At 25.2% G+C, this 57,671-nt stretch carries 56 protein-coding genes and 2 pseudogenes (2 of these 58 cut by a window edge); 43 read left to right on the forward strand and 15 right to left on the reverse strand.

Features of this window, described 5'->3' with window-relative positions:
- The 6 genes from ABFX13_RS07915 to ABFX13_RS07940 all read left to right on the forward strand — a co-directional run.
- Positions 1–3,120, forward strand: partial view of an HD domain-containing protein gene (locus tag ABFX13_RS07915; RefSeq protein WP_346044664.1) — the 3' portion only. The gene continues 177 nt to the left of window position 1, outside the view; only the last 3,120 of its 3,297 coding nucleotides appear in the window; its start codon lies off the left edge, out of view; the stop codon is at positions 3,118–3,120.
- 150 nt (positions 3,121–3,270) lie between these two features.
- The gene (locus ABFX13_RS07920) at positions 3,271–3,780 is read left to right on the forward strand and encodes a DUF4231 domain-containing protein (RefSeq protein ID WP_346044666.1); all 510 of its coding nucleotides are present in this window, start codon (positions 3,271–3,273) and stop codon (positions 3,778–3,780) included.
- A 290-nt stretch (positions 3,781–4,070) separates the two neighbouring features.
- Positions 4,071–4,739, forward strand: a complete 669-nt coding sequence (locus ABFX13_RS07925; protein WP_346044668.1) for a response regulator transcription factor — start codon at positions 4,071–4,073, stop codon at positions 4,737–4,739.
- Between the two features lie 2 nt (positions 4,740–4,741).
- Positions 4,742–5,779, forward strand: a complete 1,038-nt coding sequence (locus ABFX13_RS07930) for a sensor histidine kinase (RefSeq protein ID WP_346044671.1) — start codon at positions 4,742–4,744, stop codon at positions 5,777–5,779.
- 103 nt (positions 5,780–5,882) lie between these two features.
- Positions 5,883–6,650 carry an ABC transporter ATP-binding protein gene (locus tag ABFX13_RS07935; protein ID WP_346044674.1) on the forward strand — a complete coding sequence of 256 codons (768 nt, stop codon included), beginning with the start codon at positions 5,883–5,885 and terminating at the stop codon, positions 6,648–6,650.
- Positions 6,640–8,676: an ABC transporter permease gene (locus tag ABFX13_RS07940; RefSeq protein WP_346044676.1), complete on the forward strand. Its 2,037-nt coding sequence runs from the start codon at positions 6,640–6,642 to the stop codon at positions 8,674–8,676. Before ABFX13_RS07935 ends, ABFX13_RS07940 begins: the two co-directional genes overlap by 11 nt.
- A 41-nt stretch (positions 8,677–8,717) precedes the next feature.
- Here the strand turns inward: ABFX13_RS07940 and ABFX13_RS07945 are convergent, their stop codons facing one another.
- Positions 8,718–9,191, reverse strand: coding sequence for a DUF2975 domain-containing protein (locus ABFX13_RS07945; protein WP_346044679.1), 474 nt, complete (start codon positions 9,189–9,191; stop codon positions 8,718–8,720).
- A 257-nt stretch (positions 9,192–9,448) separates the two neighbouring features.
- Here ABFX13_RS07945 and ABFX13_RS07950 point away from each other — a divergent pair.
- From ABFX13_RS07950 to ABFX13_RS07980, 7 genes and pseudogenes are all read left to right on the forward strand, one after another.
- Positions 9,449–9,556: pseudogene (locus ABFX13_RS07950) on the forward strand (IS1595 family transposase); the annotation flags it as partial.
- A gap of 144 nt (positions 9,557–9,700) precedes the next feature.
- Positions 9,701–10,084 carry a PH domain-containing protein gene (locus ABFX13_RS07955; protein WP_346044681.1) on the forward strand — a complete coding sequence of 128 codons (384 nt, stop codon included), beginning with the start codon at positions 9,701–9,703 and terminating at the stop codon, positions 10,082–10,084.
- A 298-nt stretch (positions 10,085–10,382) separates the two neighbouring features.
- Positions 10,383–10,907 (forward strand): annotated as a pseudogene (locus tag ABFX13_RS07960) (IS1595 family transposase); the annotation flags it as partial.
- A 14-nt stretch (positions 10,908–10,921) separates the two neighbouring features.
- Positions 10,922–11,242, forward strand: coding sequence for a hypothetical protein (locus tag ABFX13_RS07965; RefSeq protein WP_346044683.1), 321 nt, complete (start codon positions 10,922–10,924; stop codon positions 11,240–11,242).
- Positions 11,243–11,552: 310 nt separating this feature from the next.
- Positions 11,553–12,944 carry a metallophosphoesterase gene (locus ABFX13_RS07970; RefSeq protein WP_346044685.1) on the forward strand — a complete coding sequence of 464 codons (1,392 nt, stop codon included), beginning with the start codon at positions 11,553–11,555 and terminating at the stop codon, positions 12,942–12,944.
- Positions 12,945–12,997: 53 nt separating this feature from the next.
- Positions 12,998–13,132, forward strand: a complete 135-nt coding sequence (locus ABFX13_RS07975) for a hypothetical protein (protein ID WP_346044688.1) — start codon at positions 12,998–13,000, stop codon at positions 13,130–13,132.
- Positions 13,123–13,335: a hypothetical protein gene (locus tag ABFX13_RS07980; RefSeq protein WP_346044690.1), complete on the forward strand. Its 213-nt coding sequence runs from the start codon at positions 13,123–13,125 to the stop codon at positions 13,333–13,335. The genes ABFX13_RS07975 and ABFX13_RS07980 overlap by 10 nt, the downstream gene beginning before the upstream one ends.
- Before the next feature lie 45 nt (positions 13,336–13,380).
- Here ABFX13_RS07980 and ABFX13_RS07985 read toward each other — a convergent pair whose 3' ends face one another.
- A complete protein-coding gene (locus ABFX13_RS07985) occupies positions 13,381–13,785 on the reverse strand; it encodes a hypothetical protein (protein ID WP_346044692.1) in 405 nt (134 codons plus the stop codon).
- Positions 13,786–13,918: 133 nt separating this feature from the next.
- Here ABFX13_RS07985 and ABFX13_RS07990 point away from each other — a divergent pair, with 133 nt between their 5' ends.
- Positions 13,919–14,704, forward strand: coding sequence for a lysozyme inhibitor LprI family protein (locus tag ABFX13_RS07990; protein ID WP_346044694.1), 786 nt, complete (start codon positions 13,919–13,921; stop codon positions 14,702–14,704).
- A 171-nt stretch (positions 14,705–14,875) separates the two neighbouring features.
- Positions 14,876–15,976 carry a hypothetical protein gene (locus tag ABFX13_RS07995; RefSeq protein ID WP_346044696.1) on the forward strand — a complete coding sequence of 367 codons (1,101 nt, stop codon included), beginning with the start codon at positions 14,876–14,878 and terminating at the stop codon, positions 15,974–15,976.
- A gap of 53 nt (positions 15,977–16,029) precedes the next feature.
- On the opposite strand, the gene ABFX13_RS08000 is transcribed toward ABFX13_RS07995, so the two are convergent.
- Entirely contained in the window at positions 16,030–16,350 is a 321-nt protein-coding gene (locus tag ABFX13_RS08000; protein WP_346044699.1) for a (2Fe-2S)-binding protein, read from the reverse strand.
- Between the two features lie 251 nt (positions 16,351–16,601).
- On the opposite strand from ABFX13_RS08000, the gene ABFX13_RS08005 reads away from it, so the two are divergent.
- The 6 genes from ABFX13_RS08005 to ABFX13_RS08030 all read left to right on the forward strand — a co-directional run bounded on the left by ABFX13_RS08005 (position 16,602) and on the right by ABFX13_RS08030 (position 23,525).
- Positions 16,602–17,498, forward strand: coding sequence for a D-alanine--D-alanine ligase (locus ABFX13_RS08005; protein ID WP_147543755.1), 897 nt, complete (start codon positions 16,602–16,604; stop codon positions 17,496–17,498).
- 289 nt (positions 17,499–17,787) lie between these two features.
- A complete protein-coding gene (locus ABFX13_RS08010) occupies positions 17,788–18,408 on the forward strand; it encodes a hypothetical protein (RefSeq protein ID WP_346044703.1) in 621 nt (206 codons plus the stop codon).
- A gap of 265 nt (positions 18,409–18,673) precedes the next feature.
- Positions 18,674–19,822, forward strand: coding sequence for a DUF3798 domain-containing protein (locus ABFX13_RS08015; RefSeq protein ID WP_346044705.1), 1,149 nt, complete (start codon positions 18,674–18,676; stop codon positions 19,820–19,822).
- Between the two features lie 97 nt (positions 19,823–19,919).
- Positions 19,920–21,473 carry a sugar ABC transporter ATP-binding protein gene (locus ABFX13_RS08020; protein WP_346044707.1) on the forward strand — a complete coding sequence of 518 codons (1,554 nt, stop codon included), beginning with the start codon at positions 19,920–19,922 and terminating at the stop codon, positions 21,471–21,473.
- A complete protein-coding gene (locus ABFX13_RS08025) occupies positions 21,466–22,512 on the forward strand; it encodes an ABC transporter permease subunit (RefSeq protein ID WP_346044709.1) in 1,047 nt (348 codons plus the stop codon). The genes ABFX13_RS08020 and ABFX13_RS08025 overlap by 8 nt, the downstream gene beginning before the upstream one ends.
- Positions 22,485–23,525 carry an ABC transporter permease subunit gene (locus ABFX13_RS08030; protein ID WP_346044711.1) on the forward strand — a complete coding sequence of 347 codons (1,041 nt, stop codon included), beginning with the start codon at positions 22,485–22,487 and terminating at the stop codon, positions 23,523–23,525. The genes ABFX13_RS08025 and ABFX13_RS08030 overlap by 28 nt, the downstream gene beginning before the upstream one ends.
- Before the next feature lie 198 nt (positions 23,526–23,723).
- Here the strand turns inward: ABFX13_RS08030 and ABFX13_RS08035 are convergent, their stop codons facing one another.
- Together ABFX13_RS08035 and ABFX13_RS08040 are read right to left on the reverse strand one after the other, a co-directional pair.
- Positions 23,724–24,707 carry a linear amide C-N hydrolase gene (locus ABFX13_RS08035; protein WP_346044714.1) on the reverse strand — a complete coding sequence of 328 codons (984 nt, stop codon included), beginning with the start codon at positions 24,705–24,707 and terminating at the stop codon, positions 23,724–23,726.
- Positions 24,708–25,005: 298 nt separating this feature from the next.
- Positions 25,006–25,212, reverse strand: a complete 207-nt coding sequence (locus tag ABFX13_RS08040; protein ID WP_346044716.1) for a hypothetical protein — start codon at positions 25,210–25,212, stop codon at positions 25,006–25,008.
- Between the two features lie 996 nt (positions 25,213–26,208).
- On the opposite strand from ABFX13_RS08040, the gene ABFX13_RS08045 reads away from it, so the two are divergent.
- Positions 26,209–26,967 (forward strand): toxin regulator, encoded by a 759-nt coding sequence (locus tag ABFX13_RS08045; protein WP_346044718.1) that lies wholly within the window; start codon positions 26,209–26,211, stop codon positions 26,965–26,967.
- A gap of 68 nt (positions 26,968–27,035) precedes the next feature.
- On the opposite strand, the gene ABFX13_RS08050 is transcribed toward ABFX13_RS08045, so the two are convergent.
- Entirely contained in the window at positions 27,036–27,614 is a 579-nt protein-coding gene (locus tag ABFX13_RS08050) for a 4Fe-4S binding protein (RefSeq protein WP_346044720.1), read from the reverse strand.
- Positions 27,615–27,616: 2 nt separating this feature from the next.
- Complete coding sequence (locus tag ABFX13_RS08055; protein WP_346044722.1) at positions 27,617–27,826, reverse strand: 4Fe-4S dicluster domain-containing protein; 210 nt, start codon at positions 27,824–27,826, stop codon at positions 27,617–27,619.
- Between the two features lie 157 nt (positions 27,827–27,983).
- On the opposite strand from ABFX13_RS08055, the gene pdxR reads away from it, so the two are divergent.
- A complete protein-coding gene (pdxR, locus tag ABFX13_RS08060) occupies positions 27,984–29,444 on the forward strand; it encodes a MocR-like pyridoxine biosynthesis transcription factor PdxR (protein ID WP_346044725.1) in 1,461 nt (486 codons plus the stop codon).
- Between the two features lie 48 nt (positions 29,445–29,492).
- On the opposite strand, the gene ABFX13_RS08065 is transcribed toward pdxR, so the two are convergent.
- Together ABFX13_RS08065 and ABFX13_RS08070 are read right to left on the reverse strand one after the other, a co-directional pair.
- Entirely contained in the window at positions 29,493–30,359 is an 867-nt protein-coding gene (locus tag ABFX13_RS08065) for a GGDEF domain-containing protein (protein ID WP_346044727.1), read from the reverse strand.
- Positions 30,360–30,566: 207 nt separating this feature from the next.
- On the reverse strand, positions 30,567–30,788 hold the full coding sequence (locus ABFX13_RS08070; protein WP_346044729.1) for a LexA family protein: 222 nt from the start codon (positions 30,786–30,788) through the stop codon (positions 30,567–30,569).
- 190 nt (positions 30,789–30,978) lie between these two features.
- Here ABFX13_RS08070 and ABFX13_RS08075 point away from each other — a divergent pair, with 190 nt between their 5' ends.
- The 8 genes from ABFX13_RS08075 (at position 30,979) to ABFX13_RS08110 (ending at position 37,965) form a co-directional block, all read left to right on the forward strand.
- A complete protein-coding gene (locus ABFX13_RS08075; protein ID WP_346044731.1) occupies positions 30,979–31,785 on the forward strand; it encodes a RelA/SpoT domain-containing protein in 807 nt (268 codons plus the stop codon).
- Between the two features lie 101 nt (positions 31,786–31,886).
- Positions 31,887–32,579, forward strand: a complete 693-nt coding sequence (locus tag ABFX13_RS08080) for a PspA/IM30 family protein (protein WP_346044733.1) — start codon at positions 31,887–31,889, stop codon at positions 32,577–32,579.
- A 56-nt stretch (positions 32,580–32,635) separates the two neighbouring features.
- Entirely contained in the window at positions 32,636–33,313 is a 678-nt protein-coding gene (locus tag ABFX13_RS08085; RefSeq protein WP_346044735.1) for a hypothetical protein, read from the forward strand.
- Positions 33,313–34,041 (forward strand): hypothetical protein, encoded by a 729-nt coding sequence (locus ABFX13_RS08090; RefSeq protein ID WP_346044737.1) that lies wholly within the window; start codon positions 33,313–33,315, stop codon positions 34,039–34,041. Before ABFX13_RS08085 ends, ABFX13_RS08090 begins: the two co-directional genes overlap by 1 nt.
- 339 nt (positions 34,042–34,380) lie before the next feature.
- On the forward strand, positions 34,381–35,298 hold the full coding sequence (locus ABFX13_RS08095; protein WP_147543795.1) for an ABC transporter substrate-binding protein: 918 nt from the start codon (positions 34,381–34,383) through the stop codon (positions 35,296–35,298).
- The gene (locus ABFX13_RS08100; protein WP_346044742.1) at positions 35,282–36,307 is read left to right on the forward strand and encodes a FecCD family ABC transporter permease; all 1,026 of its coding nucleotides are present in this window, start codon (positions 35,282–35,284) and stop codon (positions 36,305–36,307) included. The genes ABFX13_RS08095 and ABFX13_RS08100 overlap by 17 nt, the downstream gene beginning before the upstream one ends.
- The gene (locus ABFX13_RS08105; RefSeq protein WP_346044744.1) at positions 36,279–37,067 is read left to right on the forward strand and encodes an ABC transporter ATP-binding protein; all 789 of its coding nucleotides are present in this window, start codon (positions 36,279–36,281) and stop codon (positions 37,065–37,067) included. The genes ABFX13_RS08100 and ABFX13_RS08105 overlap by 29 nt, the downstream gene beginning before the upstream one ends.
- 109 nt (positions 37,068–37,176) lie before the next feature.
- The gene (locus ABFX13_RS08110) at positions 37,177–37,965 is read left to right on the forward strand and encodes a GNAT family N-acetyltransferase (protein WP_346044746.1); all 789 of its coding nucleotides are present in this window, start codon (positions 37,177–37,179) and stop codon (positions 37,963–37,965) included.
- A 381-nt stretch (positions 37,966–38,346) separates the two neighbouring features.
- On the opposite strand, the gene ABFX13_RS08115 is transcribed toward ABFX13_RS08110, so the two are convergent.
- Entirely contained in the window at positions 38,347–39,159 is an 813-nt protein-coding gene (locus tag ABFX13_RS08115) for a MerR family transcriptional regulator (protein ID WP_346044749.1), read from the reverse strand.
- A 114-nt stretch (positions 39,160–39,273) separates the two neighbouring features.
- On the opposite strand from ABFX13_RS08115, the gene ABFX13_RS08120 reads away from it, so the two are divergent.
- Positions 39,274–40,641, forward strand: coding sequence for an MATE family efflux transporter (locus ABFX13_RS08120; protein WP_346044751.1), 1,368 nt, complete (start codon positions 39,274–39,276; stop codon positions 40,639–40,641).
- Here the strand turns inward: ABFX13_RS08120 and ABFX13_RS08125 are convergent.
- Positions 40,630–40,956 (reverse strand): LuxR C-terminal-related transcriptional regulator, encoded by a 327-nt coding sequence (locus ABFX13_RS08125; RefSeq protein ID WP_346044754.1) that lies wholly within the window; start codon positions 40,954–40,956, stop codon positions 40,630–40,632. The genes ABFX13_RS08120 and ABFX13_RS08125 overlap by 12 nt on opposite strands.
- 232 nt (positions 40,957–41,188) lie before the next feature.
- Here ABFX13_RS08125 and ABFX13_RS08130 point away from each other — a divergent pair, with 232 nt between their 5' ends.
- Positions 41,189–42,559 carry a GTP pyrophosphokinase gene (locus tag ABFX13_RS08130; RefSeq protein ID WP_346044756.1) on the forward strand — a complete coding sequence of 457 codons (1,371 nt, stop codon included), beginning with the start codon at positions 41,189–41,191 and terminating at the stop codon, positions 42,557–42,559.
- Positions 42,560–42,621: 62 nt separating this feature from the next.
- Here ABFX13_RS08130 and ABFX13_RS08135 read toward each other — a convergent pair whose 3' ends face one another.
- Positions 42,622–43,173, reverse strand: a complete 552-nt coding sequence (locus tag ABFX13_RS08135; RefSeq protein ID WP_346044758.1) for a GNAT family N-acetyltransferase — start codon at positions 43,171–43,173, stop codon at positions 42,622–42,624.
- Positions 43,174–43,285: 112 nt separating this feature from the next.
- Here ABFX13_RS08135 and ABFX13_RS08140 point away from each other — a divergent pair, with 112 nt between their 5' ends.
- From ABFX13_RS08140 to ABFX13_RS08150, 3 genes are all read left to right on the forward strand, one after another.
- Positions 43,286–44,524 carry an MFS transporter gene (locus tag ABFX13_RS08140; RefSeq protein WP_346044761.1) on the forward strand — a complete coding sequence of 413 codons (1,239 nt, stop codon included), beginning with the start codon at positions 43,286–43,288 and terminating at the stop codon, positions 44,522–44,524.
- Between the two features lie 142 nt (positions 44,525–44,666).
- Complete coding sequence (locus ABFX13_RS08145) at positions 44,667–45,779, forward strand: helix-turn-helix domain-containing protein (RefSeq protein WP_346044763.1); 1,113 nt, start codon at positions 44,667–44,669, stop codon at positions 45,777–45,779.
- A gap of 19 nt (positions 45,780–45,798) precedes the next feature.
- On the forward strand, positions 45,799–47,493 hold the full coding sequence (locus tag ABFX13_RS08150; protein WP_346044765.1) for a MutS-related protein: 1,695 nt from the start codon (positions 45,799–45,801) through the stop codon (positions 47,491–47,493).
- Between the two features lie 44 nt (positions 47,494–47,537).
- Here the strand turns inward: ABFX13_RS08150 and ABFX13_RS08155 are convergent, their stop codons facing one another.
- Complete coding sequence (locus tag ABFX13_RS08155) at positions 47,538–48,455, reverse strand: CPBP family intramembrane glutamic endopeptidase (RefSeq protein WP_346044767.1); 918 nt, start codon at positions 48,453–48,455, stop codon at positions 47,538–47,540.
- Between the two features lie 158 nt (positions 48,456–48,613).
- On the opposite strand from ABFX13_RS08155, the gene ABFX13_RS08160 reads away from it, so the two are divergent.
- The 7 genes from ABFX13_RS08160 (at position 48,614) to ABFX13_RS08190 (ending at position 56,714) form a co-directional block, all read left to right on the forward strand.
- The gene (locus ABFX13_RS08160; RefSeq protein WP_346044769.1) at positions 48,614–48,820 is read left to right on the forward strand and encodes a DUF378 domain-containing protein; all 207 of its coding nucleotides are present in this window, start codon (positions 48,614–48,616) and stop codon (positions 48,818–48,820) included.
- Between the two features lie 153 nt (positions 48,821–48,973).
- On the forward strand, positions 48,974–50,332 hold the full coding sequence (locus ABFX13_RS08165; RefSeq protein ID WP_346044773.1) for an MATE family efflux transporter: 1,359 nt from the start codon (positions 48,974–48,976) through the stop codon (positions 50,330–50,332).
- Between the two features lie 69 nt (positions 50,333–50,401).
- The gene (locus ABFX13_RS08170) at positions 50,402–51,217 is read left to right on the forward strand and encodes a MerR family transcriptional regulator (protein WP_346044776.1); all 816 of its coding nucleotides are present in this window, start codon (positions 50,402–50,404) and stop codon (positions 51,215–51,217) included.
- 155 nt (positions 51,218–51,372) lie between these two features.
- Complete coding sequence (locus tag ABFX13_RS08175) at positions 51,373–53,865, forward strand: heavy metal translocating P-type ATPase (protein WP_346044779.1); 2,493 nt, start codon at positions 51,373–51,375, stop codon at positions 53,863–53,865.
- Positions 53,866–53,994: 129 nt separating this feature from the next.
- Positions 53,995–55,017: a hypothetical protein gene (locus tag ABFX13_RS08180; RefSeq protein WP_346044781.1), complete on the forward strand. Its 1,023-nt coding sequence runs from the start codon at positions 53,995–53,997 to the stop codon at positions 55,015–55,017.
- A gap of 116 nt (positions 55,018–55,133) precedes the next feature.
- Positions 55,134–55,646, forward strand: a complete 513-nt coding sequence (locus ABFX13_RS08185) for an ECF transporter S component (RefSeq protein ID WP_346044783.1) — start codon at positions 55,134–55,136, stop codon at positions 55,644–55,646.
- Between the two features lie 330 nt (positions 55,647–55,976).
- Complete coding sequence (locus ABFX13_RS08190) at positions 55,977–56,714, forward strand: YwaF family protein (RefSeq protein WP_346044785.1); 738 nt, start codon at positions 55,977–55,979, stop codon at positions 56,712–56,714.
- Positions 56,715–56,749: 35 nt separating this feature from the next.
- On the opposite strand, the gene ABFX13_RS08195 is transcribed toward ABFX13_RS08190, so the two are convergent.
- Together ABFX13_RS08195 and ABFX13_RS08200 are read right to left on the reverse strand one after the other, a co-directional pair.
- The gene (locus ABFX13_RS08195) at positions 56,750–57,151 is read right to left on the reverse strand and encodes a hypothetical protein (RefSeq protein ID WP_346044787.1); all 402 of its coding nucleotides are present in this window, start codon (positions 57,149–57,151) and stop codon (positions 56,750–56,752) included.
- Between the two features lie 131 nt (positions 57,152–57,282).
- Positions 57,283–57,671 carry the end of a hypothetical protein gene (locus tag ABFX13_RS08200; RefSeq protein WP_346044789.1) on the reverse strand. 439 nt of this gene lie beyond the right edge of the window, so only the last 389 of its 828 coding nucleotides appear in the window; the start codon falls outside the window, past its right edge; it ends in the stop codon at positions 57,283–57,285.

Here is a 57,671-nt window from a genome sequence, read left to right on the forward strand (position 1 = left end):
AGTATGCATGGAGAAAGTCATTCATTAAGTATTATAAATAAAATAGAAATGTTATTAGGTGAAGATAGAATAAGATCACTTAGTCCAACAGATACATTTTTAATATTAGAAAGTGCATATTTACATGATATAGGAATGATAGTTTCACAAAAAGAGCTATTAGAAGAATGGAAAAAACCAAGCTTTGAACGTTTTTTGAAAAATTTAGAAGAAAATAATTCTGATGTATATATAGTTGAAGCAGCTAAATATTTACTTGAAATGCAAAAAAGCGAAACCCCTTTTAAGGATAATGATTGGCCAGTTAAAGTAAGACGTTATGTTACGGCAATAAGTTCTGAATATTATAGAGGAAAACATAGTGTCAGAAGTGCGGACTTTATAAAAGAAGGGTCTAGTATTGGGTTAAATTCTAATTATAACAAGTTAATACCAAATAGATTAATTGTATTATTACAAAAAATTGCTATATCTCATGGAACTAACTTTGAAGATAGTTTTAATGAATTAGAACAATTTGACAATGGTATTGGAACCGATGTCATTCATCCTAGATTTATAGCTAGTTTACTAAGATTAGGAGATTTACTTGATTTAGATGATGGAAGGTTTAATGAGGTATTTGAAAAAGTTGAGTATTTTCCAGATTCATCTAAAGCACATAAAGAAAAACATAAATCTATTACACTATTTTTAGTATCTCCTGAAAAAATACAAGTATCTGCAGTATGTAAAGATCCAAATTCATATAGAGAAACGAGAGCGTGGTTTGACTGGCTTAAAGAAGAAGTGAAAAATTTAAGTAGTAGATGGTCTGATATTGTGCCTAAAGGGTTTAAAGGAGGGCCTCCAAGTTTAGGGAATATAAAACTAACTATGGAAGGTTCAGAAAATATAAAAGAGCAATTAGATTTACAATCTAATATAGATCCCCAAAGAGCATTTGAGTTAATTGAAGGACAAGGTATATATTCAGATAAACTTATTTTTATAAGAGAATTAATACAAAATGCAATGGATGCAACAAAGATTCAAATGTGGAAAGATATAAGGTATGGTAAGTATGATGGTGTTAGTCAAGATTTACTAGGGATAGATGAAGTTAGGTTAAAAGAAATAAAAAATAAGAAAGACTTTGAATTCCCAAGTGATCTTCCAGAAAAAATAAAAAGATATTATCCTATAAATATTTCTATCGATTATGATGAAGATAAAGAGGAACTTGAATTTACTATAGAAGATAGAGGGTGTGGAATAAATATAAATGATTTAAAACGCATGGAAAAGGTTGGAGGTAGTTGGAATCAAGATAGGGAATTGATCAAACTTATAGATGAAATGCCTGAATTTTTACAACCAACAGGTAATTTTGGAATAGGATTACATTCAGTTTTTTTAGTAACCGATGAATTGGAAATAAAAACAAAATCGGAAGATGATATAGGATATGATTTAACTTTTGTATCTAGAAGAAAAAATGGATATATAACTGTTAAGGAATATAAAGAAAAAAAGATAATAGGAACTAAAATAACTTTGAGAATAAAAGGTAAAGCCAAAATAGGAGATTGTATAAATTCAATTGATATTGATTGTCTAAGTAAAATTTATGATATTCAAAAAAATTTTGATATTTTTGAAAAAAATTTAGATAAACAGTTAGTGGATAGCCAGATTGTTCTTTATACAGAAGAAACACTTGATAATATGCAAATGCTTGATATATATATAAATAAAAATAGGTATAGCAAACATGAGATAAATCCAAGTGAAATGGATAATAATACATACATAGATCAGAAAATAGATGAATATGCTACTTTTAAAAAAAGAAGTACAAAACTAATGGATATAGAAATAAGTGATAAAAAAGAAGGTATAAAAGTAATAGTACAAGGGCTAGATGAGGAACAGGGGTATCATAGGTACGATGATACTTTTAATTTTAAAGGTATATATTGTAAAGAGCCGAGACAGTTTGGATTAAGATTTTTTTGTTATAACATAAGTATATATAAAGGTAAAACTAAAGATATATTGGGAGTATCTAGAGATTGTATAAATAAAGAGAAATTAAAAAATATAAGAAATCGAATAGAACTAGAATTGATGCCTGAAATAATGAAAAAATTAGGCGAAAGTATATGTTGCTTAGACTCATTAGATAAACTAGATGAATTAGGAAATAAAAAAATATCAATGTTTTTATTTGCATATAAAAAATATACAGGGGATTATTTAGAATTTAAAAATATTGATATCTCCAAAAAAATTATTATGGGGGAACTACATAAAATAGTGGATGATGAAAAAATAAAGAGTGAAAAAATATGCTATAAGGAGCTAATTAATATTAAGAAGATTATATGCATTGAAACTAGATATGTAATTAATTCATTAAATCATGATGAGATTTACGATATAAGTAAAGAAAAGTATAGTGATATTAATTATATATGTTCGAAATATAACTATGAATTCGATCGTGAATTATATTTACATATAAAACAAAACTTTTGTATACATACAATTTTAGAATTTGTTGAAGATAAAGTTATAATATTAAGGGTGAGAAATAATCAAAATTTTATAAATTTTTCAGAAAAAAAATATAGAGAGAGATACATGAAATCAATTATTAACCTTAATTCAAGACATCTTATACCTCCAATAAAATCTATTAAAAGTAATGCTTATAAAATATTATATGTAAATATACATAAGAATAAATTGTCAATAAATCATATAGGTGATGTACCGGTAAAATATGATAAATTTATCATATCACCTTTATACAATGTACCAGAAGGTTATTTTTTAGAAAGAGATATTGATTATATTATAGAATTCTTAAAAAGATACAGATTTTTCAATGAATTAATAGATTGTGTAGCTGAAAACTCATTAGAAAAAGAAAATTACATAGGGAAGGATATAAAAGCAGACATTGAAAATGCATATAGAGAATTTATACAAGAATGTATAGACGCTGTAAAAAGTTGTGAAATTGAAGATGAAGAAATTAATACTGAAAAAATCGAATGTGAGAATATAATAGAATCAGAGAAAGATATTTCTGGTGAAGAGGTGGCTTTAACAGTAGGAACTGTTGAAGTATAGTGATAAATAGATATTTGACATATATTTATAATGTTTGTATCATTCAAATATTATAATTTAAAATTTATTAAAGTAGTTACACTATATTTAACTTAGATGTGTAGCTACTTTTATTGTTAAAAAATTGAATAAATTAATAGGGAGTATGAAATGATCCAGAAAAAAGGTAGAAATAATTTAGGAAAAGAACTTGAATCATTAGTAATTTATACAGAAGAAATAGAAACAAAGATAATTAAAGATAGGTTAGAACATTTACTAGATTGGTATGTTAGGAAGTCTATTTTTTATAAAAGAATGTTTTATATATTAAGTATAATTTCAATATTTATAAATGCATTAATTCCTGTATTAGCACAGTTAACATGGCAAGAAAAAGATATAATAATATCAGGTATGTCAGCGGGTGCAGGTATTATTACTAGTATACTAACTTTATTTACAGCTAAAGAAACTTGGTTTAGATATAGAGATCATGTTGAATTAATAAAGCAGGAATGTGTAAGATGTATTTCTAAATCTGGAGATTATAAAAAGATTGAGAAAAAAGAAGATAGAGAATGCGCACTTATAGAAAATGTAGAGTCTATAATAAGTGCTGAAAGAGCTTTATGGGGAAAACTGAAATTTAATCAAACTGAAGATTCTCATGATGCATAATAATTTTAAAACCATAGACTTAATTGATTGCATTTAGTCTTAACTTAAAATTTATATATTATTTGCATATTCAGCGGTTGTATTTTAACCAAAATTGTTAATAGAGGTTATAGAGAGATAAATGCTTTGACTGAGTTTATAAAAAATGCTAAAATATAAAAATTTTAGAGGGTATCGTATTTCACGATACCCTTTTTTGCTTTAAATTAAGATGCTAATATTTAAAAACTTTGGATAAAATACTTTTTTATATATAATATAAGTAACAGAATTTCAAGGGGAGATTATTTATGGAAAAAATTATTATTATAGAAGATGAAGAAAAAATAAGAAATGAATTAAAATGCTTTTTAACTAATTATGATTATGAAGTTATTACCATTTCAGATTTTGAAAATGTAGTAGACGAAGTTTTAAGTTTAGAAGCTCATCTAATTTTATTAGATATAAACCTTCCTGTATGTGATGGTTATTACTTATGCAGAAAAATCAGAGAAAAATCAGATATTCCAATAATTGTAGTTACAAGTAGAGATACGGAAATGGATGAATTAATGAGTATGAACTTAGGTGCTGATGATTTTGTAACAAAACCATACAACACACAAATTTTGCTTGCACGCATAAATTCACTTTTAAAAAGAACTTATAAAAAAACTAATCCAGAAATTATTAAATACAAAAACTTAGAACTAGATTTATCTAAAAATAGTGCAAGCTTTGAAAATCAAGAAGTAGAGCTTACTAAAAATGAGTTTAGAATACTAAATTGTCTTATTAAAAATGAAGGAAAGATAGTTTCAAGAGGAGATTTAATGGATTATTTATGGGACTTAGATTTATTCATAGATGATAATACTCTTACTGTTAATATAAATAGACTTAGAAAAAAATTAAGTGAAATTGGATGTAGTGGATACATAGAAACTAAAAGGGGGAGAGGCTATATAATGCCGTAACTATGAATATAAAAGATTATTTAAAAGATAGAAGCTTAGCTATATTATTAAATTTTATATTTTTTGCTTTTGTAATTTTTATACTAAAGGCATCTCAAGTTGAAAGAGTAACAATAATTTTTACAACAATGCTTTGGATAGCTTTAAGTGGTATAGAATTTTTTTATGGATATTTTAAAAAGAAAAGTTACTACGATCAAGTAATAAATTCTTTAAAGGAACTAGACAAAAAATATTTACTACCAGTAGTTATAAAAAGACCATCTTTTTGTGAAGGAAAAATTTTATATGATGTACTTAGCATTACAGATAAATCTATGAATGAAGAAGTCAATAAATATAAATTTAATCAAGAAGAATACAGAGAATACCTGGATTTATGGGTACATGAAATAAAAACTCCAATAGCAGCTAGTAAGCTAGTTATAGAAAACAATAAAAATGAACATACCTTAAGTATTTTAGAAGAAATTGAAAAAGTAGAAAATTTTATAGAACAAGCTCTTTATTATTCAAAGTCCAATGAAGTTGAAATAGATTACATAATAAAAGAAACAGATTTAAGAAAGTGTATAAACAATACTATCAAAAGAAATAAAAAATTAATTAGAGAAAAAAGAATTTGTATAGATATAGAAGACTTTAGAGAGACAGTTTACTGTGATGGAAAATGGATGGAGTTTATACTAAATCAAATTATAGTAAATTCTATAAAATACATAGGAGATAAAACTATAAATAAAAAGCTAGAAAAAGAACTTCCAAAGATAACTATATACACAAAGCTTAAAGATAATAGTCTAGAATTATACATAAAGGACAATGGGATTGGAATAGATAAGAAGGATTTAAATAAAGTTTTTAACAAAGGATTTACAGGTATTAACGGAAGAAAACTAAAAAAATCAACAGGAATGGGACTTTATATATCAAAACGATTAGCCCAAAAAATGTATTTAGGATTAGATATATACTCTGAGGTTAATGAAGAAACTACAGTAAAAATAACATTTCCAAAAAGTAATATGATTCAAATATAAATAACCTTACATTATCGTAAGATAGTCGTAAGGTTATCTTATTAATTAAATCCTCTAAAGACTATAAAATAAAGTTATAAATTAAAAATATGGAGGAGATAAAATGAGTACAGTTCTTAAAGTTAAAAATATAGAAAAATATTATGGGAATAAGAAAAATCTAACAAAAGCTATTAATAATATTTCATTTGAGGTTGATAAGGGCGAGTTTATAGGGATTATGGGACCTAGTGGAAGTGGTAAAACTACACTTTTAAATTGTATAGCAACAATAGATAAAGTAACTACTGGAAACATACAAATTGAAGATAAGGATATAACAACTTTATCAAGAAAGAATATAGAAAAGTTTAGAAGAGAACATTTAGGATTTATATTTCAAGAGTTTAATCTACTAGATACTTTAACTGTATATGAGAATATATCTTTAGCATTATCTATATTAGGAGTAAAGGGGTCTGAAATAGATAAAAGAGTAAAAAGTGTAGCAAATAGACTTGGAATAGCAGATATATTAAGTAAATTTCCATACGAAATATCAGGAGGACAAAAGCAAAGAGTAGCTTGTGCAAGAGCAATAATAAATGAACCTTCTTTAATTCTTGCAGACGAACCAACAGGAGCTCTAGATTCAAAATCAGCGAGAGTTTTACTTGAAAATTTATCTGAATTAAATGAAAGTATGAATTCTACAATAATGATGGTAACTCATGACGCTTTTACAGCTAGTTATTGTAAAAGAATTTTATTTATAAAAGATGGGAAAATCTTTAATGAATTGATAAGAGGAAATGATGATAGAAAAGAATTTTTCAAAAGAATTATAGAAGTTGTTACTCTTTTAGGAGGTGACAATAACAATGTTATTTAAGCTTTCCAAAAGAAATGTTCAAAGAAGTATAAAAGATTATAGTATTTACTTTTTTACACTTGCTCTAGGAGTTTGTATATTTTATATATTCAACTCTGTAGAAGCTCAAACAGCTGTGATGGATATAACAGAAAATCAAAAAACTCTAATGGAAGTTACAGCTAGGATAATTTCAATAGTATCAGTTTTTGTATCTTTCATATTAGGTTTTTTAATAATATATGCAAATAACTTTATAATCAAAAAAAGAAATAGAGAATTTGGTATATATATGACACTAGGTATTAGTAGAAGTAAAATTACTTTTATGCTATTTTATGAAACTATAATAGTTGGGGTTATGTCTTTGGCAGTAGGGCTATTTATAGGTGTATTTTTATCTCAAGGATTAGCTTCAGTTACTGCAAAATTATTTTCAGTGGATATGAAAAAATATCAATTTGTATTTTCAAAAGAAGCTTGTATAAAAACAATAATATATTTTAGTATAATGTTTTTTATAACTATGATTCTAAATTTTGTAGTAGTTTCAAGATATAAACTTATAAATTTAATAAATAGCCAAAGAAAAAATGAAAAGTTAAAAGGTACAAACTTAATATTATCTGTAGCGCTATTTATAATATCTATAGTTTGTTTAGGATTTGCATATAAATTGATTTTAGAAAATGCTCTTGTAGACATAACAGATAATAATTTTAAACTATCTATACTTTTAGGAGTTGTAGGAACAGTATTATTTTTTAGATCTTTGGCAGGATTTTTGATAAAATTAGTTAAAAATGATAAAAACTTATATTTAAAAAATCTTAACACTTTTACTTTAAGACAATTAAACAGCAAAATTAATACAAACTATATATCAATGAGTATTATATGTTTAATGTTATTTATATCAATTGGAATGTATTCTTCAGCAATAGGACTAAAAAATGCCATGGAAAAATCTGCAGAATCTCAAACTCCATATGATATAACTGTCATAGAAACTTACAATCCTCAAGAAAAGACAAACTATAGTAATGAAAAATTAAGTGAAATACTTAAAAAGTTAGATTTAAATGTAAATGATTATTCAAAAGAATATTTAGATTATAATTTTTACAAATCTCCTATAAAGTTTATTAAAATGTTTGAAAATACTTCAGATGAGTTTTTATCTAAGCAATTAAAATTTACGATGAATTATAATATTCCTATTATAAAACTATCAGATTATAATAAGCTAAATAAAATGGCAGGTAAAAAACCAATAAATTTAAAAGATAAAGAAGTAGTTTTTGTTACAAACTCATCTACTATGCAAAATCCAATAAAAGAATATATAAAAAATAATAAAAGTATAAAAATAGGAAATGATGAATTTAAAATAAATGAAAACTATAAGTATGAATCTTTAGAAAATGATTTAGCAAAAGATAATTTTATAACATTTTTAGTTGAAGATAAATACGCAGATAAATATGATATAAGTCAAAAATGTTTAAGTTTTAATTATATAGGAGATAAAAAAGATACAGAAAATAAGTTAACTAAAAATCTTGAAAAAAGTGAAAATAAACAAATTCAATATCAAAAAGACCATGGTTCAATCTTAATCTTTATAAGTAAACAAGTAGTTTTAGAAATTAATATGTCTAATGCAGCTATATTTTTATACATTGGTTTATATATAGGGATAATATTCTTAATATCTAGTGCAGCAGTACTTGCACTTAACCAATTATCAGGAGCAACAGAAAGTTTAGTAAGATATGAAATACTTAAAAAACTTGGAGTAAGCTCAAAAATGATAAACAAATCAATTTTTATACAAGTATTTATATACTTCTCACTTCCAATAGCCTTAGCTTTAGTTCATAGTTATTTTGGAATAAAGGTGGCAAATAATTTAATTAAAATATTTGGAGACTATGATATAGTAGGAACCAATGTTATTGCAGTGGTTAGTATATGTGTAATTTATGCTATATACTTCTTTGGAACATATAAAGGATATAAGCGTATTGTAAATAAAAATAACTAATAAAAAAGCTGTTTCAAACTATATTTTGAAACAGCCTTTTTTTATATTGTTAAGTCGCTCTCATTTTTTATTTTTACTGCTTTATCAAAAACTTCTCCAAGTACAAAGCACATTAAAGCAGAAATTAAGCAAATCATCATTGGTGGAGTAATTCCTCCACTATTACTTCCTATTATTGTTACTCCCCCTGAAATAGCTGCTGCATTATATCCAATTATAAATTCAAACACTGTATTTACTAATAAACAGCAACCCATTATTTTAAATCTTTTTACATTCTCTTTTACAAATGGTGTTATAAGTGTACTTTTTATTATTTTTATTAAAAATAGTACCACGATTAAGTACATAGAAATATACATTAAGTTTACCATCATATTAAAAATTGAAAACAAATCAACAGTATTAAAGTTTTGAATAAGCATTATAGGAAAACCTATAAATCCAATACCTAAAACTAGTAATAAAAAATACAATATAAAGTTTAAAATATCCTTTGAAAATGTAGCTTTCATAAAAACACCCCTTTTGATAATATATTTTTATTATAAAAGATTATTTATCGTTTCTCAATAAATTTTTATTGAAATTGGGCAAACTATTTAAAAATGATTTAAACATTATATATTGTTTAATAAATTATATAGATAATAAACCTTTTAAAGTCTGTGGAATACAAGAATATAAAATTATAGAATTTTCACCTCATTAATTTAATCAATCACTTAGTGAATGAGTTGTATTTTATGAAAAAAATGCAATAAATATATAATCTATAAGAAAATGTGTTGAAATAGTTGAAATTAATATAGAAACAAGTTTCTTTTGTAAACATAAAATCCTAAACTGTATTAGTAAGTTTTATGGAATAGGAACATTAATAGTCTTTATTACAGTTTAAAAATAAAACACTGATATTTGACAATATTTTTATGGAATTTTATTCCAAATATAGTGTATAATAAAGATATAGTATTGAACAATGTATTATGTTTTTAGGAATACTTATAAAAGGAGAAATCATATGGCAGATTTAAGCGTAAATAAGATTTTCACATTCTATGAAGAAGTACCAGTTCCAGAAACTATAATTCCATTTGTTTCACCAAATGAGAAAATATGCTTTGCAGTAAAAACCATAAGAGATGTAGCAATATTCACAGATAAAAGAATATTAGTAGCAGACAAGCAAGGGCTAACAGGAAAGAAAACAGAATACTATACAATACCACTTAAAAACATAGTAACCTATGCAATAGAAACAGCAGGTAGATTAGATTTTGATTCAGAAATAAAGCTAGTACTATCAGGAGGAGTAGGCATAGAGCTTAGATTTATAAAAGATGAAAATATGGATGAGCTACTTTTAAAAGTATATCATCTAATCAACAACTACATAATTGGATAGAATATGGAACGCAATTAATTTGCGTTCCTTTTTTAAGTAAATTATAGTCAATTAAAAATAGGGTATAGTAAAACACTATATCATCTATTTTAATTAATGGCTCTGTTTAATAATTGTGTGATTATCTATGATAAAAATCAGTTATAATATAGATATCAACTATATTTGAATTAATTTATAGAAAGGATGTAAAGATAGCATAAAAGAAAGTAGATTTTCTAAAGGATACGAATGTCCTAAGTGTCAATTTAAGGATGTTAACAAAGACGGTAAGTATCTGTAAGAGATGTCAAGATAGCCTAGGAGAAGAGGTAAAGGTAAACATGAAAAGAAAAAGGGAGATATTTCTAACGACCAAATTTGTATAGAGACAGCTATAGATAGGAAAGGTAATATACTTATGGGTGTAGTATGTAAAGGAAGAATTACAACTAAAGATGTAGTAGGCTTATTTGATGGTAAACTAGGTGATGATGTTACTTTTTGTACAGATTCGCATAAATCATATCATAAAGCTGGCAATGAACTTAAAGTAAATTTAAAGCTAGTTCCCAAAGGTAAGCAAATGCTAGATGATGTATATCACCTTATATCACCTTCAACATATAAATGCTTTACATAGTAACTTTAAAAGATGGATACAGCCTTTTAACGGAGTTTCTAGCAAGTATCTTGAGAACTACTTAGCATGGTTTAAGTTTCTTAAATTAAGCAAGAAAAATAATAAAATCGATAGAATTAAGGATATGCTTATAAATGTTGCTACTAAAGATACTTATGTAACAAAAACAACCATTAAAATAGATTTATAGAACTAATATAGGCGGGAGATTTGACATGAACTTAGATTCAAAGATAGAAAGTGTTGAAGTTAAGAATGTTGGAAAATGTTCTAATTGTAACAAAGAGACTTGTTATTATGATACTGACACTAATCAATATGTATGTAGTGAAGAATGTTATAGTATATTAAATGAATTAGATACTAATAAATTAAATATTGCTATGGATAAAATTTCAAAGGCAATAGATAAAAGTTTTGAACGTAGAGTTGCTTTTGGGAAAGATGTAAGAAGAGGGATAAAGTTTTTAGGAGAATGTATGATATTGCTTCCAAAAGAAGTAATATCATGTTTTAAGAATAAAGGTAACAAGTAATTTTTTAGAACAAAATATATGTATAGGTGAAAGTGTGCATATATGTGAAAAATGACTACACCATTAAGGTTTAGTCATTTTTGTTGATTACTTATCACACAATTGTTAAATAAAGCCTAATTACTAAATAGATATTTGCTTATTTATTTCAAAATCAGTATGTATTTTAAAAGATATTTTAAGTTAGTAACAATTCATTAACTAGATGATAGATACAAATTTGACTATATAAAAATTTATGTATAATATAAAGATATAAATTTATTTATATGGGGGAAAACTTAAAAATACATAAAGAAAAGGGGATATTATGAAAAACAAAATAATAGTCGGAGCAATTTTCTTATCTACGCTGATAATATCAGGATGCACTTCAACAAAAACAGCAGAAATAAACGTACTAGCAACAACCGATTTACATGGAAACATACCATATGAATTAACATCTTATGTAAGTAACGAAAGAAAAAAAGATAAAAACATAACCGTAGTAGATGCAGGAGATTTCTTTGATAGTGGCGTAGCAATAGGCTCAAGTATGGCCAAATATTTTAAAGATAGATCAGACTGCAATGCTAATAATACTGAAAAGTATATAGAAGCTCCTATTGCAAAGGATATGAAAGATGTAGGATACGATGCTGTAGTACTTGGAAATCATGAATTTGTATCTAACAATAAATTTCATTTAGATAATATGATATCTGATTTTGAAAAACAAAATATAAATGTATTATCAGCAAATACATATAAAAAAAATGGAGATAGTTACACAAAACCATATATAATAAAAGAAATTAACACACCTGAAGGTACTGTTAAATTAGGAATTTTAGGTCTTACAATAAAAGAAGTAGGAGAAAGTAAAGAATGGGTAGGAGATAAATTTGTACCTGCTAAGTCTTTAGAACTAAAGGATCAAAAACAGTACAATGGTGAATTGTATATGAATGATTTAGTAGAAGATGCAAAAAAGTGGGTTAAGGTAATGAAAGAAAAAGACAAGGCTGATGTTATAGTAGCTGTTGCACATACAGGAGAAAGACCTAAAAAGCCAAAACACCCAGGAAATAGAATACAAGATTTAGCACAACAAGTTGATGGAATTGATGCAATAGTTGCAGGGCATAATCATGTTCAAATTAAACAACATGATTACAAAAATAAATCTGGAGAAACTGTTATAGTTACAGAACCAGGTAAGCATGGAGAATGTATTTCTAAGATAAATTTAAAACTAGAAAAAAATAATAATGGTTGGGATGTAGTTGATAAATCAAGTGAGCTAACTACATTTGAAAAGAATCAAGAAGATGATAAGTATGGAGAATTTATGGTTAAGCTTATGGAAGAAGCTGAGAAAGGCAAAGAAGTTAACTTAGCTAAAATAACTCCTTTTGAATGGGATAAAATACATATCTTTAAACCACATACACCTGTTGAAACCGTATACAAAACTGTTGGATATAAATGGAGAAATATTTCACCGTCATATAGTGATGACATGATACAAATGATACTTATGAAAGATAATAAGCCTATTTGCTATGTATATGGTAATTCAGATTTAATGGGATTAAACTTAGACTTTAATGAATCAGAATATAAGGACAATGTTATAACAATTTATCCCAACAAAAACGATAAATTTAAAATTGAAGAAGGTAATAAAGAATTTAGCGTTAATTTAAAGCATATATAAAAATTTAAAATAGTGGGAATATGCATGAATGTGGACACTATACGAATACCTCAATGCTACTTAGAGCTACTAAAATATTAAAAGCTAATGAAAATAATCAACTGTTTATGCTAGGTATACAAAACTTAAACAGTCTAAATCAGATATATACAAAAATGGATTACAGGGGGATTAAAAAATGGAGATAAAACCATTAATAGGGATTTCATATGAACTTATATTTCAAATATTTAATGCAATTCTTATTTTAGCAATTTTGATACTAATAATATATATGATATATAACTTTATAGACAAAGTTGTAAATAAAAATAAATATCAAAATAGAATTATAGAATTAGAAAGTAAAGTAAAAGAATTAGAAAACAAAATAAATAATAACAAAGTATAAATTTGCATATAAAAAGTGTCATAACTTAAGCTATGACACTTTTATTTAATCAATTTTAAATTTTCCTATTACTGTTTTACCATCTTCTTTATAAACTGGAATTATTCTAGGACCTTCTTTTTCTCTTTTTTTCATATAAGCAATTGCTTCTTTAGGATTATTAGGTTGATTAGCTTCATCATATAAATCAACTTTTTTTACATATCCTTCAACATCATCTAATCCTACAACTGCCATTAAATCTGGTTCAATAGTTTCTCCATTCTCATCAATTTCATAAGTTCCATAAGTTTGACCATTTTCATTAACCTCAATTTTATATATGTCAGGATCAAGTTTAACATCTTTATCATTTGAACTTATTGCATTAATTAAATAATCTGTACCAAAATAACATCCTGCTATTATTATTGACAATAGGCACAGTGTATATAATTTAATTAATTTCATTAGTATATCCCCCCTAAATTTATTATAGCAGTTAATTAATCTAAATTTGTAAATATTTAGAAAAATATACAAGGGAAAAGCCTTATGTTATCATACTGTATGAGAGCTAAAAACATACAGAGGGGGCATAAAAATGTTTAAAAAGTCAATATTTATACCATTAATAGGAAGCTTATTGATATTAACGGGATGTGAAAAAAATTTATCATCATATAACAAAATGATGGATGATGGAAAAGCAGCTATTGTAAATAATGACTATGAAAAAGCTGAGGGAATGTTTGATTTAGCACTGGAGAAAAAATCTGATGATAAAGAAGCAAAAATATTAAAAGAACAAACTGAAAAATTAATAAATGCAGTAAAAATGCAAAAAGAGAAAAATTCAGAAGCGGCAAAAAAATTATGTAATGAAATAGATAGTATGGATAGCAAATCAGATGTAGTTAAAAACCAAGCCAATAAACTAAAACAAGAATTAGATAGTTTAAAAAATTTAGATAATAAAGAAGAAAGTTCAAATCAAAAAAGTAAAACTTCAAAAAGTGAACATGGCATACTTGCAGATAAAAAATACAAATACATAGCAAAACTAGGAGAAATTCAAGATGAGATAGATTCTTATGCTGAAAACTATGAAACAACTCCAGCTATGAAAGAAGGGGAAGCTACTGCATTAAAACTTTGGGACTCAGCATTAAATGAAATATATCAAGAAATAAAAGAAAATACTAATCCTAAAGAAATGGAAATTATAAAACAAAGCCAATTAGATTGGATAAAATATAGAGACAAAGAAGCTGAAAAAGAATCAAAAGAAGCTGGAAATGGTTCTCTTTCAGGCATAGCTTATGACTCTGCATTAGCAGAACTTACAAAACAAAGATGCTATGAATTAGTAAATACATATATGAAATAAAAAAGAGGTTGGAAATTTCCAATCTTTTTTTTATTTTACATAACTAAAATAAAAAACTAATTAGATATCTAAATAGTATTGAAATTAAGTTCTGTTTGTTATACTATATATATAACAAAAAGAACTTAATTTAATACAGAAAAGTAAAATTGCAACTAGGGAGGAATGTCAATGAACGACACAGGGCTTTTGGTAATTATGTTACCAACACTATTTTTTATGTATATATTTTTAATAAGTTTAGATTTCACTGGAGGAAGTAAATTTTTTTATGGGTTTAAAATATACGGTTTAGCTTTAAGTAAAGAAGATAAGCAAAAAGTAATGAAGCCATATAAAAGATGGGTAAGAATATCTTATTTAATATTTATAATTTCTATTTTAGTAGGAGCTTTCACATTAAAAGATAATTTTAAAACATTTATGGATATTATATTTACGATATACAGTATATTTATTGAAGGACTTTTAATTATAACTTACACTAAAGTTAAAAAATTAAGTCAAAAGTTAATGAAAGAATCAGACTATAAAGAAGAAGAATTACCAAAGAGAACCATAACTTTAGATACAAGATTATTAAATGAAAAAATAAAAATACAAAATAAATTTAAATTAATATTTTCAGTATTATTATTTATATCAGCATTAGCTATATTATATTTAGCTATAAATTACAATAACCTTCCAAATTTTATACCGACAGATTTTTCAGGAGATTCAACTCCAACAGACTTTGTACCTAAAAACTTAAAAACTGTTTTTGGTGTAGAAATTGCTGGGTTTATAATGATAATATTATTAGGCTTTATAACAATGACTTGTTTAGGTGATATATCATCTATAAAAAAAGAAAAGTTAGAAAATAGTAAAGATAAAATTCTTAAATACATAAATAAAATAGGGTATTCTTTTGTGTTGATAACTTTATGTATAGAGTTTTTAACAACTATAATTCCTATAATAGTATTTAATCAATACAAATTCCCTGGATATACAATGATATTAAGTATACTTATTATTATGGGAAGTCTTTTAAATCTTTTTTATTCTTACTTTATGTTAAGCTCATTTAAAGTAAAAGAAAAAGTTGATTATAGCAGTGATGATAGCAAATGGATATGTGGATATTTTTACTTTAATAAAGAAGATCCAAATTTCATAGTAAAAAGAAGATTAGGACCAGGATATACTGTAAACTTATTACACAAAAAAATGAAAGCTTTAGTAGCTGTAATATTACTATTTTTTATAATAAATAAAATCTTATAAAAATAACCCCTACTAAAAAATATTAAGTAGGGGTTATTATATAAATTAAATTATTATTTTTTTAAGTCTATTACATTTTGAATTAAAGCCTTACATCTACCACAACCAGTACCTGCTTTAGTAGCTTCTCCAACTTTATCTACTGTATCTGCACCATTTTTAACTGCACTTACAACTTCTTCAAGTGAAACATTTTTACATCCACAAACAGATGCTAATATTTTTTCAATTTCACTAGCACATCTACCACAACCAGTAGAAGCACCTGTCATTTCCTTTATTTCATCTAAAGTACGAGCACCATTTATCATTGCCTTTCTTATATCTATGTAACTAACATTTTTGCAATGACATATTGTTTTATCTCCAGCCATAATTAATCTCCTTTTTAATTAATTTAAAATTTAAATTTCATATCATTATAATATGATACCCATATTTATGTAATTTAAATTAAAAATATTTAAAAAATTTTACCAATTGACTATGTAAACCACTAACACACAAAACTTAACCATAAGTGGTACTTTAAGCAATCACATATTAAACATATACTAATAATATAAATAAACATGAAAATTATAAAAAATTAATGACATAAAAGAAGAAATTAGGAGTGAGAAATATGAAAATAGCGATAGTAATGGGTGGGATATCTTCTGAAAGAGAAGTATCTTTAAAATCTGGAGAAGCTGTATTTAATGGCATAGATAAAAATAAATATGAAGTAGTAAAAGTAGTATTAAACGATAAAAAAGATATATTTACTAAAATAACAGATGATATAGACTTTGCATTTTTAGCTCTTCACGGAAAATTTGGAGAAGATGGATGTGTACAATCAATACTAGAAGCAATGGATATACCATACTCAGGATGTGGACCATTAACAAGTGCTTTATGTATGGATAAAAACATGACTAAAAAAATACTAAGAGATTCTAACTTACCTACAGCACCTTGGACAGTAGTTAGAAGTGTTGAAGAAATAGATTACGAAGAAATAGAAAAAATAGGATACCCAGTATTTATAAAACCAAATAGTGGAGGTTCTAGTGTAGCAACATTTTTAGTAAAATCAAAAGATGAAGTATTCAATGCAGTTAAAAAAGGTCTTGAAGTTGATGATTGTGTAATGATAGAAAAATATATAAAAGGTGGAGAATACACATCATTTATATTAAATGGAGAAGTATTCCCAACAATTTCTATAAAAGCTAATTCAGAGTTTTTCGACTTTGAATCAAAATATAGCCAAAATGGTGCAACAGAAGAAGTAGTATACTTAGAAGAAAAATTACAAGATGAAATAAATGAAATATCTAAAGGATGTTGGAAAGCATTTAATTGCAAGGCATACGTAAGAGTTGACGTTATAATAAGTAATGGTGTTCCTTATGTTCTTGAATTAAATACATTACCAGGAATGACACAAACAAGCTTAATTCCAAGAAGTGCAAAAGCTAAAGGAATAGAATTTAGTCAATTAATAGAAAAAATAATAGAGTATTCTTTAAACTAAATCATATAAAACTAGCTAGTTTATTTAAAAGTTAATTAGAAAAAACAAATTTATAAATTTGATAAATTGAAAGTCTTTTATAGACTTTCTTTTTTTATGAATAAAATTTATTAAACTAAAGTTTGTTATAGGTAATTTTCTAAGATTTAAAATTAATTTTTAAAATTTTAATAAAAAATAGTAAAATAGTTACATATTTTTACAAAAATTGGGTAAATATTACATATAAATAAATATAATAAAAATTAAATCTTTTTTAGATGAAAATATAATTTTTAGGAGGTAGAACATGTTAAACGAAAATGACAAAGTCAAAAAGTCTATGAAAGACATAGAAGAAAAAGCAAAAGAATTTAAAGAATCAACAAGAAAAACTATGGAAAATATAGAAAAGGATGTTAAAGAAACTTTAGAAGCTTCTGATAAACAAAGAGCAGATATAGTTGATGAAATGATGACACCATTTGAAGAAGACGAAGATGTCAAAAAAGCAATAGAAGAAATAGAACAAAACAACGAAAATGAAAAAGATATAAATGAAGAACCTAACAAACCTGAAGAAGGAATAACTTATGGCTCAGTAAAATATAACAAAGGAAAATTAGAATATAAACCTTGTAAAATAGTTAAAAGCATAGATATAACATCTAAAATAATATTAGTATTAGCTGTAATATCTATGATAATAATAGCAATGCAAAAACAACCTGTACTAGGTACATTTGGTCAATACACAGGATATGAATGGCAACCTATATCTTTAGCATATGGACTTATAAGCGGATTTAGTGGATACGTATTTTACATATTAGTTAATGCTGCATCTAAATTAATAGATGATATAAATAAAAATAGACAATTAAAAGAATTTGAAATTTTAAGCAAATTACAAGAAAATGAAAATAATTAAAATATTAAGTTTTAAAATTAAAAATAAACTTAATAAAAAAATCTTGGAATATATAATTATATATTTCAAGATTTTTTTATTTGCTATTTTGAGTTAGATTGAGAAAGAAACATATAAGATTTTGCAATACACATTAAGTTATTTTTTTCTGAATTATAGAAAAAATCTATACACTGGCTATCAACTATAGATTTTTTAAATTTTACAAATATTGTTAAAAATTATAAAATTAAGGAGACGAAAGTAGAATTTAGGGGGAAATAGAATGTTTAAAAAAATTTGTGCATTAATGCTTTCAGTATGTATGGTTTTAGGTGTTGTAGGATGTAGCCAATCAAATACTGAAAAACAAGACAGCAATGTAAAGGGATCAAACAATAATTTTAAAGTAGGGATAGTAACGCCTACACTATCTATTAGTGAAGATGAATTTAGGGCAGCTCAAAATATGACGAAAAAATATCCAGATATAGTAAAGCATGTTACTTTACCAGAAAACTTTAACACAGAAATAGAAACAGCAATAAGTCAAATAGTAAGTTTAGCTGATGATAAAGATATGAAGGCTATAGTAGTAGTTTCAGGTCAATCTGGATTATTGCCAGCACTTCAACAAGTAAAAGAAAAAAGACCGGATATAATAACTGTAACAGCGCCAATATGGGATGACCCAGATATGATGAGTAAATACATAGATGTTAATTTAGATGCTAACTGGGCAAAAAGGGGAGAAACAATAGTTAAAAAGGCTAAAGAAATGGGAGCTAAAACATTTATACACTATTCTTTCCCAACACACTTATCTAAAGAAAGTGTTGCTAAAAGACGTGATATGATGAAAGAAACTTGTGAAAAAGAAGGCTTAGAGTTTGTTGAAGTTATGACTCCAGATCCTCAAACAGGACAAGGTCCAGCTCCAATGCAACAGTTCTTAAGAGAAGATATACCAAGACAAATAAAAAAATATGGACCAGATACAAATATATTTGGATCAAACTGTCCAATGTATGATGTAATAATAGACGAAGCTTTAAAATCAAAGTATATAGTTGCTGAACAATGTTGTCCAACACCAACTCAAGCATATCCAACTGTATTAAATTTAGAAATAAATGAAGAAGATTCTCAAAACTTTGATAAGATGAATAAAATGATAAGTGAAAAAGTTAAAGAAGCTAAAATGACTGGAAGATTAGGTGGATGGCCAATTCCAATGACTATATTCTTACCTGAGTTTGCAGTAGAACTTTCTATAGAAATGGTAGAGAATAATTTAACTAAGAAAGACGTATCTAATTCTGAATTCTTAACTAAGTTTGCAAAAGACACATACGGAATAGGTGTAGAATTTGAAAAACTAAAAGAAAATACAGATAACTATCAATTAATGATAATGGAACATATAAAGTATTAATATAAATAGTAGCCATACCTTTAGTTTTAAAAATTAAAGGTATGGCTTTATGCATAATTAAGATTAATTAATAAACATATTAAGGTAAGGTGACAAAATGCTTGAAGTAAAAAATTTAAGTAAAAAATTTGGAGAGGTTTATGCACTTAAAAATATAGACTTTAATTTGAAAAAAGGTGAAATTCATGGAATTGTTGGCGCAAATGGATGTGGTAAAAGTACATTTTTAAATATAATATTTGGTGATGAAAACATTTCAAAAACTGGTGGATATAGTGGAGAAATATTTATAAACAAGAAAAAAGCAAATATAAAAGATAGTAAAAGTGCAATAGAGCTTGGTATAGGAAAAGTTCACCAAGAATTTGCTTTGGTTTCAAGTTTAGATATAGCTTCTAATATAAAGATAAATAATGAAAATACTTATAAATTTGATATAGTAAATAATTCAAAAAATCATGAGGATAGTAAAAAACTATTAGAAAGTTTTGGACTTAATTTAGACACTAAAAAATTAATAAAAAATCTATCTGTAAATATAAAGCAATTTATAGAAATAGCTAGAGAAGTAGATAAAAAAGATTTAAAAATATTATTACTAGATGAGCCAACAGCTTGTTTTAATAAAGAAGATGCAAATATATTTATGGAAATAGTCAAGTCATTAAAAAATAAAGGAGTATCTATAATATTTATATCTCATAGATTAGATGAAATAACCTCTATATGTGATAGAGTAACTATTTTTAGAGATGGAGAAATAGTATCTACTTATGACAAAGAAGTATTTAATATAGAAAATATTGCTATAGATATGATAGGTAAAAAGGTAAATAAGGCATCAAGAGAAAAAGAACACAAAAAAAATACAAGTGATAAAAATATAATAAGTTTTAAAAATGTAAATATACATGATGAAAATAGAGAATTTAAAGATATAAATATTGATATAAAAGATGGTGAAATTCTAGGAATTACAGGCCTTGCAGGTCATGGGCATACAATGTTTGGAAATGTTATAATGGGTCTTCATAATTTTGAAGGTGATATAATTTATAAAAATGAAAAGCTAAACATAAAAAAGGTACATGAAACTATACAAAAGGGTATTGTAATGCTACCTGATGAAAGAAAGGAATTAGGGGTACTACTTAACTCAACCGTTAAAGAGAATATAATTTTTACATCTTGCTATAGCAAAAATAATTTTCTGAAAAATAATTGTCTTAAAGGTTTATCATTTTTAAATAAAAATAAAATAGACTCTTATGTAGGTAATCAAATAAAACAAATGAATATAAAGTGTAGTTCTAAAAATCAAAATGTAGGAGAACTAAGCGGAGGAAATCAACAAAAGATTTGTATAGCAAGATTAATAGCAACAGACCCTAAAGTTTTATTTGTAGGAGAACCAACCAGGGGTATTGATTTATATTCAAAAGAAATAATTTTAAATATGCTTTTAGATATGAATAAAGAAAAAAATACTACTATAGTTATAGCATCAAGCGAGATAGATGAATTAAAAAGAGTATGTGACAGAGTTATTGTAATGTATGAAGGTAAGGTGTTTGATATATTATCTCCAGATGAAGATGACGAAGTTTATAGCTTGGCTATATCGGGCAAAAGGAGGGAGAAGTATGCATAAGATAAAAGCTCCTCAAATCATAATTTTAGTTTATTTAGCAATTATGCTTTTGTTTGTAGCAAAACTAAATATACCGGTAATAGGAATATTAAATGAATCATTAGTAAAATTTGCTATGAACTCAATATTAGTTTTATCACTTATACCCATGTTAAAATGTGGAATAGGTATGAACTTTGGTATGTCTATTGGAATATGTGCAGGACTACTTTCTATGTGTATTGCAGTAGAATACAAAATAGTAGGATTTTACGGATTTTTAGTGAGTTTAATACTATGTCTAGTTATAGGAACGGTATTTGGATATCTATATTCACTAGTATTAAATAAGCTAAAAGGAAAAGAAGAAGTAATCGGTATGTTCTGTGGATATTCTTTTGTATTTGTGATGAATATGTTTTGGTGTTTAGCACCTTTTAAGAATAGACAAATGTTATACCCAATAGGGGGACAAGGTCTTAGACCTAAAATAAGTTTAAGCAATACATTTGATGGTATATTAGATAACTTATGGGTTTTAGATATTGGAAAAATAAAAATACCTTTAGGTTTATTAATATTTGTAGGTCTAATTTGTTTGTTAATATATCTTTACTTTAAAACAAAATCAGGATTTACTATGAAAGTAATATCTGAAAATGAAAAATTTGCATATCTTTCAGGAGTAAATATAAATAAATATAGAACTATAGCAATAATATTATCTACTATAATTGCAGCTATAGGAATGTGTGTTTACACTCAAAGTTATGGATTTATACAATTATACGATGCACCACTTGGTTTTTCTTTCCCAGCTATATCAGCAATATTAATAGGTGGAGCGACAAGAAAAAATACATCAATATTAAATGCAATAATAGGTACTTATTTATTCCAAACAACTTACTTATTATCTGTTCCAGTAGCTAATGCTTTACTACTTCCAGAATTAGCTGAAACTCTAAGAATGATAATAACTAACTCAATAATACTATATGCATTTGTATCTGAGGGAGGAGAGCTTGGATTATGGAAAAAGCAAAAACTAAAAGCATAAAAGATAATAAGTTAATAAACAAACTAAGTAAAAATATTGTGCCTATAACTTTTTTAATTTTAGCTATAGTAGGAATCATTTTATCTGATGTAAGTTTAAATCTTATGACAAATGAGCTATATAGAAGAATAATAAGAAATACAATAATGATACTAGCACTAATAGTTCCTATAATGGCAGGAATGGGAATAAACTTTTCTATTGGAATAGGGGCATTATGTGCACATTTTAGTAGTATTATAATTGTTAGCATGGATATAAAAGGTATAGCCTCATTTATATTAGTTGTAGCTATGAGTATAGTACTAGCATTTATCTGTGGTAATATAATAGGATTTATACTAAATAAATCTAAAGGTAGAGAAATGATAACTAGTTTAGTTATAGGCCTTTTGGGAACTAGCTTATATAATATTGTGTTTATGGTAGGTTATGGAACTATAATAAAACCTAAAAATGACTCTATGTTATTATCTAATGGTATAGGTGTTCAAAGTATGGTTGATTTATTTAGATTCAAAGAGGTTATAATACAATACCCATTTATACCAATATTATTTATTATTTTAGTAACTTTATTTATTGTATACATAACGAACTCAAAGCTAGGAGTTAAACTTAAAGCTATAGGTGAAAATATGAAAACTGCATACTCATTAGGTATAGAGGTGGATAAGTGCAGAAGATATGCAATCGTTATATCAACTGTTATAGCAGCAATTGGTCAGCTTATGTTTATATTTGATATAGGGACATTAAATGTCTACACAGGACACTTAAATGTAGATGTATTTGCATGTGCATCTTTACTAGCAGGTGGAGCAACTTTAGCAAAAGCAAATTTAAAAAATGCATTTTTTGGAGTTATACTTTTCCATACATTGTTTATAGTATCTCCATTAGCTGGTCAAAATTTATTTTCAAATGCAGCCTTAGGAGAGTATTTTAGAAGTTTTATAGCATATTCAACAATAATATTCTCACTTATAATGAATATGAGAAACGAACAATAATTAATATATAGATATAAAGCATCCATTAATTTGGATGCTTTTTTAGTTTTTAGTTTGAAATTCTAAAACTTATTGATTTTAGTGTATATAACAATACCTTAGGTTATTTTCATTTGTTATTGCTATATACACTAAAACCATATAATATTTATATTTTAGTTTTGAATAATAATTAAAAAAATTATTGTACCTTAATTTCTAGTTAACTGAATAAGTTACTAACTCATTTTCTCTGACATTTTCTAAAGAGAATTCCATTGTATCTATACGATTAAAAACACGTAAATATAATTTTCCTAAAGTTTGGTCATATGCACACATATAACTTGTAAAATCTGAATCATCTTTATCTTCAAAAAAACGTACAGCTCCCCTTGGAACCCAAACAGAATTTAAAACACTAAATAATTGACTTGGAGCTTCTTCATCACTAACTTCTCCTATAAGATTTCTTAAATATGCTGCACGTACAAATCTTGATGGTGAAGTATAATCTCCTGGTAATCCAAGCATACCTGAACCATTTGAAATTGGTGTAATTACTGTTTTATTATTTAAATGATTTTGGTTTCTATTAAATCCTTGTACTTGAACATAATTTCCTAAATTAGTCATATGCCAATCGAATGTTGGATCATTAGTCATTACACCTACATTATTATCAAAAACTCTAAAACGTCCATTATTTATTGGTTCTAATACAACTGAATTACCCATTTTGTCTGTAAAAGTATAATGAGCAGTTATAGGGTTACCTTTACCTAACTCTCCTAATGAAGGAATATCGTCACCAGTAACGACAACTTTTGATATGTTTTCTTTTATTTCATTAACATTTTCAAAGTTACTTAAAATCCAAGGAATTATTTCACCACTATTAATAGCTGTAAGTCCTTCCTTTTCTATATTATCTTTTTTATCCCATGTACATGCATTTAAAAATAAAAGTCCTCCAGCAAGCCCTTTTTCATTTACTCCATCAAAAAATAAAGTAGAGTCTGATAAAGTTATACCTAAAAAAGCATATTTTGTTTTCCATGGTTTACTTTGTGTGTCTAAAGTGAAATTTTTAGGAACAATAGTTACTTTTGAATCAATATCAAATGGATTAAAAGAAGTATCTAAAGTTCTTCCCCAATAAAAATTATTTTTGTTACTTGAAATGTGAACATGTGTACACATTTAAATCATCTCCTATCGAGTTATTATAACATTTTTATATCCTAAATTATCCACTTTAAACAGAAACTAACTAAGTAACTTTAAGTGAATTTTTAAAACTATTACTTTTTTCATAACCTCATTTGATTATTGATACTTTTCGAACATAAAAAATAGCTACAAGAAATTAATACAAACTGAATAATTGTTTCAATTTGATTAATTTTTTGTAGCGTTTGATTTACTTATATTTATGTAATATTGTTTTAATATTAAAATTTATCTTATTTTAATTTTTAATATAGATATTGTATTTTTATTAATCCCTAATAATAATGTTTAAGGTTTTAAATCTATAATCAAATGATAGATTTGCTATCTCATACTCTCTACCTTTATCCTCAATAGTGTTGGACACATTAATTGCTGCTATCTCAGATGAATTTAACTTTTTAGGAAATTCATATATATCCTCCCCTGTACTTTCTTTTTTTAATATAACTTTACATAAGTTTAAGTCAGTCATTCCCAATCTCCCCTTTAACTTTGTATGTTTATATATATAATACCATATTTAAGTCTAATACATCTAACCATTTTAATATTGTTTATATATATAATACCATATTTAAGTCTAATACATCTAACCATTTTAATATTGTTTTTATATATAAATTTCCTAATTGGTATTTTTAATAATTGATATATTAACATTAATTTAAAGTTCAATCTATAAAAATATATAAATTTTAATATTAAAGTGATGAGATTAGCTTTATTAAAATTACTAGTATTTTAATTTTAATTACAAAAATATTGTATTAAAGGATTTAAGGGTAATAAGGGTATTATATATGTTATAACATTTGTAATTATTAACTATAAAAAAAGAGTATCTAAGCCAAGGTGATTTTTTTATTTTATTTATTTGAAAAATTTTTAAAAATAGTGTTTAATTTAATTAAAACAAGGTATATATATAATATAGAAAACTAAACAAATCAGATTTTAGATTAAAAACAGATCTCCTTAAGGAGATAAATATCCTGAGAGCTTAAATGCTATTTGCAGTGAGACTCTAAAAAGGTTAATTATTTATAATAGAGAATCTAAATTTGATTTATTTAGTTTTCTTTTTTATATAACTATCAAAAATGTAAGAATTATTTAAGTTTAGTGCAAGGCTTTTTTAAGGGTCAGCATATATAATATACTTATCAAATAAATAAAACATTGGGAGTGATTATATATGACAATAATATTAGGAAGTTTAATGATAGTACCATTTATATTAGCAGCAGGAGCTGGGTTATTAGAAAATCAATTAGAAAGTATAAACGAACAATAATTAATATATAGATATAAAGTACTCGCTTAGGTGGGTACTTTTTTATGTGTAAAATAATATAAATATTTAATAATATTAGAATTATTTTAAAGTGATATGCGAATTTTTACAAATTTTGACAATGAATAGTGATAATATGATATAGAAATTTGTCTAAATTTAGGGAGGATTTATATGACTGAAAAACAAAATTTAACTGGAGAAGAAAAAAATTTATCTAGTGAAAAACAAGATGCGAAAGAAGTAATAAGTGAAGTAAAAGAGGATGAAAATAGTAAAATAAAAAAAGTATTAAAAAATACAAAATTAAGAGCTCTATTAAATCATTTTGGAGGCTTTTTAGTTGGGCTTTTTGTTGGTTTAATGATTATGTGGCTTGGAACAATGGATACTTTCGATAATAATAGAAATTTAACTACTCAAAACGCAGATCTACAATCACGAATAGATTACTTAGACTCACAACTAGATGAAGCAAAGCCATGGTTTGATATGAAGGATGAAGAAAAAAGAAAAATAGAAGAGAAAAATGCTAAGGTAGAAGAAGAAAAAAAAGCTGAGGAAGAAAAAAAAGCTGAGGAAGAAAGGTTAGCTAAAGAAGAGCAAGAGAAGAACAAATACAACACGGACTTAACATATAATGAAATAGCTAGAAATCCAGAACAAACATTACTTAAAAACTGTAAATTTACAGGTAAAGTAGTTCAAGTATTAGAAGGAGAAGGACATAATAATTTAAGGGTAGCTATAAATGATGATTACAACAAAATTATGTTAGTGGAATATGACCCATCAATATTAAATAGTAGGATACTTGAAAATGATAATGTGACACTTTATGGAACAAGTGCGGGAACTACATCATACACAAGCACATTAGGTCAAAAAATAACTATTCCAGCAATGGTTGCTGAAAAAATAGATATAAATTAAAAAGTATAAGTTTTTTAGAGCACTTACATCAAGTAAGTGCTTTTTTATAGGAATATCTAACGTTGAAATTATGATTTATACTTAGCCTTTGATATCAATTGAGTCATTGTACCCATAGGACAATAAACACACCAAGATCTAGGCTTATACAAAATCATAGTAACTACACCAAGAATAGTAGAAGTAACCATCATACTATAAAATCCAAATGCAAACTGAGCAACCCATGGACTAACCATAGAAGTATTAACCCAGTTCCAAGGTAACTTAAAAGACCAAAGTATCTGTATAACTTCCTTTAACTCACTAGCACCACTAAAAACTAAGTAAGTATTAAACAACATAACAAAAAACATACTCATAAAAAATGTTAAAAATCCATACCTAAACCACTTACTTCTCAAAAATATAGGAATATTTTTATTTCTAGATAAATTTAACTTACTTCCCATAAGATTAAGTAACTGACCCCTACCACAGTAAGCATTACAATAAGCTTTACCACCACCAGCTATAGAAATAATTAGTGGTATTAAAAAGCATAATAACCCTAACCAAGCAAACAATATATTAAAAATGCCTAAAAACAAATAAGTTAAACTCAATATCCACATATAATCTTTAAAATTTTTCTTATTCTTTTTCATAATTACTCATCAATCTCCATCATTTTAATTTCTATTACAGATGCAGGGCAAACTTTAGCACATTTACCACATCCAACACATCTACTTAAATTTATTTTTGCAAATACACCTTGTTCAATATTTATAAGTTGTAAAGGGCAGACCTTAACACAAGTACCACAGGCAACACAATAGTCTTTATCTACTACTGTTTTCTTTTTATTTTTTAACATTACTAAACCCTCCATATATATTATTTAATTAAATTATATTAATTCGATTTTAAAAGATATGTAACTATATCACTTAAATAGATAATTATCAAAAAGCTTTTAATTGCAAAACATATACAATAATTGATATTATAGTAAGTAACAGTGAGGTGATAAATTGTTATTTTCAGACTTAAAATTAAATGATAAGGAACCAATTTACATACAAATAAAAAATTACATAGATATTATGATAAACAAAGGTTTAATACCAAATAACAGTAAGTTACCTTCTACAAGGGAGCTTAGTCAATTTTTAAATGTAAGTAGAAACTCTATAATATCAGCCTATGAAGAATTAAAAGCTGATGGAACAATATACTCAGTTTCAGGTAAAGGAACTTTTGTAAATCACAAAAATACTACTTTAAATAATTCTTGGAATATAGATTTTGAAAGCTTTGAAAATGAATATAGTAAAATAGCAAATGAAATGGATATTGTAAAAAGTGAAATACCTTGGAGATCTGATTTAATATCTTTTAAAAGTATATCTCCAAATGGTGATTTATTTGATATAGATGAACTTAAAAAATCTTTTTTAAATAGGATAGCATTAGAAGGACATAAAATACTAAATTATGGTTATGCACAAGGCTATAAGCCACTTATAGATTATTTATTAAGCTATATGAATACAAAAGGGGTAGACACTACAAATAAAGATATATTAATAACAAATGGATTTACAGAAGGGCTTGATTTATTATTATCTTCTTTTACAGAAAAAGGAGATTATATAATATGCGAAAATCCAACTCACAATACAGCAATAAAAATATTTAAATCATTAGGATTAAATATAGTGGGTATAGATATAAATAAAGATGGTCTAGATTTTAAAATGCTAGAAGAGAAGCTAGATAGTTTAAAAAATGAAAAAAATATAAAAATAAAATTTGCATATATAACTCCGTCTTATCATAATCCAACAGGAACAGTTATGAGTCCAGAGGATAGATACAAATTTTACAACTTAATGAAAAAACACAATATAGCTATAATAGAAGATGGATTTAATGAAGAATTATTATATTCAAGTTCTCATATATTCCCAATAGCATCATTAGATAATCTAAATAATGGTGTAATATATATAGGAAGCTTTTCAAAGATATTATTCCCAGGACTTAGAATTGGATGGATATTATGCGATAAAAAAGTTATATCAAGACTTGAAAGTGTAAAAAGATGTAAAAGTATACATGTATCTTTTTTAGACCAAGCGATATTATATGATTATTTAAGTAATGGAGCTTTTGATAAATATGTAAAAAAGATTAAAAAGTTTTATGGTGATAAATTTAACTTTACATATGATTGTGTTAAAAAGTATATTCCTAATGATTATGTATTAGGTGAAGGTGGACTTCATATTTTTATTAAATTAAAAAATATAGATTCAAGAAAATTATTAAATAAATGCTACGAAAAGGGCGTAATATTTATGCCTGGAGATATATTTTACACAGATGATAAAGGAAAGGACACATTAAGATTAGGAATTTCAAGACTTTCTTTAGAAGATATAGAAAAAGGAATAAAAATAATTGGAGATAGTATAAAAGAATTAAGTTAAAGTTTTAATTATTTTAAATTTCTTAATGGATATTTTTAAAAATATCCATTAAGAAATAGTATCTTTATCTTTTTTAGATCTATATAATTTATCATCAACTAATTTCAATGCTTCATTAAAATTTATATTGTCTTTATTTAAATGAGTTATACCAAAACTGCAAGTAACATTAATTTTATTATCTTCATGTATAAAATCTGTATTTTTAATAAGAATTTTTAAATTCTTAATTATCTTATAAGTTTCTCTGACAGAAACGTTTTCGATAACGGCTATAAATTCATCTCCACCATATCTACAAGTCCAGCCATTAAAAGTTTTAATATAATTATCTAATAAATGGGCAACTTCTTTAATAACATAATCACCGCATAAATGCCCATAAGTATCGTTAATAGATTTAAACTTATCAATATCTAACATTACTAAGCTAATTGAAAAATCTGATTTGGATAAATTTTCTAAAGCAACTGGGAGATGTTCATCTAGATATCTTCTATTAAAGATTTTAGTCAACTCATCTGTAATCACAATAGTATTAAGTCTATCTATTTCGCGTTTGAGCTCGTCAATTGTTTTATCTTTGTAAAGAGAAAGCATAGTATCATTAGTCACATCCTTTATAAGTTCAATAACATAATTATTTTCATTTAATTTAAATGGTGCAGCTATTATCATATATGTTTTATCTCCTAAAGTCTCTAATTTAGTAAATGAAGCGTTTTCATTTAAAGCCCTCATAGAGATACAATTAGAACATGGAGTTTGATTTTTCCAATAATCATAACATTTATGACTTTCTGTGGGTCTAATAGTATTATCAAAGTTTATAATTCTTTTATTTTTAGGATCAATTATTCTTTGAATTATAAATACATTCTTCAAAACCTCAATGCTATTATCTGCAAGAGTCAAAAAAATTTCACTTCCTTTCTTATAACAACCCTACTAAATATTATAAGGGGTTAACTATTTATTTGCAAATTTTAGGATATAATAGTTATTTTTTACAAATAAGTAAAATTAAACCTCATAATTTTAGCATATAAACTAAAAAATATGAGGTTTAATTTAAAAGAGTATTAAATTTTACATTAATTTAAACCTAGTAAACAATATAATTTATTTATTATCTAAAATAACTATAGATCTAGGTTGCTTAGACTTTCTTTCTATGTAGCCAAGTTTTTCAAGTTTTTGCAAATGGCAAAAAACAGTAGAAGAAGAACTTAAATTAACGCCTTTAGCAATTTCTCTAATAGAAGGTGGGTACCCTGTTTTTGCAGTTGATGATTTTATAAAGTTTAAAATCTCAACTTGCTTATAATATAATTTAGAATACATATGAGTACTACCTCCTTGTATTAAATATATGTAAAATTGAGTATAAGATAATAATATAATAACACTTTTTACTAAAAAAATCAAACATATGTTTGGAGTAAGCATAATTATTAAAATAATAGTATAGTTAAAAACTTATATTTTGATATATAATAATAGATGAATTAATATCAAAAGTGAGGATGCTACAATGCTAATAAAAGATGAATTTTTTAAAAATTATCAAATAACCGAAGAAGAATTAAAAGAAAATAATATAAATTGGAATGAAATAGAAAAAATATATGAAGACTATATAATATATAGAAAAAGTTATGAAACTCAAGCAGAATTAATAGCTACAATACTTAGAAGCCACCCTAAAGTTCATTCTGTTAAAACTAGAGTTAAAGATCCAGAACATTTAATAGAAAAGATAATAAGAAAAGTAGAAGATAGAAGAAAAAAATACGGTAAAGACTTTCATTTTACAGTAGATAATTATAAAAGTGAAATAACAGATTTAGTTGGTATAAGAGTAATACATATATTTAAAGAAGATTGGGAAGAAATACATAATTTTATAACTAGTATGTGGAAAGTTCTTGAAATTGTTTCAAATGTACGTGAAGGAGATAATACTAAGAAATTTGAAGAACTAGGAATAGAAGTTTGTTCAAGAATATCAGGATATAGATCTGTTCATTATTTAATAGAATCTTACCCGACTACACAAAAGATAATCGCTGAAATTCAAGTTAGAACAATATTTGAAGAAGGTTATGGAGAAATAGACCATCAACTTAGATATTCACATAAACAAATACCAGAAGTTTTAGCACAAAATTTAATGCTTTTAAATAGAATAGCAGGAAGCTCAGATGAAATGGCATCTTTAATAAATGTATTAAGTGAAAGCATAGAAGATGTTAAAACTGAATATGAAGAAAAATTAAAAGAAAAAGATAAAGAAATACAAGAATTATTAAAAATAATAGAAGATAAAAATAACAAATAATTACAAATTTAAATTATTGTGGAAAACATTATAATTTATGATATTATATATATTAATAATTAACTTAAGATAAAAAAGTAAATTAAATGTTAATTAATAAAATGAATGGAGATGAAAAAATAATGGGATTTTTTAAAAGACTTAAAAATGTTGTAGAAGCTAAAGCTAACAAAGCTATTGAAAAGCATGAAGACCCAATAGAAATGTTAGAGTTATCAATTAATAAAAAAGAAAAATTACTTCAAGATGCTAAAAAACAATGTGCAAACTTTATAGCATCAGTAGATAATATAAGAAATGAAAAGAAAACTTTAGAAGAAAGAATAGATAAATATGAGCAAGCTACTAAAGCAGCTTTATTAAAAGAAGATAATGAAAAAGCTCAAAGTTTTGTTAAACAAAAATTAGAAATACAAGAAAAATTAACTCAAACAGTAGAAAGAATACAAATACAAGATAAAAAGATACAAGAAATCAAGTTTAAAATAGAAGAATTAGAACTTGAAATATCTAAAATGAAATCTAAAAAACAAGAATTAGCTACAAGACTTGATGTTGCTGAAATAAACAATGAAATAAATGAAACATTATCAGGGCTTAGTGATGACCATGGTATAAACTTAGATGAACTTGAAAAGAAAGTTCAACAAAAAGAAAGTTATGGTAAAGCACTTGAAGATATGAAACCAAAAAATGAAGATTCTATGCTTGATGATTATATAAATAACTCACCTGTAGTTGACTCTAAAGTTGAAGATGAACTTGAGAGAATAAAAAGAGAAATGAATAAATAATTACTACTTAAGGTAGATGGTCAAAGGCTATCTACCTTTTTGGGGAGGGAAACGACATGAACGAAAAGATACTACAAGAAAAGAAAAAATATGATAAGCTATATACTGATTTAGTATTTTCTGTAAATGATTTAAAACAAATTTTAAGCGATAAAGAATTAAATAAAAGAGTTTTTATTAGAAAAGTAGATGACCTTTCTGAATATATGTCTTTTTTAAGTAAATTAGAAAAAGAAGATGAACAAGAAGATAAAGGTTTATTTTCTAAAATATTTAAGAAAAGACCAGATATTGATACACAAATTCAAGCTTATTTAACTAAAGATAAAAGAGAATCTATAAATAAACTTGATAAATGTGCTAAATGCAAATGCATAAACTGTGTAAGTGAGTGCCCTTTTAATAGATGCATAAACTGTAGGGAATTAGAATATACTTATGAATGTGATAAAGAAAAGTTCTGTTTTACAAAATCAACTGATACTGTAACGTTATATAATGAAGATGAAGAATTTAAATTTGATGTTAAAGGATACTTAATAGAAAAAAATGAAGATGGATCTTTAAATAGATATGTATATTTAGTTGATACTAAAGACAATGATAATCAGCAATTATTACAATACTATAAATTTAAAGGTGAAGAAAGTTATGACTCTGTAATAGAGGGAGATGATGATAGCAATTTAGATAGACTATATAATAAGTTTATAGAAATGGGGTTAAATGTATAATGAAGAATTTAAAAAGAAATATTACCCTTTTTTTAACTTTATTTATATTTACAATAACTTGTGCATTTAGTTTTTCAATTGATAAAGCCTATGCTAATACATATGAAAAAGGAAAAAATACACTAGAATATCAAGTTGCTAAAGGAAGTTCGCATAGTTCGAGGCCAAGGATAAGTTCAAGGCCAAATACAAGTAGTTATAGACCTAGTTCTGGGAGTAGTTTTAAGTCGAGTTTTAAATCAAAAAGTAGTACGACAAAGCCTAGTTCAAGTAGTTTTAAATCAAAATCTAAATCAGATGCTATAAAACCTAAATCAAGTAGTCTAAAGCCAGACTCAGGAAAATTTAGCACAAAGCCAACACCCAAAGAAAGTAAAAGTGAAAGCTCAGATAGTGATATAAAAAAACCAAAATCAAGTAGTATAAAACCAGACTCAGGAAAATTTAGCACAAAGCCAAGCACAAAACCTAATACAAATAGCAATGATAAATCAGAGTCTAGTAATAATAAAAAGTATTATGATGACGATTATAGAGGTTCAAGAAGAACCTATATACCACATAGTTATGGCGGAGGATTTTTTGGATTTGGTGGATATAATCCATTTAGATATATGGGATACAGACTTGGAATAAGACCTATTATAATGGATGTAGTTTTAATAATAACTGTATTAATAGTTTTATATATAATAATAGATTTTATAAGAAGCAGAAAAAATAGATAAAAATGGAAATTAAATTTAAAAAATTAGATTAAATTTCATATATAAGGGCATATAATAAATAAAGTCTAATTAACCACTTATAAATTAAAAAAGCTAAGTTAGTATATAAAAACACTTAAATATAATTTCTTCTGAGAGTTATATAATAACTAAAGTATTTAAATTAAAATTTAAAGGCATGCTCTCTTAGTATGCTTTTTTTGTATTTTACATAAAAAGTTAATTACCAAATTATACATATATAGAAGGAAATAAATATAAAATGTAGAACTATATACTAAAATGAATTAATTTATACAAGTGGTAAAAATTTAGAAATTTTAAGTAAGGAGAAGTGAAATGAAGAAAAGAATTTTAGCATTAATAACAGGTATTTTTGTAGTAATGATGGCTGTTGTTGGATGTGGTCAAAAAGATGTTGTAATAAAAGATAGAGAAGGAAATGATTTTAAAGTTCCAGCTAAAGTTGATAGAATAATATCAACAGCTCCATCAAATACAGAAATATTAGTTGAATTAGGATTAGCTGATAAATTGGTTGCTGTAGATAAATATTCTGCTGATGTAGCAGGTTTACCTAAAAACATTAAATTAATAGATTTTTCAAATCCAGATCCTGAAGCAATAATATCATTAAATCCAGATATGATAATAGCATCAGGACATAATAAAACTGAAAAAGGACAAGATCCATTTAAAGTTATTAGTGAAGCTGGTATAAGCGTTGCTTATATACCAAGTAGTACAAGCATAAATGGTATATATGATGATATAATGTTTATAGCTGACATAACAGGAACTAAAGAAAAAGGTCAAAAAATAGTTGATAACATGAAAAATGAAATTAACGAAATAGCTAAAATAGGAAAAACTATAAAAACTAAGAAAAAAGTATACTTTGAAATAGGGCCTTCACCAAACTTATATAGCTTTGGAGATGCAACATTCTTAAATGAAATGATAAACTTAGTTGGTGGAGAAAATATATTTGTAGACCAAAATGGATGGGTATCACCAAGTGCAGAATCTGTAATAGAAAAAAATCCAGATGTAATATTAACTAATGTAAATTATGTTCCAGATGCAGTTAAAGAAATAAAAGGCCGTGAAGGATGGCAAAACATAGCAGCAGTAAAAAATGGGAAAGTATATTTAGTAGATACAAATTCATCTTCTAGACCATCTCAAAATATAGTAAAAGCATTAAAACAAATGGCGGAGTTTATAAATCCAGATGCATATGCAAAACAAAAATAAACAATTAGTGATACTATCAATACCGTTAGTATTTCTAATATTTAGTATTGGAACTTCCATAGGGAGTTCCAATATTCATGTATTAGACACTATTAGTATAATACTTAATAAGATATTTAATACACCTTTAAAAGAAGGAATAGACCCAAAAGATATGTCAATAATATGGTTACTTAGACTACCAAGGGTACTACTAGCATTTATGGTAGGAGGTTGCTTAGGTGTTAGCGGTTGTGTAGTTCAATCAATTCTAAAAAATGAATTAGCATCTCCTTATACACTAGGAGTATCTTCAGGAGCTTCACTAGGTGCAGGTCTTGTTATAATTCTTGGTATATCAATACCATTTCTCGGGCAATTAACTCTTCCTGTGATAGGTTTTTTATGTGGATTATTAACAGTATATGCCGTAGTAATTTTTTCTTCTAAAATAGATAAAACTATGTCAAATAATACTATTATACTAGCAGGTATGGTATTTTCACTATTTGTAAATGCACTACTTACAACACTTACAGCAATTTTTAGTGAAGATATAAAAAGTATAAGTCTTTGGCAAATGGGTAGTTTTTCTATGAAGGGATGGTCATATGTAAAAGCATTAATTCCATTTTTAATAATAGGTATCATAGGAGTTTTAAAATATACCAAGGAAATGGATATATTAACATTTGGAGAAGAACAAGCAAAAGCAGTAGGTGTTGATACAAGTAAAGTTAAGAAAAATTTATTTATATTTACTGCAGTTTTAACAGGAAGTGCAATAGCTCTAAGTGGGACTATAGGATTTGTAGATTTAATAGCACCACATGTAGTAAGAAAAATATTTGGTTCAAAACATAAATACGTTATACCAATGTCTTTTGTATTTGGAGGTTCATTAATGGTTATAACAGATTTAATAGCAAGAACTATTATTTCCCCAGCAGAACTTCCAGTTGGAGCAATAACAGCTATAATAGGTGCACCATTCTTTGCATATGTGTACTTTAGCAAAGGAAAGAAGTGATAAAATGCTAGAAGTAAAAAATCTTTATTGTGGGTATGATGATACTTTTATCATAAAAAATGTTAATTTTAAAGTTGAAAGAGGAAAAAATCTTTGTATAGTAGGACCTAATGGATGTGGTAAAAGTACACTTTTAAAATCTATAGCAAATATCTTAGATTACAAAGGAAGTATAAAAATAGATAATATGGAAGTTCGCAATTTTTCAAGAAAAGAACTTGCAAAAAAAGTAGGGCTAATGAGCCAAATAACTCAAATTTATTTTCCCTATACTATATATGAAACTGTTGCACTTGGAAGATATGCTCATTCAAAAGGCATTTTTAATTCTTTAAGTAAAAAAGACAAAGATATTATTTTAGATTCTATTGATAAAGTAGGTCTTTTAGATATAAAAGACAAGCATATTAATGAATTAAGTGGAGGACAATTACAAAGAGTATTTTTAGCAAGAACATTTGCTCAAGACCCAGATGTAATATTATTAGATGAACCTACAAATCACCTTGATTTAAAATATCAAATAGAATTACTACAACATTTATCAAAGTGGACCAAAGAAAAAAACAAAATAGTTATTGGAGTAATTCATGATTTAAATTTAGTTCACTATTTTAGTGACGATGTTTGTTTATTAAATCATGGAGAAATAATTTGTTATGGAAATTCTAAAGATGTATTTAATGGAGAGCATTTAAAAAATGTATATAATATAGATATAAAAAAATTTATGCTAGATGTACTTGAAAAATGGAAATAGTTATGCTTTTGCATAGCTATTTTTTTGTTGCAACTATATATTTTAAAGGATATTATTTATAGTTAAAGAATATATATAAGCTATATATTTAAAGTTAGGAGAGGATAATATGCTTTTAAAGTTAAATAATGAGCATAAAGATATAGTTTTAAATTATGTAGCAAAAGAACCTAGTATAAATTTATTTATAATAGGTGATATTGAACAATATGGATTTGATAAAGATTTTCAAGATGTTTGGGGAAAGTTTGACGATGAAAATAAATTAAAAGGTGTTTTATTAAGATTTACAAATAACTTCGTTCCATATATAGAGAACTTAAATGAAGATGTATCAGAATTTAAAGAAATCATAAAATCATATAAAGGAAATAAAATTATATCAGGAAAAGATACTATAATAGAGAAATTCAAAGATGTAATAGATGATTATGAAGAAAAGCCTACTTACTTTTGTGAACTAAGAGATAATAAAAAACTTCTACCATGGGATGATAGTATAAAACTTGGGAAAGAAGAAGATGCAAAGAGAATATATGATTTATTAATAACAATAGAAGAATTTAATGTAAAAGATAGTGTTGATACTATAAGAGATAGGATACAAGACAATAGTAAAATAGTTTATTATATAGAAAATGATGATAAAGAAATAATAACTATGGCACAAGTAGTCGCAGAAAATAGTAAATCTGCAATGATAGTAGGTGTAGCAACTAGAAAAGGATATAGAGAAAAAGGATATATGAGTAAATGTTTATCAAAATTATGTAATGATTTACTAGAAAGAAATAAGTTTTTATGTTTATTTTATGATAATCCAAAGGCAGGAAAAGTATACCACAAATTAGGATTTAAAGAGATAGGAATATGGACCATGTTAGTAGAAAAATTATAGATATTTAAATTAATTAAGAAAAATATTTGCATATTTTATTTATAATTAAATATATAAGATAAATTAAAAAAACTCCATAAAATAATGGAGTTTTTTATTAATTTTTAGCAAACTCTATTAATTTAAAGCTTCCAGCAGTAACAAATACAAGTCCTATAAGAAGTATAGCTATTAAATTAAAAATATAACTTTTAATTTTTATAATACTCATAATAATGTTATTAAAATATTTATTTATTAATTCTAATAACATTATATAAAAGTAAAAAAGCAATATCTATTACATTAAGTCATTAAAAAAAGTGACCTAAGTCACTTTTAAAGTAATGTAGAAAGTTAAATAAATAATTAAGTTTAATAACTTTTGTAAGGTTATTTTATTTAAAATTTCGCTTTGACAGGAATAACAATTTTAGTTATATAATCTTTTGAAGTATAAGATGTTAAACTATCTAAAATACCATATTCAAAAGAAGGTCCAATTATTTCATAATTATTTTTATTAATATTGTTTATTAAAATTTCGTAAGTTTTACCTATATTTGAATATTCACCTTTGTGCAAAGCTACAGCATAAAGTCCTTTAGACTTTTCAATAACATTTTCACCTTTTAATTTTTTATAAAGTGGAAAAAACACAGAATCAGCAGTGGTATATTTTTTAAGCAATAAATTTTCAAGAGAAATTATAGTTCCCAACTGATAATAGTAAGGGTACTTATTGTTAGTTACAGTTGTTAACAACTTTTTAAAAGCTATATCAGTTTGCAAAAGGTCAAAAGGAGATTCAACTTTTTGTAAAACTAAATATTCTAATTCCATTTCTTCAAAATAAACATCATTTTTATAATTATCTAAACTTTCTATTGTGTCTATTTTATTTTCTAGCCTTTTAATAGTTCTTTGAATGTTTTTAACTTGTTCATCTAATTTTATTTTTTGCTGTTTTAAAAGATGTAGTGCTTTATTATCATCTCTTTTAACTAAAAACTCTTTTATTTCTTTTATAGGTATACCGATTTCTCTTAAAATTAAAATGCTATCTAAAACTTCTAATTGTTCTGAAGTATAATATCTATAACCATTATTTTCATCAACAATATTAGGTTTAAATAAATCTATATTATCATAATATATTAATGTTTGTTTGCTCATACCATGAAGCTTTGCTAACTCACCTACTGTAAATTTCATATATAACACCTGCCATTTTTATTTTAAATTTTTCTTGACAATATAGTTACTATATCCTTCACAATTATTAATGTCAAGCAATATCAATTATTTAAAAATAATAGAGGTGTAAAAATGGAAGATGTATTTGCTAAAAAACAAAATTATAGGCAGTTTTTAAGATATGTATTGCCATCAATTATTACAATGATATTTTTATCATTTTATACAACTATAGATGGATTTTTTGTATCAAGATATGTAAACTCAGATGCTTTAGCATCAATAAATATTGTTATACCAATAACTTGTGTTGTATTTGGTATAGCAGTAATGTTAGCTACAGGTTCTGGAGCATTAGTGGGTATAAAACTTGGTGAAAAAGATAAAATTGGAGCTAATCAACTATTTTCATTTATAACAGTTACATTACTTATTATAGGTATAGTACTTACTGTTTTTGGTGTAATATTTTTAGAACCTATATTAATGTTTTTAGGAACAACTAAAAAATTATTACCATATGCAAAATCTTATGGACTAATAACTGTACTTATGACAATTCCTATGATGTTTAAATTATACTTTGAGTATTACACTCGTGTAGATGGAAGCCCTAAAGTAGCACTTTTAATGTCTAGTTTAGGATTATTTTTAAATGTAGTTTTCGATTTTTTATTTATAGTAGTATTAAAAATGGGAATAGCAGGAGCTGGACTAGGAACATATATAGCAATAACTTTATCAGCACTAGTAGGATTATTTTATTTTAAAGGAAGTAAATCACTTTTAAAATTTACAAAACCAAAAGTAGATTTTAAAGCTTTATTTAATTCTTGCTATAATGGAAGTTCAGAAATGTTTACAGAACTATCAACAGGTATAACTACATTTTTATTTAATAAAAGTATACTATCATTTAGTGGAGAAAATGGAATAGCAGCAATGTCTATTATAATTTATATGTACTATTTCTTTATAGCAGTATACTTTGGAGTAGCAGTTGGAATATCTCCTATGATTAGTTATAACTTTGGAGCTAAAAATAAGGAAAAAATAAAAGAAAGTTTAAGACATAGTTTTGTAACTATTGGATGGAGTTCTGTGGTTATATTTTTAATTTCAATGTTTTTAGGAAAAAATATAATAGGATTATTTACAAAGGATTTAGAAGTATATAAAATTGCTGTTTCAGGTATTAAATTATTCTCTTATGGATTTTTAATTATAGGGCTTAATGTATTTATGTCTGGATACTTTACAGCAATAGGAAATGGGCAGGTATCTGCAATAATATCAGTACTAAGATCACTTATATTCGTAGTAGCTACAATAACAATACTTCCAGGATTTATAGGTGTAAATGGAATATGGTTAGCTATACCTATAGCAGAATTACTCACTATATTTTTCTCACTAACTTTTTATTTTAGAAAAGGAAGAGATATATTGGAAGAAAAAGAAAAAGTTTGTAAACAGAGGCAAACCCCACTAAGAAATTAAACATAATAATTTATTATATTTAAATATAATATTAGTTATATTATTTTTTATAGTACCCTCTGATAAATATAAATTCTCACTTATTTCTTTATTGGTAAGCCCATTAGCTATTAAAGAGATAATATCTATCTCTTTTTGTGTCAAATTAGATTCTTTGATAACTTTATCTACACATATACTGCTTTCATTAAAAATAATCTTACTTATAACACTTTTATCAAGTACTACATTACCATAAAAACTAGATTTTATCCATTCATACAAAACTTCATCTGAACTATCTTTTAATAAATAACCAGAAGCTCCAAATTTCATAGCATTTTTAATATACTCATCATCATTAAAAGTAGTAAGAACTAATACACATATAGATTTATTAAATCCTCCTATAATTTAGGCATTTAAAAATTTATACTACACTTATAATAATTTAGATTAAGTTTTTATTCAACAAAATTACATACATATAACAATTTCGTTATTTGATTAAATTAACATTTTTGTGTAAAATTTAGATATATAAAAAGGACATCAAGGAGAACTTAGTATGAGTTTGAGAGAATTTGAATATATAGATGAATCAATAGAAATACTTAAAGAAATAACACCTACCCTTAATATGTTATCAGAAGAATTGATAGTTTACTTTGAAAATATACTTAATGAATATGAACAAGAGTATCTAAATGTTAATTCAAGAGTAAAGTCTGAATATAGTTTAAGAGAAAAAATAATAAGAAATAAATATTTAAAAAAATATAAAAATCCTAAAGAATTGATACATAATTTATCAGACTTAATAGGTGTTAGATTAGAATGTAGATTTATAGAAGAAGAAAGAAAGAAATTTAAATTATTAAAAAATTATTTTAATAAAACAGAAGATAATATTTATTATTATAATGAAGAAAATGAAAATATAAGAATAAGACTTGATAAAGAACAGCCAAGAAAGCAAAAAAATGGATTTGAAATATATAGAATAGATGGATTATTTTTATATAGTGATAAAAAAATTAGTTTTGAAATACAAATAAAATCAATGGTAAACATATTTTGGAGCGATATAGAGCATAATGTTATTTACAAAAATAATGCTTATTTAATGATGGATAAATTTTTAAGTGATGTATTAGCATCTATAAAAAACAACTTGACAATGATTGATAATCAATTGTTGTCAGTTTCTAAAACTTTTAGTTCAACAACAACTAAAGATAAAGCATCACAGCAAAAATCCATGGAAAAGTTTTTAGCAAAAATAGCTTATGATACATTTGCTGAAAAGATGGAAGAAAATATAGGTTTTATAATAGACTTTAAAAAACCTTGTGAAACTATAATAAACTATTCTTTTAATAAAAATAATGAAGGTGTAGATTTTAAAGAAGATACTACCATACAAGGGCTTATAAGAATAAATGAAATTTCTAAAAAGGATATTGATTTTAATTCAAAAATAAGATTTGGGAAACTTCCAAAATTTGAAGATGAATTTTGCGAAAGACTTGGAAATTTTATAATACCTAAGTTAAACTGTGAGTTTATATGGAATTTATTTTTTAGAATACTATTTGAAGTAGAGCCACTTAACAATAAAAAAGACTTTGAAAACTTTATTTTATTTATAAAAGAAAAAGTAGTTTCTATAAAACATAAAGCAAAACTTGAGTTAAAATTTAATACTAACAGTAAACATATATTAAATGACATATATATGAAAGTTGTAGATACTTTAATAGAAATTGATTCTATTGAGATTGTATATGAGGAAAATTTAGATAGTATAAAAAATATAACTAAAAAAATAATAAATGATATTTGTAAAAATGTAGATTCATATAAAGAATATGAATCTAAAAAAGAAAAGTATATGGAACTTATGAGCAAAAAAATAAAAGATGCTATACATGATTAAATCTAAAAAAGAGATACATTTTTATAAAAGTATCTCTTTTTTTATTTGAATTTTAAATTAAATTAAAAGTTTGATGATTTTAATTTAAGATATTCATTTTTATCAATACAATAAATTAGATGTTTCATTTTTTTATTATCATATATTTTTATATAACTATCTTGTATTTTCATATTTAATCTATTTGCTACATTACAAGAATTAATATTACTAGGTCTTATTTGAGCAATAACTTTATTAGCATTAAGGTTAGAAAAAGCATAATCAATACAAGCTTTAATACCTTCAGTTGCATATCCATATCCCCATGAATTTTTATTTAGTATGTATGCTACACCTATAAATGAATCATCATTTATATATTCAATTAAAGGCCCCATTACACCAATGACTTTATTATCATTTTTATTTAAAGCTAAAAAGTAACTATATCCTTCATTATCATATCTTTTTAAATTTTCATTTATCCAATTTCTAACTTCTTCATCTGAAAAAGACTTTTCCCAGGCATACATAACTTCAATATCTTGAAGTATATTAGCAATTTCTCTATAATCATTTTCTGAAATTTTTCTTAAAATCAACCTATCTGTTTCTATTATTATATCTTTCATAAATTTATCCCCCTTTTTAGATAAAGTATATCACATGATTATTGAAAAAATTCAAAAAAAAGAATACACTTATATTGGGATAGACAAAAAGAAAATGAGAAGAGGGGGATTTATGGGAAATCAGGGTAAGGTAAAGCTCAGTAAGAATATTAAATTATTTCTTGCTATAAATCTTATAGCTTCTTTTGCTATGGGAATTTTTAATATGTTTGTGGGGATATATCTAAAAGAAATAGGATATCAAGAACAATTTGTTGGAAATATACTTTCAATTAACACTTTTTCAATAGCAATAGCATCTATACTAAGTGCTTACTTAATAGAAAGAATAGGTAGAAAGAAAAGCTTTTACTTAGGTTTTATATGTATAGCTATTGGATCTAGTTTTATAGTACTTGTTAATAATCCAATTTTAATAGTAGTTATGGCAATAATGAATGGATTTGGTATGAGTATGAAATCAACTGCAGAAGGAATGTATATACTTGAAAATACTACAGAAAAAGAGCGAGTTTCTGTATTTAGTACAAATTTTATAATATCTAATGCTGGTATGATGAGTGCATCATTTTTAGGAGGCGTAATGTCTTCTTACTTAAGCAATTACTTTACATCAAGTGAAGCTATAAAGTATGTATTTATAATATCTGCAATTTTATCTATAATAGCGTTAGTTCCTATATATTTTATGAAAGAACCAGAAAACTTAGAGCCTAGAAGTTTAAAAGATTGCTTTAAGGGATATGTATCTATATTCAATAAAAAAGTTGCAAATTTTATGATATATCAATTTTTAATAGGCATAGGTGCAGGAATAATAGTTCCATTTTTTAGTGTTTATTTAAAATATTCAATGAATATAGAAGATAGTATCGTTGGAACTATACTTTCTATATCTCAGTTTGGATGTATTATAGGTGGTATTGTTATTCCTTTTATGTCATCAAAATTTGGAAAAGTTAAATCAGTTATTATTTGTCAGTTATTATCTATACCATTTTTATTATCAATTGCTTTTCCTCAGGGAATAATTATAATAACGATATCATTTTTTATGAGAAATGGACTTATGAATATGGCTATGCCATTAATACAAAACTTATCAATGGAAATGGTTTCAGATAAAGAAAGAACTAATATGAGTAGTTTAATATCTTTATCAAGTAATATAAGTAGAGCCATAGGAATAGCTATTGGGGGATTTTTAATGGAAAATATATCGTATACTGTTCCATATTATTTTACAGTAGGATTTTATATAATAGCAGTTATATTATTTAGTCATATTTATAAAAGTGAACTTAGGTTTAAGAGAAATTCACCTTGCATCAATATTACAGATAATAAATAAAAACTAGCTTAAAGTAGCTAGTTTTTTTTGTTTAATAATTAACTTGTAGTTAATAAATTTGAACAAAAGTTAAATTTTAGTAAATTGTTTATCCTTAAAAGGTAATATATACTAATTATATAGTATCAAAGGGGGAAAGGACATGGAAAGCTTAAAAATAGGAGAAGTTATAAAAAAACTTAGAAAAGACAAAGGTATGACACAAGAAGATTTAGCTCAGTATGTAGGTGTATCAACTCCAGCTATATCAAAATGGGAAAGTGGTACAACTTATCCAGATATAACTATACTACCTATATTAGCTAATTTGTTTGAAGTTACCATAGATAATCTACTAAACTACAAAGCAGAATTAGAAGATAGTGAAATAATAAAAATAATTAAAGAATGTGAAGCTTATATTATAAACTCAGATATAGATAGATATTTAAATATACATAAAAAATATATAAGAAAATATCCTTCAAATTATAAATTACATTATGGACTAGCAGGACTTCATGTTATGGCTTATGCAAAAATAACTGATGAAAATGTACGAGAAAACTTAGTTGAATATAGTATAAAGATACTAGAAAACTCTGTTAAAAATACTAAAGATATGGAAGTTAAGGAAGCATCTCTAACTTTACTAAGTAGTCAATATTTGTTAAAAAATCAAGCTGATAAAGCAGAAGAAGCTATAAAAAAGATATATAAACCAACTTGTAATCCCAATATGGTACTACCTATTATATATACTGAACAAGGCAAAGTAGAAGAAGCAAGAAAATTAATGCAAGAAAATTTGCAAACTGCATTAATAGAAGCTATGGGAGCAGCTATAGCACTTGGAACAAACTATTATAATTACAAAGATGGAAAAGAATTAGATTATATTGATTTTGATAAAGCTCAAAAATACTTTGAATTATCTATAGAGATTAAAAAAATATTTGACGATGAACAAATGACATACTTAAGCTTCATGAGTTTAGCACATATATACTTAAGACAAGGGGATATAGAAAAAGCTATAAATACTTTAAAGGAAATGATGGTAATTGTTAGAAAGTACAATTTAAATAAGTTTAAAAGTCCAAATACTAAATGGTGTTTTGATAAATTAGATAAAGTAGAAGATAATACAAATGCTTATGATGCATATGAGTTTTTAATAATGAGTTTATTAAAAGATTTTGATGAAATAAAAGATAACAAAGATTTTATTAATATAATAAAAGAAATAAAAGAATTAAAATCTAAAAATAGCTAAATAAAAAGGTTGTGAAAAAATGGGAATTGAAATTTTAAAATTATTAGTAGGAGCAGTAGCAATACTATTAATAGGAACTATCTTTGCCATATTTGAAAATATGAGAAGATTAAAGTACATAAAGTTAAATATAATAAATCAGTATGGAAAAGAAATGGACTTAGATGAAGTAATTATAAAAATGAATAATGTATCAAGTTATTTTAGAAATAAAAATGAAAAAAATACAATAGATAATATAACTTGGAACGATTTAAATATGGATGATGTATTTAAGAAGATAAACAATACTCAATGCACAGCAGGACAAGAAGTATTATATGATATATTAAGAAAGCCATTATATAATAAAGAAGTTTTAATTAAAAGAGATAAAGTTATAGATTATTTTAGAAATAATGAAAAAGAAAGACAAGCTATACAGCTTATGTTAGGTAAACTTGGAAAAAGCGATGAATTATATATAACTAATTGTTTATTTAATGAAGCTGATGATAGTAAAAGTAAACTATTAAAATATAGATTACTATCATGGCTACCAACACTTAGTTTATTATTACTTCTTATAAATCCTATGTGTTTGGTGCTAACTATAGGACTTGCAGTATTAAATGTATTCATAAGTCAACGAAGTAAAGTTAAAAATTATGATGCTAGTGGATTTAGCTATATCATAAGCATTATAAACGTAGCTAATAAAATAAAAAATATGAATATTAAAGAAATAGAAGAAAATGTAGATAGTGTAGAAATAAACTTAAATAATGTTAAGCATATAAAAAGAAAAAGTGTTGGAAGTGAAACTAAATCTATAATGAGTGATATGGATGTATTTTCTGAGTATGCAAATTTAATTTTTTTAAAAGAATTAAAAACTTATGAGAAAGTCAAAAATACTATTATAAAAAATAAAGAAGATTTAAAAGCTATATATGAATATGTTGGAATGATAGATGCTTTAACAGCTATAGCATCTTTTAGAGATAGTTTAAGTTTTTATACTAAGCCGATACTTACTAAATCAAAATCAAAAAAAGAAAATTATATAGAATTTGAAAAAATTTATCATCCACTTATAAAAAATCCAGCACTAAACAGCGGGAATTTTTCAAGAGGTGTACTACTTACAGGATCTAATGCTTCTGGAAAATCTACTTTTATAAAGACAGTAGCTATAAATGCTATATTAGCTCAAACTATATATACTTGTTTTGCAAAAGAATATAAATCATCATATTTTAATATATATACATCTATGGCTCTAAAAGATGATATAAATAGTAGCGAAAGTTATTATATAGTTGAAATTAAATCTTTAAAAAGGATATTAGATAGTATAAATAATGATATACCTTGCTTATGTTTTGTAGATGAAATTCTTAGAGGAACAAATACAGTTGAAAGAATAGCATCATCAAGTGAGGTTTTAAAAAGTATAGGAAATGATAATACTATATGTTTTGCAGCAACTCATGATGTAGAGCTTACCTATATACTTGAAGATTTATTTGATAATTACCATTTTGAAGAGACTATAACAGATGATGATATTAAATTTGATTACAAGCTTCATAATGGTCGTGCTGAAACTAGAAATGCTATTAAATTATTAGGATTTATGGGATATGATAAAGACTTAGTGGCTAGAGCTGATAGTAAGGCAAAGATGTTTTTAGAAAATGGAGAATGGGAAAATTTAAATAAATATAATTAAGAACAATAAAGCACTTACTTTTTAAAGTAAGTGCTTTATTGTTCTTAATTATATTTATTAAATACACCTTTTTCATCAAGAAAAAGTATAATTATTATACCTAAAATCAAAATAAGTGTAGAACAAAGACCTGCTTCAGGACCAAAAGAACCACCTGAAATAAGACTATTTCCAGTTAGATTAAAGTCAAATAAGCTTCCTACATTGATATCTAAACCACTAACTTCAAATCCAAATAAATTTCCTTGAGCAAAATTCCAAGCACTGTGAATACCACAAGCTCCCCAAAGGTCATTGGTTTTTATTACATATAAACCAAACAAATACCCAACTAATATTATGTTTAAAATTGCTATATAATTTACGTTAGGATTAAATAAATGCAAAGCTCCAAATAATACAGAAGAAATAAATAAACCAAATTTTATACCATATCTAGCACCTAAAACATTCATAAGCCATCCTCTAGTAACGATTTCTTCTGTACCACCTTGAATTATCCATCCAATTAATAATACAAATATGTTGACTAAGGCAAGTTTACCTATTGGTTGATTTGAAGTTTTATTTATTGTAGCAAATCCAAATAAATACAAAATTAAAACAACTAATCCCATCAATATTAATCCTATTAAAAATCCTATAATGTACTTTATAAGCCATTTTTCCTTGGAAAAGCCAATAGAAGAAATTTTTCTTTTTTCTATTTTTACAACTCTAAAAAATACTAATAAAGATGCACCGATAAAACTAAATAAAAAAGAAAATAAAATTATAAAATTTAAACTAGGTTTGAAAAATGGATTAATCTCCAAAATTAAAGCAATTGGCATAGATAGAATAGAGCCTAATATAGAACCTACATTTAAAAATATTAAAGCTAAAATTATAGCCCAAATTAAATTAGGTAGTTTCTTAGAATATTTGGCTTTATCGACTAAACTTTCATTTTTAATAAACATAAAAAACCCCCATTAATAAAATATATTTTACTACCAATATTATTTTAACATATATTTTAAGACTTAATAAAATTACAGAAATCTTATAAAAAATGGAATATTTAAATAAATACTGGAAATACTAACTCAAAGAAAAATTTCACAAGGAGTGTGATATTATGTTATTAAGACAAATAGCATTAGTATTAGTTATAATAGGAGCTTTAAACTGGGGAACTATAGGTTTATTTGGATTAGACTTTGTAGGAAATTTATTTGGTGGAACATATTCAGTGGTAAGTAAAAGTATATTTACACTGGTAGGATTAGCTGGTTTATATTCTATATATACTTTATTTACATTAAATGATGATAATCGTAAATAACAAAAATATACTAAAAATTAAAAGTTCACTCCAAAAATAAGGTGTGAGCTTTTAATTTTTGTTAGAAAACTTAAAAAATAAACAAATCTTATTGACTCTATACCTACTATAGACTTTATAATTTGACTTAGGAAAAATTATAGGAGGTATAATATGGTTAAAGAATTTTTAAGTTATGCCATTCCATCATCATTGGCAATGTTTATATCGTCATTATATACTGTTATAGATGGGATTTTTGTAGGTCAAGGTGTTGGAAGTTCAGCTTTAGCTGCTGTAAATATAGTACTTCCTTTTACTGTTGTATTATTTGGAATTGCAAGTATGTTAGCAGTAGGTGGAGGAGCATTAGTATCTAAAAATGTAGGTGCTGATGAAGTAGATAAAGCAGTAGACATATTTAGACAAGTATTTAAACTATTATTAATAATAAGTATAGCAACAAGTTTAGTATGTATAATATTTAATAAACCTATAGTAAGAATGTTAGGAGCAACTAAAAATTTAGAACAACTAGCAGCAGACTATCTTTTATACTATGCAATATTTTGTACACCTAACTTAGTAGGTATAGTACTTAATAGCTTTGTTAGAAATGATAATAGACCAAAGCTTGCAATGGTTTCAACGATAGCAGGAGCTATAACTAATGTAGTACTTGATTATGTATTTATATTCCCTCTAGCTATGGGTATAAAAGGAGCAGCAATAGCTACAGGTCTAGGTCAAATAGTTACAGTACTTATATTACTTCCTCATTTTATAAAGAAAAGAGGATATTTAAGCTTTGGAAATACATCTTTAGACAAAGCTACTATAAAAGAAGTTTTAAATGTAGGATTCCCATCATTTTTTGGTCAGGCAAGTTTCTCTATAATAGTATTTTTACACAATATAGCTTTATCAAACTTTATGGGAGAAATAGGTATATCAACATATAGTATAATAAACTATATAACTACAAATATATATATGGTTTTACTAGGATTAACATTTGGAGCACAACCACTTATAAGTTACAATTTCGGTAGAAGAGATTCTAAGAAAATGTTAAAGTTTTATAGCATAAACTGTAAGTGTTCACTTATAGTTAGTATAAGTGCAGCTTTAATATGTTTTGTATTTGGTAGAAGTATAGTTGGTATATTTACAACAGATGCTCAAATAGCTAAACTTGGATATCATGGTATAAAAATAGCATGTTTAGCTTATATAATAGGTAGTATAAACTTAAACACTTTAGTTTACTATCAAGCTATAGAAATACCAAAATTCTCAAATTTAATTTGTTTGTTTAGATCAATGGTATTTTTACCAATTTGTTTAATAGTATTACCTAAATTATTTGGATTAAATGGTATATGGTCAAGTGTATTAGTTTCAGAATCTATAACATTTATAGTTATGTATATAATTGCAAATGTTAAACGATACACTGCTAAAGTTATAAATGAAAATGAAAATTCAAAAATAGAAAGTAATATTTCAATTGAAGATCTTTCTAATATTTAATATAATAAAAGCTACTCTTATTTAAATAAGAGTAGCTTTTATATGTTAAAATACATTAGAGGTGATTAAATGGGGAAGTATTTATCAATTGGACAGATGGCTAAATTAAATAATATATCAGTTCAAACGCTAAGGCATTATGAAAAGGTAGGGCTACTTAAACCGTCATATACAAACAAAGAGACAGGATATAGATATTATTCGATGAAAGATTTTAATACTATATACTTAATAAAACAGTGTAAAGCTATGGGTATGTCACTAGATGAAATTAAAGAAGTTACAAATAACTATACATCTTTAGAATCTATATTTGATATATTAGGAAATCAAAAGAAAATAATTAATGAAAAGATAAAAGAATTAGAAAATATTAAAAATAAAATTGAATCCCTTGAAAATAAGATTGGATTTTCATTAGTACAAGGTATAAATAAAGTGTTTGTAAAACATAATGAAGAACGAAAATTTAAAATATATAATTACAAAGACAGATATACAGATGAATTTGAAATAAATTTAAGTAAGGTATTATTAGAAGTGGAAAGAGATTATGAAAATGTAAATGCTGAAATATCTTTTACTACATCTTATGAAGATATAAAATTTAATGGAAATATAGTATATAAAAATGTAATGATAAATTTAGGAGAAGATGTAGCATATAAAGATGAAAATATAGTATCTATACCTAAAGGGAATTATTTAACTATGTATTTTGATGATGCTTACAGAGATTCAGGAAAGTATTATGATATAATTATGGACTATATTAAAAATAATAATATAAAACCAAAAAGTGATTTTCATGAGATATATATAATGACTAGAGTCGGAAGTGATGGTAAGGAAAAATCACTAGGTCAAATAGAAATTTTAATATAAAGTATACCTTTAGCACTGAGCATAAAACTCTGTGCTTTTTATTTTGTTTAAAAAAATATTGTTTTAAAATACCTATAGGGGGTATAATGTAGTATAATTACCTTGTAAGATGAGAAACATTATAATAAAAAATTAAATAAGGATGGTGAATACTAGTGGATGTAAATACACAAAAAGATAGCTACCAAATAACAGGTATGACTTGTGCATCTTGTGCTAAGGCTGTTGAAAGAGCAGTAAAAAAAATAGATGGGGTAGAAGATCAAAATGTAAATATAGCAACCGAAAAAATGACTATACAGTATGATAAAAATAAGGTTAGCTTTGATGATATAAAATCTGCTGTTGAAAAAGCAGGTTATGGAATAAAGTCGGAAAATAAAAAGTTAGATATAAAAATAGAAGGAATGACGTGTCAATCTTGTGCTAAAGCAGTAGAGAGAAATATAAAAAAACTTGATGGAATAGAAAGTGTAAATGTAAATATAGCAACAGATAAAGCAACTATAAATTATAATCCATCAAAAGTAAAAATTTCACAAATCAAAGGTGCAGTAGAAAAAGCTGGATATAAAGTTGTAGATGAAGCTAAAAAAGAAGCTATAGATGAAGATAGATTAAGAAAAGAAAAGGAATTAAAGGTATTAAAAACTAAACTTATAATATCAATAATATTTGCAATACCATTATTATATATAGCTATGGGACCTATGATGCCAAAACCATTTGGACCACTACCTATACCAGAATTTATAAATCCTATGACTAATACTTTAAACTATGCATTAATTCAATTAATATTAGTTATACCGATAGTAGGTGCTGGATATAAATTCTATATTAATGGTACTAAAGCAATGCTTGCAAAAAGTCCTAATATGGATTCTTTAGTTGCAGTAGGAACAGCTGCAGCACTTTTATATAGTATATACACAACAATTCAATTAGCAAGTACAGATACTATGACTATGTCAGGTCATCATCATCAATTATACTATGAAAGTGCAGGTATAATAATAGCTTTAATATTATTTGGAAAATATTTAGAATCAAGATCTAAAGGTAAAACATCAGAAGCTATTAAAAAACTTATGGGACTTCAACCAAAGACTGCCATAGTAGTTAAAAATAACGAAGAAATAGAAATTCCTATAGATGAAGTTGAAGAAGGAGATATAATAGTTGTTAAACCAGGTAGCAAAATACCTGTAGATGGTATAGTTACAGAAGGACATACATCAGTTGATGAATCTATGTTAACAGGGGAAAGTATGCCAGTTGAAAAGAAAGTTGGAGATAGAGTAACTGGAGCAAGTATTAATAAAAATGGTAATATAAAATTTAAAGCTGATAAAGTAGGAAGTGATACAGCATTAGCTCAAATAATAAAATTAGTAGAAGATGCACAAGGTACAAAAGCTCCTATAGCAAAATTAGCTGATACAGTATCAGGGTATTTTGTACCAGCAGTTTTAACTATAGCTTTAATAAGTGCTTTAGCTTGGTTTTTCATAGGTGGAAAAGATTTAGTATTTTCACTTACAATTTTTATATCGGTTTTAGTTATAGCGTGTCCATGCGCATTAGGCCTTGCAACACCAACAGCCATAATGGTTGGTACTGGTAAAGGTGCAGAAAACGGTATATTAATAAAGGGTGGAGAAGCATTAGAATCTGCTCATAAAATAGATACTATAATATTTGATAAAACAGGTACTATAACAGAAGGTAAACCTGTTGTAACAGATATAATAACTACAAAGATAATAAGTGAAAAAGAACTTTTACAAATAGCAGCAAGTGCAGAAAAAGGTTCAGAACATCCACTTGGAGAAGCGATAGTTAAAAAAGGCGAAGAAGAAAAAGTTAAATTCTTAACTCCAAGCAACTTTAATTCTATAACGGGTCATGGTATAGAAGTTAAAATAGACAATCATCAAGTATTACTTGGCAATAAAAAACTTATGAATGACAGAAATATAAGTTTAGAAAACTTACAAATACAATCAGATAATTTAGCTAGTGAAGGTAAAACACCTATGTATATAGCAATAGATAATAATATAGCTGGTATAATAGCTGTTGCAGATATAGTTAAAGAAAGTAGTAAAAAAGCAGTAGATAGATTACATGATATGGGAATTAAAGTAGCTATGGTCACTGGAGATAATCAAAAAACAGCTGATGCAATAGCTAAAGAAGTAGGAATAGATATAGTATTAGCAGAAGTATTACCAGAAGATAAAGCAAATGAAGTTAAAAAACTTCAAGATGTAGGAAACTTTGTAGCTATGGTTGGAGATGGTATAAATGATGCCCCAGCATTAGCTAAAGCAGATATAGGTATAGCAATAGGAAGTGGTACAGATGTTGCTATAGAGTCTGCAAGTATAGTTTTAATGAAAAGTGACTTAATGGATGTTCCAAATGCTATTAAATTAAGTAATGAAACTATTAAAAACATTAAACAAAATTTATTCTGGGCATTTGGATACAACACTATAGGTATACCAGTAGCAGCAGGATTATTATATTTATTTGGAGGACCACTTTTAAATCCTATGATAGCAGCAGCTGCTATGAGTTTAAGTTCAGTTTCTGTTGTTGGTAATGCATTAAGACTTAGAAATTTCAAAGCATATAACTAGTTAAAAGTTAAAATAAAAATAAAAAAGAATAGCTAAATTTAGCTATTCTTTTTTTATTGACAAATAATACCATGGTTGGTATGATTACGAATGTAATTTTAAAAAACTACAGGGGGAAATATAAAGAATATGTATATGAGACTTTTTAAAGGTAAAAAAGCTATTACAGGGGCAATAGGGATAATTATAGTAGCTATATTTATTGCTTTTATTAGTAAAATTAGTAATAAAAACACATCAATTAATAATTTTAGTAAAACTCTTACTGATTATCAAAAACTTTATTTTGATATAGCAAATAAGTTAGAAAAAAATGAAAAGGTAAATATTAATTATTTGGAAGAAAATATAGATGGAGATAAAAGTAATGTATATGATTATCCTTCAGGAAAATATGGAAGTACAGATATTATAACTTATAAAAATAAGGATAAAACAGAGAGTCTAGTATTTATATATCTTAGAGGGGATAAAGGAGAACAATATTTAAAGGAAATTTTATATAACACTAATAAAGAAAATGGATATATAGGAAGTTTAATTTTAATATATGAAGCTGATAATTCTGAACGATATCAAACTATAATAGGAACTAAATCTATTGATGATCAAAACAATATAATGAAAAATATTGCTAGCACTTTAAACGAATCTATGTCATACAAAGAATATTATAATTTATCAAAATATATACAAAGTAATTCTAAGATACCTAATTCATATGTAAAAAATATTGATAAAAAACTTTTAAATATTGAAAAAGCATATGATTGGGAATATACACATAGGATATCAGACAAAAATGAAAACAAAGGATTTACCATTGAACAAGTAGATACAGAAATTGAATACTATGAAGGTATTGATATAGCATTAAAAGCAAAATTGCAAGCATGTAAAAAAATAGATGGAGTAAGAACTGACATAACTTTATTTATGGAATCTCCAATAGATGAAAGAGTAGAAATTTTAAATTCTAATGAATCTGGATATATAGAGATTAATTCTAGAAAATTTAAAGGTCAAGATTATATAGTAAAAAAGATAATAGAAAATAATCAAAAGTCTATACCTATAAATGAAATCAATGAAATTAAAACTGATGATATTGAAAAACTAAAAAAGTATAGAGAAAAACATATGAATACATAGAAATTGAAAATTGTATCTTTAAAAAGCACATTGTATGGGTACAATTACTATTGAGTATTATTAAACGCTTACCTATAATTAATAGTATAAAGAATTAATATTGGGAGGTATGTAAAATGGACCATAAAACAAGGTATCTTGTATTAAATAGTTTAATGATAGCTTTAGTATGTATTACTACAATGACTATTCAAATTCCTATGCCTGGAACTAATGGCTATGTTAACATAGGAGATAGTGTAATATTTATTACATCAATTTTATTTGGACCTATGGTAGGGATGGTTGCAGGAGGAATAGGTTCAGCATTAGCAGATATTTTAACTGGATATGCACATTGGGCAATATTTACTCTTATTATAAAAGGATTAGAAGGATATGTGGTAGGAATTATTATAAAAAATCATAGTACAGTTATAAAAAGTTTATTTGCAACAGCTTTAGGAACTATAACTATGGTAATTGGATATTTTTTAGCAGGAATAATTTTGAAAGGAAATATAATAATTTCAGCAGCATCTATACCAGGTAATTTAATTCAAGGAATAGTATGTATGGCTATAGCAATTTTACTTTCACATTCTTTAGCAAAAGTAAAATATGTAAAGACTTTTAAAGCTCATTCCTAGTATTAAAATAATTTTAAGTATAAATGTTGGTTTATTATAAATAAAAAAGACAGGTTTTAAAACCTGTCTTTTTTAGTAGTAGTAGAATTTAGGTATATACGTTTCATTTAAGTGTAGCATAATTATTAAAAATAAATTAAATGAACATTAAAATTATATCCCAAAAATTAAAATTAAATACAATTAATATTAACTTTTTATTAATTATGTAATCAAAAAAGTATTTGAAAAATATCTATGATAGATTATAATAGGTTAGTATAAATAATATTGAAGATATATAATCAACGTGCAAATGCTTGTGCAAATAATTGACTTAAGGAGACTTACATGGATAAACTTCATTATTTTTTTAGAAAATCTATAGGACAAAATCATTTTGCTACATTTGGCAAATTGCATCTAATTATATTAAGTATAGCTTTAGTAGTTAGTATGTTTATTATTATAAAGAAAAAAGAAAGTAGAATTTTTGAATTATGTATTGGAATTGTTTTATTAATTCAACAAGTAATATTATATTTTTGGTATTTCAAGGAAAATTACCATCCACTACAAGAAGGATTACCTTTATTTCATTGTAGAGTAGCTATAATTACTTTATTAATAGGATTAATTTTAAAAAAGGATTTTATGGCTAAGATGGGTTCTTATTGGGGAATTTTCGGATCAATATCAGCTATGTTATTTCCAGCCCTTGATCCATTTTCATTTCCGCATATAACTCAATTTTCATACTTTATAGGGCATATATTTTTACTTTGGGGTTCTATTTATCTATTATTTGTAAAAAATATAGGAATGAATAAATATGAATTAAAGAAAATAGTTATTATAACAAATATATATCATCCATTAATATTTATTCTTAATCATATAATAGGATCTAACTATGCATTTATGAGTTCATCTCCAATAGGCATAGGAAACAATTTAAATCCATATTTATATGGACTTATAGTTATGATGATATTCAATATAATTTTAATTTTAGAATATATAATTATCAATAAAAATCAAGATAAAGACTTAAAAGAATGCTATGATGTTGAAGCTATAAATACTTAATTAAAAAGGTATGTCATAAAAAATGACATACCTTTTTAAATTTCAAATTCTTCTTTATTGATACATTTAAATAATGTATTTTTGCTATGACCAACTAACCATATACATATCCAAGTAAAGAAAAAAGCAATAACTAAATCCATAGCACTTATCATAGAAAAACCAATACGTATAAGAAGAATATAGCAAATACCAATAAAAACTATGTAATTAAAACTAAACAATAAATCAACTATTTTTTCGTGCCATCCATTTAAATATAGTTTACTAGATTTGATAAGGTTTCCACCAATATGTTTAATTTCTGAAAATATAGTTTTAATAGAATAAATGAGTATTGAAATTGAAAGTACACTTATACTATATGGAATTTTATAAATAAAACTAATAACACCTGAAAACCCTAGAATAAATAAAGCTAATAATATTTTTTTCAATAGGTATTTTATAAACATAAAAGCAATTATACATGCTATTATAATTAAAATTATTTCCAAAAACTTCACCCTTTCTAAACCTATTATAAAAACAATTCAATATATATTATTTTCTAAAATTTAGTAAATACTCATTTTTTTACAATATTTATAATAAATGATGTAAAAAGTGTTAATAAAGAAAAAACTAAACCAAGCATTAAAAATAAAAAAACATATAAGTTAATTTTAAAAACAACATTATTTACAAATATACTAGAAATTCCTAATATATTACTTAAAAACGTAATTACAAAAATCACAACAAAACAAACTAATAACCCCTTAAAACTACCTTTTAAATCTGCAAAACTTAACGTCATATGTGTAGCTATGGAATATATTAAAAACAACATAATCAAATGATTTATATTAAAAATATAATCAAAAGAAAATATAGTCTTAAGTAACAAAAAAACATCATGACTTAAAAGGCTAATAAAATTTGAGTAATTAGATGACTGAAGGTAATTATAATATA

Source organism: Paraclostridium tenue, from assembly GCF_039521565.1.
Classification (GTDB): domain Bacteria; phylum Bacillota; class Clostridia; order Peptostreptococcales; family Peptostreptococcaceae; genus Paraclostridium; species Paraclostridium tenue.

What these genes read in the sequence shown, in the direction of transcription:
- ABFX13_RS07920 (WP_346044666.1), top strand. Translation starts at nt 3,271, where the DNA reads ATGATCCAGAAAAAAGGTAGAAATAATTTAGGAAAAGAACTTGAATCA.
- ABFX13_RS07925 (WP_346044668.1), top strand. Translation starts at nt 4,071, where the DNA reads ATGGAAAAAATTATTATTATAGAAGATGAAGAAAAAATAAGAAATGAA.
- ABFX13_RS07930 (WP_346044671.1), top strand. Translation starts at nt 4,742, where the DNA reads ATGAATATAAAAGATTATTTAAAAGATAGAAGCTTAGCTATATTATTA.
- ABFX13_RS07935 (WP_346044674.1), top strand. Translation starts at nt 5,883, where the DNA reads ATGAGTACAGTTCTTAAAGTTAAAAATATAGAAAAATATTATGGGAAT.
- ABFX13_RS07940 (WP_346044676.1), top strand. Translation starts at nt 6,640, where the DNA reads ATGTTATTTAAGCTTTCCAAAAGAAATGTTCAAAGAAGTATAAAAGAT.
- ABFX13_RS07945 (WP_346044679.1), bottom strand. Translation starts at nt 9,191, where the DNA reads ATGAAAGCTACATTTTCAAAGGATATTTTAAACTTTATATTGTATTTT.
- ABFX13_RS07955 (WP_346044681.1), top strand. Translation starts at nt 9,701, where the DNA reads ATGGCAGATTTAAGCGTAAATAAGATTTTCACATTCTATGAAGAAGTA.
- ABFX13_RS07965 (WP_346044683.1), top strand. Translation starts at nt 10,922, where the DNA reads ATGAACTTAGATTCAAAGATAGAAAGTGTTGAAGTTAAGAATGTTGGA.
- ABFX13_RS07970 (WP_346044685.1), top strand. Translation starts at nt 11,553, where the DNA reads ATGAAAAACAAAATAATAGTCGGAGCAATTTTCTTATCTACGCTGATA.
- ABFX13_RS07975 (WP_346044688.1), top strand. Translation starts at nt 12,998, where the DNA reads ATGCTACTTAGAGCTACTAAAATATTAAAAGCTAATGAAAATAATCAA.
- ABFX13_RS07980 (WP_346044690.1), top strand. Translation starts at nt 13,123, where the DNA reads ATGGAGATAAAACCATTAATAGGGATTTCATATGAACTTATATTTCAA.
- ABFX13_RS07985 (WP_346044692.1), bottom strand. Translation starts at nt 13,785, where the DNA reads ATGAAATTAATTAAATTATATACACTGTGCCTATTGTCAATAATAATA.
- ABFX13_RS07990 (WP_346044694.1), top strand. Translation starts at nt 13,919, where the DNA reads ATGTTTAAAAAGTCAATATTTATACCATTAATAGGAAGCTTATTGATA.
- ABFX13_RS07995 (WP_346044696.1), top strand. Translation starts at nt 14,876, where the DNA reads ATGAACGACACAGGGCTTTTGGTAATTATGTTACCAACACTATTTTTT.
- ABFX13_RS08000 (WP_346044699.1), bottom strand. Translation starts at nt 16,350, where the DNA reads ATGGCTGGAGATAAAACAATATGTCATTGCAAAAATGTTAGTTACATA.
- ABFX13_RS08005 (WP_147543755.1), top strand. Translation starts at nt 16,602, where the DNA reads ATGAAAATAGCGATAGTAATGGGTGGGATATCTTCTGAAAGAGAAGTA.
- ABFX13_RS08010 (WP_346044703.1), top strand. Translation starts at nt 17,788, where the DNA reads ATGTTAAACGAAAATGACAAAGTCAAAAAGTCTATGAAAGACATAGAA.
- ABFX13_RS08015 (WP_346044705.1), top strand. Translation starts at nt 18,674, where the DNA reads ATGTTTAAAAAAATTTGTGCATTAATGCTTTCAGTATGTATGGTTTTA.
- ABFX13_RS08020 (WP_346044707.1), top strand. Translation starts at nt 19,920, where the DNA reads ATGCTTGAAGTAAAAAATTTAAGTAAAAAATTTGGAGAGGTTTATGCA.
- ABFX13_RS08025 (WP_346044709.1), top strand. Translation starts at nt 21,466, where the DNA reads ATGCATAAGATAAAAGCTCCTCAAATCATAATTTTAGTTTATTTAGCA.
- ABFX13_RS08030 (WP_346044711.1), top strand. Translation starts at nt 22,485, where the DNA reads ATGGAAAAAGCAAAAACTAAAAGCATAAAAGATAATAAGTTAATAAAC.
- ABFX13_RS08035 (WP_346044714.1), bottom strand. Translation starts at nt 24,707, where the DNA reads ATGTGTACACATGTTCACATTTCAAGTAACAAAAATAATTTTTATTGG.
- ABFX13_RS08040 (WP_346044716.1), bottom strand. Translation starts at nt 25,212, where the DNA reads ATGACTGACTTAAACTTATGTAAAGTTATATTAAAAAAAGAAAGTACA.
- ABFX13_RS08045 (WP_346044718.1), top strand. Translation starts at nt 26,209, where the DNA reads ATGACTGAAAAACAAAATTTAACTGGAGAAGAAAAAAATTTATCTAGT.
- ABFX13_RS08050 (WP_346044720.1), bottom strand. Translation starts at nt 27,614, where the DNA reads ATGAAAAAGAATAAGAAAAATTTTAAAGATTATATGTGGATATTGAGT.
- ABFX13_RS08055 (WP_346044722.1), bottom strand. Translation starts at nt 27,826, where the DNA reads ATGTTAAAAAATAAAAAGAAAACAGTAGTAGATAAAGACTATTGTGTT.
- ABFX13_RS08070 (WP_346044729.1), bottom strand. Translation starts at nt 30,788, where the DNA reads ATGTATTCTAAATTATATTATAAGCAAGTTGAGATTTTAAACTTTATA.
- ABFX13_RS08075 (WP_346044731.1), top strand. Translation starts at nt 30,979, where the DNA reads ATGCTAATAAAAGATGAATTTTTTAAAAATTATCAAATAACCGAAGAA.
- ABFX13_RS08080 (WP_346044733.1), top strand. Translation starts at nt 31,887, where the DNA reads ATGAATGGAGATGAAAAAATAATGGGATTTTTTAAAAGACTTAAAAAT.
- ABFX13_RS08085 (WP_346044735.1), top strand. Translation starts at nt 32,636, where the DNA reads ATGAACGAAAAGATACTACAAGAAAAGAAAAAATATGATAAGCTATAT.
- ABFX13_RS08090 (WP_346044737.1), top strand. Translation starts at nt 33,313, where the DNA reads ATGAAGAATTTAAAAAGAAATATTACCCTTTTTTTAACTTTATTTATA.
- ABFX13_RS08095 (WP_147543795.1), top strand. Translation starts at nt 34,381, where the DNA reads ATGAAGAAAAGAATTTTAGCATTAATAACAGGTATTTTTGTAGTAATG.
- ABFX13_RS08100 (WP_346044742.1), top strand. Translation starts at nt 35,282, where the DNA reads ATGCAAAACAAAAATAAACAATTAGTGATACTATCAATACCGTTAGTA.
- ABFX13_RS08105 (WP_346044744.1), top strand. Translation starts at nt 36,279, where the DNA reads ATGTGTACTTTAGCAAAGGAAAGAAGTGATAAAATGCTAGAAGTAAAA.
- ABFX13_RS08110 (WP_346044746.1), top strand. Translation starts at nt 37,177, where the DNA reads ATGCTTTTAAAGTTAAATAATGAGCATAAAGATATAGTTTTAAATTAT.
- ABFX13_RS08115 (WP_346044749.1), bottom strand. Translation starts at nt 39,159, where the DNA reads ATGAAATTTACAGTAGGTGAGTTAGCAAAGCTTCATGGTATGAGCAAA.
- ABFX13_RS08120 (WP_346044751.1), top strand. Translation starts at nt 39,274, where the DNA reads ATGGAAGATGTATTTGCTAAAAAACAAAATTATAGGCAGTTTTTAAGA.
- ABFX13_RS08125 (WP_346044754.1), bottom strand. Translation starts at nt 40,956, where the DNA reads ATGAAATTTGGAGCTTCTGGTTATTTATTAAAAGATAGTTCAGATGAA.
- ABFX13_RS08130 (WP_346044756.1), top strand. Translation starts at nt 41,189, where the DNA reads ATGAGTTTGAGAGAATTTGAATATATAGATGAATCAATAGAAATACTT.
- ABFX13_RS08135 (WP_346044758.1), bottom strand. Translation starts at nt 43,173, where the DNA reads ATGAAAGATATAATAATAGAAACAGATAGGTTGATTTTAAGAAAAATT.
- ABFX13_RS08140 (WP_346044761.1), top strand. Translation starts at nt 43,286, where the DNA reads ATGGGAAATCAGGGTAAGGTAAAGCTCAGTAAGAATATTAAATTATTT.
- ABFX13_RS08145 (WP_346044763.1), top strand. Translation starts at nt 44,667, where the DNA reads ATGGAAAGCTTAAAAATAGGAGAAGTTATAAAAAAACTTAGAAAAGAC.
- ABFX13_RS08150 (WP_346044765.1), top strand. Translation starts at nt 45,799, where the DNA reads ATGGGAATTGAAATTTTAAAATTATTAGTAGGAGCAGTAGCAATACTA.
- ABFX13_RS08155 (WP_346044767.1), bottom strand. Translation starts at nt 48,455, where the DNA reads ATGTTTATTAAAAATGAAAGTTTAGTCGATAAAGCCAAATATTCTAAG.
- ABFX13_RS08160 (WP_346044769.1), top strand. Translation starts at nt 48,614, where the DNA reads ATGTTATTAAGACAAATAGCATTAGTATTAGTTATAATAGGAGCTTTA.
- ABFX13_RS08165 (WP_346044773.1), top strand. Translation starts at nt 48,974, where the DNA reads ATGGTTAAAGAATTTTTAAGTTATGCCATTCCATCATCATTGGCAATG.
- ABFX13_RS08170 (WP_346044776.1), top strand. Translation starts at nt 50,402, where the DNA reads ATGGGGAAGTATTTATCAATTGGACAGATGGCTAAATTAAATAATATA.
- ABFX13_RS08180 (WP_346044781.1), top strand. Translation starts at nt 53,995, where the DNA reads ATGTATATGAGACTTTTTAAAGGTAAAAAAGCTATTACAGGGGCAATA.
- ABFX13_RS08185 (WP_346044783.1), top strand. Translation starts at nt 55,134, where the DNA reads ATGGACCATAAAACAAGGTATCTTGTATTAAATAGTTTAATGATAGCT.
- ABFX13_RS08190 (WP_346044785.1), top strand. Translation starts at nt 55,977, where the DNA reads ATGGATAAACTTCATTATTTTTTTAGAAAATCTATAGGACAAAATCAT.